This is a genomic window from Methylobacterium sp. AC433 (genome assembly GCF_979253015.1).
The window spans coordinates 1-56780 of sequence record NZ_CEEDBN010000007.1; the positions used below are offsets into that span (position 1 = coordinate 1).

Consider the following 56780-nt stretch of genomic DNA (forward strand, 5'->3'; position numbering starts at 1 on the left):
GGCCCGGGAGGATTTCTCGATGACCGATCGTCTGCCTGGCTTCAACACGCGGGCCATCCATGCCGGCGCCGCGCCCGGCCCCGAAACCAGCGCTATCCTGCCGGTCGCGCCTGAGCTATGGCCCCACGCCATGAGCCAGACCGCGACCCGCCCGACCCTCGCCCGCCCGCAGACGACGCCCGAGGCGGCCGTGCCGGCGGCGCGCATCCTCATCGCCAGCTTCGTCGGCACCGCGATCGAGTTCTACGACTTCTACGTCTACGCCACGGCCGCCGCCCTGGTGATCGGGCCGATCTTCTTCCCGCCCGGCGATCCGGCGGTGCAGACGCTGGCCGCCTTCGCGACCTTCTCCATCGCCTTCATCGCGCGGCCCATGGGCGCGGCCTTCTTCGGCCATTTCGGCGACCGGGTCGGGCGCAAGGCGACCCTGGTGGCCTCGCTGATGATCATGGGCCTGTCGACGGTGCTGATCGGCTGCCTGCCCTCCTATGCCACCGCCGGCTGGTGGGCGCCCTTCGCCCTCTGCGTGCTGCGCTTCGGCCAGGGCGTCGGCTTCGGCGGCGAATGGGGCGGGGCGGCCCTGCTGGCGGTGGAGAACGCGCCGCCGGGCCGGCGCGCGCTCTACGGCATCTTCCCGCAGCTCGGCGCGCCCGTCGGCTTCATCACCGCCAATCTGGGCTTCCTCGGCCTCGCCCTGGCGCTCAGCCCCGCCGACTTTCAGGCCTGGGGCTGGCGCATCCCGTTCCTGGCCTCGGCCGTCCTCGTGGGCGTCGGGCTCTATGTCCGCCTCAAGCTCACCGAGACCCCGGTCTTCAAGGCCGCCCTGGAGAAGGCCGCCCCCGAGAAGGTGCCGCTGGCGGTGATCTTCACCAAGTACATCCGCGCGACGCTGCTCGGCACCTTCGCGATGGTGGCCTGCTACGCGGTCTTCTACCTCTCCACCGTCTTCGCCCTGAGCTACGGCGTCTCGACGCTCGGCTTCACCCGGCCGACCTTCCTGCTCTTCGAGTGCGTGGCCGTGCTGTTCATGGGCCTCGGAATCCCGCTCTCGGGCTGGGCCGCCGACCGCTACGGACGCCGCCCCGTCCTGCTCTCGGGCCTGATCTTCACCGCGAGCCTCGGCCTGCTGATGGGCCCAATGCTCGGCAGCGGCCAGGGCGGCCTCGTCCTCGGCTTCCTGTGCCTCGGCCTGTTCGCGATGGGCTGGCTGTTCGGCCCCATGGGCGCGCTGCTGCCCGAACTCTTCCCGACCCGCGTGCGCTACACCGGGGCGAGCGTGACCTACAACCTCGCGGGGATCCTGGGGGCGTCCGCTGCGCCGTACCTGGCGCAGCGGTTGAGCGAGTGGGGTGGTGTGGGTTGGGTTGGGCTTTATCTGGCGGTGGCGGCGGGGATTAGCTTTGTCGCTGTGGCGTTGATGCGTGAGACGCGGGAGACTTCGATTTGAACTCGCAATTCTAACCTCTATCGATCGCTAAAAAAGCTCTCACCCGTAATTCCAGCGGCATCAAAAAATGCCTGATTTCGATCTCTTGCATCCTTGACGAGGTCGTCCCAACCGATGAGTTCAATAGAGCCGCGGAATCCGTCGTTAGGACGGTAGATACGACCTCTCCCGTCTGCCGTCCTCTGCCATGAGAACGTCCAGTCATCAAGACGGCCAACCACGTCCGCGACTATGAAGCAATAAAATATTGTATTTGCATCTAGCTTTATTGGTCTACCTTTGACGTCCTCCATCTTTCCAGTTTGGAGCCGCCGAACGTATCGCTCGATTTGTAGCTGTGGATTTTCGTCGTCCTCGTAATTTTTGCGGCCAGGCTTCTTAAATTCCACAAGCAAGATTTTGGATGGCCCATCCTTCTGACGGAGTCCATGTACATAATCGAATATCAAAATATCTGGCCGCTCTTCACTGTCAATAGATTCTGCTAATGTTGAAAATTCTACATCTGAACTGAAATACTGCGCGAAAGCTAGTCTTTCATCAATAATCCAAAGATCATGAGAGGCTGCCGCCTCGACTTTTCGGCCCTCATCCGCAATGGTATTCACGCGGAGGGGACAAATGAAAGAGTGAAGGACATCCTCTCGCTGATAGGCGCCATCTCTTTTATCATCACGAACTTTTTCAAGAAGTATTTCGATAAAATCCAATACGACCTTTCTTCTTACAACGTATTCCGCCAAGCTTCTCTGCTCAGCGTCTTCTATAGCCGCGCTTGCTTCTTTGATCGTTTCTGAAAAAGAACTTGCGTCAATCTTGTCGCTTTTCAGTCTTTTCAATACCGAACGTATTTTTTCGGCTTGTCGCTCATCTCGTCTAAAACGCTCGCGAGCCAGATGGCCATAGATCGCATCATCTTTTAGCTCACCAGAGGGCACTTTCTGCTGCAATTCGTCGACATCACCGAATGCAACAGAGGGATAAGTGGCTGTGATTGTCTTAATTTTATTCCGTTGCTCTTCGCGTAAAATCAAAATGGGCGCCGCCAGGAAATTTTCGACGAATGGCCAACAACTCTCGTTGATCATTCGGTCCAGAATAGCATCCTCAAATTGAAATTTTGTACGCTCCTGATTTACATTTTTATCAAGAAAATCGCCTGTGAGAATTGCGTGAAATACTCGATCTGAGTTAATTCCAAAATATTTTAATCCGAGCTTTCCGTCAATGCACTGTGAATGAACAGTTCGATCGTGTGCAATAAAATGAACGAAATGAGAGCCTTTTAAGTCAGCACTCGCAACCTTGCTGCATTCCATCATGGTAAATTGAAGAATTCCGTAGCCGTTTGTATCTGGAATATCTGCAAGTTCCTTCCTGTAGACAATCTCATTGATTGCAGACGGGTACTCTCGATCTTCGTCTCCAATAGATACAGATATACGTGGGCATCTGCCTCCAATAAATGTCGGGAGAAAATGTGATGTCAGATGCTGGAAAATTGATTTCTCCCTAGCGGGGAATTTTTCCCTATATCCATTAGATCTTAAGCCGCCAAATTCGACGTGGAAAAACGATCCACTTTGCCCTTCAAATTCCTCTAAATTTAAATCTCTAATTTGATCATCTACATCAAGAACAAATCTAAAGGTCCTTTTTTTAAAATTATCGTCATCTTTAAAAATGCTTTTAATATTGATATGCTGAAAGCAATCCAGCCACAGCAGACGGCCGACGCCCTTTCCACCTATATCTATTTTATTGTCTGTATCTGTAGTTATAAATGCCTCCCAGTTTTTTTCATCGAGGCCCGGGCCATTGTCTTCGATAGTTATAGATATGTCATTTTTTGATTTTCGTTTACTAATATTGACAATAATGTAACCCTCACTCGCAACTCTGTCTCCAAATTTGGCCTGCGTCGAATGGATACCGTTGCTCAGTGCTTCAAATAGCGGCTGGAGCGCATCAGCTACGCTAGATGGCTTTGGTAGTCTGGCAATGCGCTTAACTAGATTTGACCGGAGATTCGTCATCCAAAATCTCAACTATTCATATTCATAAATTAGGTTTTTAGTACCATTATAGATTGAAATTAACAATTCCTATCACCGTATGATTTCAATCTTCGGACACCGATCCATCACCACGACGCACCCCACCGCCTCAGCCCGTTCCGCTGCCGCATCATCCCGAACCCCGATCTGCATCCAGATGAAGCGCGGCGGCTGGGGGAGGGCGAGGGCCTCGTCCACCACGCCGCCGGCGGCGTCGGAGCTCCGAAAAATCTCGACCATGTCGACGGGCTCGGGCAGGTCGGCGAGGCAGGCGAAGACGGGCTGGCCCTGGAGACTCTGCCCGGCGAGCCCGGGATTGACCGGGATCACCCGGTAGCCGCGCTCCAGCAGGAAGGCCATGACGTGGTGGCTCGGCCGGGCCGGGTTGGCCGAGGCGCCGACCAACGCGATGGTCCGGGTCTCGGCGAGCACCCGGCGGATCAGGGCGGGGTCGTAGGCATCGTGGGACTGGCGCATCCTCGATCTTGTCGGGCAAGCGGGGGCGTGCTGCAAGGCTTCGCGGGTCGTCCGCAAGACGTCGCGCGGTTTTCCCAGGTCATCGGGCCGGCCGCGTCACGGTGAGCCGGAGTTCGCGTCCATGTCCGAGACCCTGCCGCAGGCCCTCACGCTGGGAGAGACCGTGGCCTTCCTCGAATCGGCCTTCCCGCAGATGGAGGCCGGGGGCCGGACCTACCACCTGGTCGAGGTCGGCCCCGGCCTCGCCCGGATGCGGATGGACCACCACGAGCGCCACCTGCGCCCCGGCGGCACGGTCTCCGGTCCCTCCATGATGGCGCTGGCCGACTACGCCCTCTACGCGGCGATCCTGGCCAGCCTCGGCCCGGTGGCGCTCGCCGTCACCACCAGCCTGAACTTCAACTTCCTGCGCAAACCCGGCCCAACCGGACTCCTCGGCACCGCCCGCTTGCTCAAGCTCGGCCGGCGCCTCGCCGTCGGCGAAGTCCACATCGCCGGCCCGGACGGCGCCCCCCTGGTCTGCCACGCCACCGGCACCTACGCGATTCCACCGGGGGCCAAGTCATGACACCGGGTGGGCCGCCCGATCCCCACGACCTCGACACGACCCTCGCGGTATACGCCGGCCTCCCCGCGCGCCCGCGATCCATCCGGAGCCCGGCACCGGGTTCGCTGTGGCCCGCCCCGTGCGTTGCTGCTAGAGATCCGCCGCTGACCAGGGGAGACGACGATTTCCGACGATGTATGGGTGACCGGCTTGGGCCTCCTCGCCGTCTTTGCCCTCGTGCTGGCCAACGGTTTCTTCGTTGCCGCCGAGTTCGCCCTGGTCTCCGTCCGGAAGAGCCGCGTCGCCGAGCTGGTCTCCGAGCGCCGGACCAACGCCCGATCGCTCCAGCGCGCCACCGACCAGCTCGACGCCTACCTCGCCGCGACCCAGCTCGGCATCACCATCTCGTCCCTGGCCCTGGGCTGGGTCGGCGAGCCGGCCCTAGCCCATCTCATTGTTCCGGCACTGCATTTCCTGCCGGAGCCGGTTGGCACAACCGCCGCCCACACGATCGCGGTGGTGATCTCGTTCGTCATCATCACGGCGATGCACATCGTCCTCGGCGAGCTGGCCCCGAAGAGCCTCGCTCTCCAGCGCAGCGAGCGGACCGCGCTCGCCGTGGTGCGCCCCCTGGGTGTCTTCCTGTTCGTCTTCCGGCCGGCGATCCTGTTCCTGAACGGCCTCGGCAACGGCGTGGTGCGGATGTTCGGCCTGCAGGCCGGCCATGGCGAGGGTTCGCTGCACTCCACGGCGGAGCTCAACCTCCTGGTCCAGGCAAGCCAGGAGGCCGGCCTGATCCGCGAGGCTCAGCAGGAGGCGGTGCAGCGCATCTTCTCGATCGGCGAGCGGCGGGTGCGCGATATCATGACGCCGCGCCACGAGGTCGAGTGGGTCGACGCCGATGAGGAGCCGGAGGCGGTCCTGAAGTCGGTGCGGGAATGCGACCATGCGCAGCTCGTGGTCAGCCGCAGCGAAGTCGACGAGATCGTCGGCGTCGTGCGCAAGCAGGACCTGCTCAACCAGCTCCTCGACGGCAAGCCCGTGAACGTCCTGGCGGCCACTCAGCCGCCCATCGTCGTGCACGAGAGCATGTCGATCCTGGCGGTCCTGGAGACCTTCCAGGCGAAACCCGTGCGGATGGCGGTCGTCGTCGACGAGTACGGCAGCCTGGAGGGGATCGTGACGCAGACCGATCTTCTGGAGGCCATCGCCGGCAACATCCCGGAAGTGGGCGACGAGCCGAGCGTGGTCGAGCGCGAGGACGGATCCCTCCTCATCGACGGTATGATGCCGGCGTCGCAGGCCTTCGACCGGCTCGCTTTCGCCGAACACCCGAATTCCGACGACTTCACCACGCTCGCAGGCTTCGTGATCTTCCGCCTCGGCCGCATCCCGGGAACGGGCGACCTCTTCGAGTCCCACGGCTGGCGGTTCGAGGTCGTGGACATGGATGGGCGGCGCATCGACAAGGTCCTGGCGACGCCCCTGTCGGGAACGACCGAGTAAGGTCGCGACACTTCGTGGAAACACCTGCCGGGCGATGGTTCGGCCCGTGACGGCGGATTGCGGCGACTGAGGTGTTGTTGGGGTAAGCTCCTTGGCCGGCGCGACGATGTTTTCAGCATCGATAGGGCTACTCTGAGCAGAGCAGTTCAGGGCAGAGCAGTGAATGCGCAGGCCGTCCCGATGAGCCTCTCTCATGGATACGCTCGACCACGACGTTAGGGTCGCCGAACAAGGGCCTGTTCGTGCCGATCGGAGGTGAAGAGCGGTAGGAAACGAATCGATAAGCGGCGCTTCGTTCGACCGAAGGCATCCGCGCGCTGAACCCAAAACCGGCACGACCGGTGCACATCGATCGCCAATGGAAGCAACGCAGACAGCATGCTGCCTGCGTTGCGGTCACGAATTGAACGACGCGCACTGGAACAGCGCGCCGATGATCAAGAACTCAGGCGTCGACCTTCTTGCGCGGTCCGCGCCGCTTCTTCTCGACCTGCGGAGCCTCGGCCTGAGCTTCCTCAGGCGGGGGAGCCGACACGGTCTCCTCCGATGCGGTCTTGGCAACGCCCTTGCGGCGCTGCTGACCGAGGCCGAGGGCGCGGGCCAGTTCGGAGCGCTGCTCGGAATAGCTTGCCGACGTCATCGGATAATCGGGCGCCAGACCCCATTTGGCGCGGTACTGCTCGGGGGTCAGGCCGCGCAGAGTAAGGTGCCTGCGCAGGGTCTTGTACTGCTTTCCGTCCTCGAAGCTGATCAGGTAATCCGGCGTGATCGAACGGCGAATTTCCTGGGGGGTCGCTTTCGGCGGACCAGCATCCGCAGCTGGCGTACCGCTGGCAGTCACGCCTCGGATCGCCTCATGGACATCACTCAGCAGCTTGGGAAGCTCTGCACTCTGTACATGATTGTTGCTGACGTAGGCCGAGACGATATCGGCTGCCAGGGTGATGAGCCGAGCCGCGTCGTTATCCGTTTCATTCATGTGACTTCGCCGATCTGCATAAGTGTTGATCTTGTCTTCAAACGTAGGCTCGCTTCTTTTCACAAGCAAGATGTTACGTCGAAGAATGAACGTTTTTTCCATCGGCATTAAGTGGATCGTTTATCAAATTTTCGCGCATCGCCTGCACTAGTAGGGGCGATCACGCTCCAGTTGCCCGAACACATCGTCGAAGGCTCGTTCGCGCCCGATCGAATTTGTCGGATGCTCGCGGCAATGCTGATAAGTCACTCCATCAGCGCAACATGTTCGACCGCAATCCGAATTCGTGCCCCGATCCACTCGGTGCCGCTGGCTTTCGCAGGATCGGTGCCTTTACGCTCCCAGGCTTGAAGGTGGCGCGCTTCCCTACATCGACACTTATGCGCTCGCGTCGATCTCCAACGAACGTCTGCCCGATCAGCGGACATAACGTTTCGTTCGATAAAACAATTTTATGGTGTTCGCAATGAAGCGAAGAGACTCTGCACAGCATTGGCAGCAGATGCTTGGCGATGGCTCAGATGCCGATCAGACCCCAATGGAATCGAAGTGGCCCTGCTGTGCGTCTTTAGCTGCCTGGCTACCACTCATCTTCGCGCGCGCGTCGAGGATCTCGCACGGATGATACTCGTTCGAAGGCCCGAAGAAATTCTGTCGATCAAGGCTTGGGATGAAGGCTTCCGCACCACGCCCGCATACTGGCGAATCGGCGTGACCTCGATAGCGAAACGGAATGTCCGACGTGGCACTCACCCATCGAAGGGCTGTGGAGGCGATGGTCGGATAGCAGGGTCGAGGGACTGGGTCGCGTGACGGCCCCGCCGGAAGTCCGGCGGGGCCGAGTTTGGTCATCAGTCGAGGCCGAGCATCAGGCCGATATTCTGTACCGCCGCGCCGGATGCACCCTTGCCGAGATTGTCGAGGCGGGCAACGAGGACAGCCTGTCGATAGGTCTCGTTGCCGAAAACCCGAATCTCGAGGCGGTCGGTATCGTTCAACGCTTCCGGCTCGAGGCGCTCGGCACCGTCGTTGGGAATGACCCGCACGAGATCCTGCCCCTCGTAATAGGCAGCTAGGGCCTTCTCCAATTCCAGTACCGTCGGCGAACCCGGGAGGGTGTCGAGGTGGAGCGGTACGCTCACCAGCATGCCCTGCCGGAAGTTACCGACGGAGGGAATGAAGATCGGCCGCCGCGTGAGGCCGGCATAGGCCTGCGTCTCGGGCAGATGCTTGTGGCCGAGACCGAGCCCGTAAAGCAGGAAGGACTCTCCTTCTCCGGCCTCGTAGGTCTCGATCATGCCCTTCCCGCCGCCGCTGTAGCCGCTGACGGCATTGATGCTGATCGGGTGATTCGACGGGATCAGGCCCGCTTCCACCAGAGGGCGCAGCACCGCGATCGCGCCGGTCGGATAGCAGCCTGGATTGGCCACGCGCCTGGCGCCGCGGATCGCCTGCGCCTGGGCGGGTTCGAGTTCGGCGAATCCGTAGACCCAGGCCGGATCGACCCGGTGCGCGGTACTGGCGTCGAGGATGCGAGGTCCGCCGCCCGGCAGGGTGTCAGCAAGGGCAACGGTCTCCTTGGCGGCGGTATCCGGCAGGCACAGCACGACGAGATCGACCGCCTGCAGCAGGTCGCGCTTCACCGCGATATCCTTGCGGCTCTCATGCGGGATGCTCTTCAGGGCGACACGGCCCTCGCGCTCGAGGCGCTCGCGGATTCCGAGGCCGGTGGTTCCCGCCTCGCCATCGATGAAGACCGTGGGCTTCCGCCCCGCATCGTTCTCGCTCATGGTTGCCTGACATCCTCTTGATCGCACCGACGAAGACACGTCTCGCACCGGCCCGTGAGCGCAGGTGACCGGGACGCTTCGTCAAGTCAACGTCTTCTCGCCACCGGGACAAGGCTTGATGACGCTCGATCAAGCCTGTGTATCACTCGGAGTGGCCTGGAACGGCCGCATCGGACGGCTGTTATTCGCCGGACGACACACCCGATCGAGGTCGAACCGATGTCAGCCAGCGCGGAAAAGAGCGATCCCAAGCTTTGGGAGAAGGTGAAGAAGCAGGTCACCGAATCCGACAAGGGCGGCAAGCCCGGTCAGTGGTCGGCCCGCAAGGCCCAGGCCGCCACGAAGGCATACAAGGATGCCGGCGGCGGCTACGAGGGCAAGAAGTCCTCCGACAATCACTTGAAGCAGTGGACCGAGGAGGAGTGGGACACCAAGTCCGGCAAGAAGAGCGGCGAGACGGGCGAGCGCTACCTGCCGAAGAAGGCCCGCGAGTCGGTGTCCAAGTCGGAATACGATCGGTCCACGAAGAAGAAGCGTGCCGATTCCGCCAAGGGCAAGCAATTCTCGAAACAGCCCGCCGACGTCGCCAAGAAGACTGCAGCGGCGCGCAAATCCGCTTCAGGCAAATCAAGCTCGGCGAAGACGAAGGCCGACCTGATGAAAGCGGCGCGCGACAAGAACATTCCTGGCCGCTCGAAGATGTCGAAGGGCGAACTGGAACACGCCCTGCACGCCTGAGGGCTCAGGCGCTGAGCGTACCCCAGGACGGCTTCCACAAGTTCCGGTCATCGATCACCACGATCTCGCGCCCGCTCTCGTTGGCCACGTGGACGGCGATGCCGAAGGCCTGGGCGATGGGGAGCACGCCGGTGGTGCTGAACAGGCGCCCGTCGGCGAGCTTCACCTCCCCGGTCGTCGCACCGTCCGTCTCTGCCAGGCAAAGGGTCACCGCGTCGGCGTCGGGCCTGGTGACGCGTCGGAAGGGCTTCGCCATGGGTACTGGTCTCTCTGCCGCGGCTCAAAAGGAAAGGGCGGCCGAAGCCGCCCTGTCCGGACATGTATCGAAGGGCCGGATCAGCGCTTCGAGAACTGGAAGCTGCGACGCGCCTTCTTGCGGCCGTACTTCTTGCGCTCGACCACGCGGCTGTCGCGGGTGAGGAAGCCTTCGCGCTTCAGCGGCGAGCGCAGCTCCGGCTCGTAGTAGGTCAGCGCCTTCGAGAGGCCGTGGCGCACGGCGCCGGCCTGCCCCGAAAGACCACCGCCGTGAACCGAGACGGTGATGTCGTACTGGTCGACGCGATTGGCGATCTGCAGCGGCTGGCGCAGGATCATGCGCAGCACCGGACGGGCAAAATAGGTCTCGACGGCGCGGCCGTTGACGACCACCTTGCCGGTACCGGGCTTGATCCAGACGCGGGCGACCGCGTCCTTGCGCTTGCCGGTCGCGTAGGCTCGGCCCTGGGCGTCGAGCTTCTGGACGTGGACCGGGGCGGCGTTCTCCGGCGACTCGACGTTCGCGCGGTTCAGGTCGGAGAGGGACTGAAGGGTCGCCATGATCAAGCGCTCACGTTCTTGCGGTTGAGGCTGCCGACGTCGAGCGCCTGCGGCTGCTGGGCGGTATGGGGATGCTCGGAGCCCTTGTACACCCGAAGGTTGCCCATGATCTGGCGGAAGAGCGGGCCGCGGGGAAGCATGCGCTCGACGGCCTTCTCCACGACACGCTCAGGAAAGCGACCGTCGAGGATGAACTTGGCCGTGCGCTCCTTGATGCCGCCCGGATAGCCGGTGTGATGATAGTACACCTTCTGCTCGCGCTTGCGGCCGGTGAACTTCACCTTCTCGGCGTTGATGACGATGACGTTGTCGCCGCAATCGACGTGGGGCGTGTACGCAGCCTTGTGCTTGCCGCGCAGGCGCATGGCGACGATGGAGGCGAGCCGGCCGACGACCAGGCCCTCCGCATCGACGATGATCCACTTCTTGTCGACGTCGGCGGGCTTCAGAGAAAAGGTCTTCATCCCGTGGCGTTCCGTAATGGTGTCTGGACAAAACGATGCGCCGCCGCGTGCAGGACGCGGCGGCGTTGGAGGTTCCATTAAGGAGATGCGACGGCTCCGTCAAGCCGCCTTTCGCGTGCTTAATCTCTCAAAGAGACCAAAAAGCGTAGTTGTTGGAGGCCCTTCGAGTTTGCGGTACCAAAGTACCGTGTCATAGGTCAGCGGTCTGCTTTGTCGCCAGCCGTGGTGAGCTCGATGTAGCGGAGAGTGGTCGGGCGTACGAGTTCACGGACCTTGCGCGCCATCGCCTCCTCTTCGCGGAGGGACTGTTGGAAGCCTGTGAGCGCCGTCTGTTGGCCCGCGGCCTCGGTGATGGCCAGAAGCGATTCATAGGCAGCGATCTCGAAGTTCTCGAAGGCGTGATTCGCGTAGGCATTCTTCAGGATCTCGTCCTGGGCCGGCATGTGGCCGAGGGCCATCATGTTACCGAAGAAGCCGAGCACGCCCTCCTTGATGGTGGAAGGGCTCTCCGAAACGCCGTGCAGAGCCTGCTCGAGGCGGGTCCGCTGGCCATGCGTCTCCTCGATGTGACGGCGCAGGGCCGCTTCCATCTCGGGGTAACGCTGCAGGCGCTCGACCTGCCGCTCCATGATCTGGAGCGCCTGCATCTCAAGCGCATGGGTGTTCTTCAGGGCAGTCACATAGATTTCGCGCGTGTCGATGGCCACCTGGACGTTCTCCTCATCGCTTGCGAAGACATTCGCTGTCGTCACGAGAAGATGTCCGCGCCGACTCCTGTTCCGCGCGGATCCGGAGGTCCTTAAAACGCAGTCGTGCGACAGAGAGGCACCCAGGGCTACCTCCGAAGTACGCGGATCAATTGCCGCGCTTGTCGATCTGCGAAAAACTTAGCCTCGTTTCAGTCGCTCCAGTTCCGCCTCGGCCGCCAGAGCCCGCGTCTTCCAGCCGTCGCGCTCCGCCTCGGCTTCGCGGGCTGCGATCTCGGCTCGCTGGGCCCGCGCCGCCTGCGTCGCGGCCAGGGCCTGCGCGCGTTCGCGGGCGCGGGTCTCGCCCGCCATCTGAACTTTTAGGTCGCGGGGCGTGGCCATCGCGGCAATCCTTGGCTCGGGTCCGGTCCGCTGCTGTCCCGCGCGGTCGAGCTAGGGTCAAGCGCTGCCGAGGCAGCGCGGGGCGCTTAGGCAGGCGACGCACGGGACACCAAGCGGTGAAAGCCGAGGGCGGCCGCGGCGAAGACAGCCGCTCCGAGACCCGTCGCCACCGGTGCGAATCCTGGACCGACCAGCACGAGGGACGAGCCGCGCCCAGCAAGCGTGTCGGCAGCGGCGAGGAGCACGCCGACGATGCTCTCGCCGACGAGAAATCCCTACGCGACGAGAACGCCCCGTCGTCGAGCCAGGGTCTCTCCATCTTTCGAAGGGTGTGCCTGAAGGCGCCTTCGGGCGAACCAGCCGATGATGCCCCCGATGGCGATCGTCACCACGACTTCGAGGGGTAGGTAGCTCCCGATCCCCACCGTCAGCGCCGGAAACGACAGGTCCCGCCGCCGCAGGACGGCCTCCAGGGCGACGAACATCACGCCGAGCCCTGCACCGACCGCCACCATCGTCCAGGGCAGTTCGCCATGGACGATGCCGGTCGCGATCTGGGTCATCAGGGCGGCCTGCGGCGCCGGCAGGGCGTTGCCCGCCTCCATGTCCGCCCGGGGCAGGGCTCCGGCAGGGTCCTGACGCCTCGGGGGTCCGCCATATCCGAAGCGTCGTCCCCTATCGGCATCGTGCGAAAGCTCGCCCGCCCTGCAAACCACATAGGTTATCGGAGGTGGTCTCCGGTCCGGCGCGGCCACGGCTCCGGGGGCGATCCTGCTGCGACCCTTATGAAATGACACCGCGTTGCCGCTCGAACCCTCACACGATGCGACGTAGATTTCCCGTGCGGTCCGCCACTTGGACCGCCCGAACCGACGAGACGATCATGTCCATTCCTCTCCCGGCCGCCATCGACAGCCCGGTCTCCGCCGACGACACGCCGCGCTACATCATCGGGCGGGACGGGCAAGGCTGCTGGGTTGCCGTCGAGATCCATGGCCGTGCCGGCGGTCTGTTCCGCACATGCCAAGCGGCGGTGCATTATGCCGTCGAGGCGACCGCGCATCGGCCGGAGGCCGTTCGGATCGCGGCGGACCGCGTCGAGCTTCGGATCTGACGAGCGGGCCGCTGGTCGGGCTCTCAGCCATCGGCCTCGCACCAACCTCGGCTCCGGGCGACATGAAGGCCGGGCGCATCGCGAGCAGCGCGCAAGGCGCTCGGCACGGCCGGATCGCGCAGCCGCCGGACGATGCAGGCGAGGCCATTCGCCGAGGCGTCCCGCGAGACAGCCGGCAGGGACAGCGGAGCGACGAGATTCCACGTAACGTTCGTGGACTCGCCTCGAACTCGATGGGAGCACGCAGGTGGTCCAACAAACCGAACAACCGTTCCAGGTCTTCGCGCCGGGCAGGCGGCAGGACGATGCCGGCTCCGATCCCGGCGTAGCCGAAGCGCTCGCGCTTCTCCGGGGCCATGCGGATCGATGCGGATTCCCTTCCGAGAGCGAACGCTGCCGGGCGCGCGAAGTCTTCGAGGAGCGCCGCCTTGCCGGCAACGCGCAGGCCGCAAAAGACACGTCCGGGCGGCGGAAACTCTTCGAGCCTCACGGGACCGGCGTTCAACCGGCTCACTGGAGCGGCCCGCCCTCGTCGTCCGGCGCACGCAGGCGGTATCCGACACCGGTCTCGGTGAGGAGAAGACGCGGGCGCTCGGGATCGGCCTCGATCTTCTGGCGAAGCTGGCGCACGTAGACCCTGAGGTACTGCGGGTCCGAGGAAGTCGAGACGGCGTTCATGAGTTGGGCGTGCGTCAGGGCCTTGCCGGCATGCTGCACCAGGATCCGCAGGAAGTCGTACTCCCGCGGTGTCAGCTTCACCTCGACGCCGCGAACGCGGACGATGCGGCGCACCAGATCGACGCTCAGGCCATCGACCTCGAACAAGGCGCGCTCGCCCTGGACTGCCAACTGGTGGCGCAGGGCGGCGCGAAGGCGCGCCAGGAGTTCGCCCATGCCGAAGGGCTTGGTGACGTAGTCGTCCGCGCCGAGATCGAGAGCCTCGACCTTGCCCGGCTCGTCGTCGCGGCTCGACAGGACGACCACCGGCAGATCCCGGTGACCCTCCCGGATCCGGCGCAGGAGATCGTGTCCGCGCATGTCCGGCAGGCCGAGATCGAGGATGATCAGATCGATCGTCTCGCGGGCCAGGACCTCGAGGGCGACCCGCGCGCTCGGTGCCTCGAAGATCGTATAGCCCTGCGTTGCCAAGCCCATCCGCAGCAGCTTGCGGATGGGTGGCTCGTCGTCGACCACGAGGACAGCGAGGGTCATGCGGCAAGGTCTGGGGCGGCGGGACGGGCGGTGGGCACCGGTAGGTGGAGGGTGAAGACGGCGCCGCTTCGATCCTCACGGTTCCCCGCCGTCAGCGTGCCGCCCATCGCCTCGACGAAGCCGCGCGCTATGGCGAGGCCGAGGCCCGTCCCGGCGCGCACGCTGTCGCCCTTCCGGGCGCGGTAGAACTTGTCGAACACCCGCTTGCGCTCGGCCTCGGGCAGGCCGTCACCCTCGTCGAGCACTTGAAGACGGACCTTCGACGGCCCGCCGGCTTGGCCGGAGACGAGTTGCGCCGACACCGTGACGGCGGAACCGGCCGGAGCGTACTTGGCGGCGTTGTCGAGGAGATTGACCAGGACCTGCTCGAACAGCACCGGATCGAGGCGAAGGGCCGGCAGGTTCGGCGCCAGTTCCAGCACGACCCGGTGCTCCGCCAGGATGGGACCCTGGCGGCGCAGGGCGGTGTCGACGATCTCCGCCACGTCCTGCGCGGTCAGGTTTGCCGCGACCGCGCCAGCCTCGAGTCGGGTCATGTCGAGGAGGTTGGCGATGAAGCGGTTCAGCCGTTCCGACTCGGCGATGATCGTCGCCAGGAGATCGCCCTTGGCCTCCCGGTCCAGCTCGGCGTCGAGGTCGCGCAGGGTCGTGGCGGCGCCGAGGACCGATGACAATGGCGTCCGCAGGTCGTGGGAGATCGAGGTCAGCAGGGCCTGGCGCAGCCGGTCGGTCTCGGCATCGCGTTCTGCCCGCGCCAGATCCTCCACGAGCCGGACCCGTTCGATGGCGAGAGCCCCCATGTCGGCCAGCGCGTCGAACAGGCGTCGATCCTCGGGTGTGAGGATCGGCCCCCTGCCATCCGCATCGAGGCCGATGACTCCGACGGGACCGCGACCTGTTCGCGTCGGGAGGAAGAGGCGACGCGCGCCGGGAAGCGTATCGGCACCGCGCCCCGCCGGCCGATCGTTGGCGAAGGCCCATTGAGCCGCGGCCAGATCCGCCGCATCGAGGCGGTCCTCGGGTGGATAACCAGCCCGGACCGTGACCGTGTCCCCCTCGGGCAGCAGCAGCACGACCCGTACGCGCAGCATCGCGGCGATCTGGGCCGAGGTCGCCCAGAGCACGTCGTCGAGGGTGCCGCAGGTGGAGAGCTTCCGGCTGAAGCCGTAGAGGCGCTCCGTCGCCCGGGCCCGGCGCTGGCTGACCACCGCGACCGTCCGGGCCCGGGCGGCGAGGTTCGAGACCAGGACGGCGACCAGGGTGAACAGCAGGAAGGCGGCGACGTTGGTCGGGTCGGCGATGGTCAGCGTGTAGACCGGCGGCAGGAAGAAGAAGTTGTAGGCCAGCGAGGCGGCGACCACGGCGGCCAGCGCAGGACCCAGGCCGAAGCGGGCCGCGACCGCCACCACAGCCGTCAGCAGGAAGAGGTCGGCATTCTCGACCCCGAGATACGGCTGCAGCCCGAGGGCGAGGCCGAGGCCAGAGAGGATCGCGAGCGCCGCGAAGCCGTAGCCGGCGCTATCGAGGGCAGGGCGCGCCGGGGCCGTCGCCACCGCCTTTCGTGGCGCGGGCATCGGCAGGGTCTCGCCGGGGACGACGTGAATGCTGATGGCCCCGCTCCAGCGCACGAGGTCGTATACCACGGAGCCGTTGACGAGCTCGAACATCCAGGACCGCGTCGCCTTGCCGACGACGATGTGGTTGACGTTGGCGCCGCGGGCATAGGACAGGAGGTCGTCGGCCACGCGCCGGCTCCCCGGCAGGGTGACGGCGTCGCCGCCGAGCCTGTCGGCGAGGCGCAGGGCGTCGGCGATCCGGTCGCGGTCCGCCTCGCTGAGGCCGAGACTGCGCGCACCCTCCACCGTGACGGCCGTCCACGGCGCGTGCAGGCGGTCGGCGAGGCGCTTGGCGTAGCGGACGAGACCGGCGGAGCGCGGATCCTCGCTCACGCAGACCATCACCCGTTCGCCGGCACTCCAGGGACCCGCGATGGCATGGGCCTGCATGTGGCTCAGGAGTTCGTGGTCGACCCGTTCGGCCGTACGCCGCAGGGCGAGTTCGCGCAGGGCCGTCAGGTTGCCGCGCGAGAAGTAGTGGCGCAGGGCGCGCTCCGCATGGGCGGGCACGTAGACCTTGCCGGCCTTCAGGCGCTCGATCAGGTCGTCGGGATTGAGGTCCACGACCTCGATGTCCTCGGCCCGGTCGAGGATGCCGTCCGGCACCGTCTCGCGCACCCGGATCCGGGTGATCTGCGCGACGACGTCGTTCAGGCTCTCGACGTGCTGGATGTTGAGGGTGGTGTGCACGTCGATGCCGGCATCGAGCAGTTCCTCGACGTCCTGGTAGCGCTTGGGATGGCGCGAGCCGGGCGCGTTGGTGTGGGCGAGTTCGTCCACGAGAGCCAGGGCCGGGCGCCGCGCCAGCAGGGCGTCGAGGTCCATCTCCTCGAGGACGGCGTCATGGTAGGCGACCCTGCGTCGCGGAACGACCTCGAAGCCCTCGACCAGGGCCTCGGTCTCGCTGCGGCCGTGGGTCTCGACGACGCCGATCACCACGTCGGTTCCGGCCTTCAGCCGCGCCCGGCCGATCGTCAGCATCTCGTAGGTCTTGCCGACGCCGGGTGCAGCGCCGAGGAAGACCTTGAGGCGGCCGCGCCCCGCCTCGTCGCGGCGCGCGCGGTCGAGCAACGCCTCCGGCGAGGGACGCTGGCGCTCGCGGCCATCCTCGTTCATCGAAACCCCATCGTCTGCTTCCCGCGGGATGGATTATTGCCGGAGGCGCGCGTCCAAAGCGAGGTTCAGCGCCAGCACGTTGACGCGCGGTTCGCCGAGGAGACCGAAGGTCCGGCCTTCGACCTGCGCAACGACGAGGTCGCGCACCCGATCCGCGCTGACGCCCCGCGCGCGGGCCACCCGCGGCACCTGGAACAGGGCGCCCTCCGGCGACAGATCCGGATCGAGCCCGGATCCGCTGGTGGTGACGAGATCCACCGGCACCGGTGCGCCGGGGTTCTCGGCTCTCAAGGCATCGAGCTCGCCCTTCACGCGCTCGGCCAGGGCCGCGCTGGTCGGGCCGAGATTGGAGCCGGCCGAGTTGGAGGCGTTGTAGGGCGACGGAACGGTCCTGGTGGCATCGGCCGGATCGGTGGCGACGGTCGCCGAGGGGCGTCCGTGGAAGTAGCGCGGGCTGGTGAAGGACTGCCCGATGAGGCCGGAGCCGACGATCGCGCCGTCGCGGCGGATCAGACTGCCGGCGGCCTTGGCGGGAAAGATCGCCGCGGCGAGGCCGGTCATGGCCAGGGGATAGGCGAGACCGGTGATCGCCGTCAGCACGAGGAAGAGGACGAGCGCGGGACGCAGGGTGGCGAGCATGGGGGCGACTCTGGTTCGGAGCGGGGAGGGGATCAGGCGAGGTGCAGGGCATTCACGGCGAGGTCGATCGCCTTGATGCCGACGAACGGCACCAGGATGCCGCCGAGGCCGTAGATCAGCAGGTTGCGCCGCAGGAGCGCGGCGGCACCCACGGCGCGATACGCCACACCGCGCAGGGCGAGCGGAATCAGCGCGACGATGATCAGGGCATTGAAGATGATCGCCGACAGGATCGCGCTCTGGGGCGAGGCGAGCCCCATGACGTTCAGGGCCTGAAGCTGCGGGTAGAGCGTCAGGAACATCGCCGGGATGATGGCGAAGTACTTCGCCACGTCGTTGGCGATGGAGAAGGTCGTCAGGGCGCCGCGGGTCATGAGGAGCTGCTTGCCGATCCCGACGATCTCGATGAGCTTGGTCGGATCGGAATCGAGGTCGACCATGTTGCCGGCCTCGCGGGCCGCCACCGTTCCGGTGTTCATGGCGACGCCGACATCGGCCTGGGCGAGGGCGGGCGCATCGTTGGTGCCGTCGCCGCACATGGCCACGAGCTTGCCGTCCGCCTGCTCCTTGCGGATCAGCGCGAGCTTGTCCTCCGGGGTGGCCTGCGCCAGGAAGTCGTCGACGCCGGCCTCGGCCGCGATGGCGGCGGCGGTCATGGGGTTGTCGCCGGTGATCATCACCGTGCGGATGCCCATGCGGCGGAGTTCGGCGAAGCGCTCGCGGATGCCGCCCTTCACGATGTCCTTCAAGGAGACGACGCCGAGGAGTCGACCGTCGCGGGCGACCGCCAGGGGCGTACCGCCGGCCTTGGCGATGGTCTCGGCGATGTCCCTGATCTCGGCGACGGTCCGGGAATCCTCCTCCGGCCGATAGGCGAGAGCCGCATTCGAGCCCCGCGAGACCATCGGCTGGCCGCCCAGGGAGGCGATCACCGCCTCGACGGCGCCCTTGCGGATGGACGCGCCGTCGAGATCGACGCCGGACATGCGCGACTGGGCCGTGAAGGGCACGAAGGTGGCATTCAGGCTGGCCATGTCGCGGGCGCGGATGCCGTAGCGGTCCTTGGCCAGCACCACGATCGAGCGGCCCTCGGGCGTCTCGTCGGCGAGGGAGGCGAGTTGCGCCGCGTCCGCGAGATCCTGCTCGGTGACGCCGCCGACCGGCCGGAACTCGGTCGCCTGGCGGTTCCCGAGGGTGATGGTGCCGGTCTTGTCGAGGAGGAGGGTGTCGACGTCGCCCGCCGCCTCGACCGCGCGGCCCGACATGGCGAGGACGTTGAAGCGAACGAGGCGATCCATGCCGGCGATGCCGATCGCGGACAGGAGCGCGCCGATGGTGGTCGGGATGAGGGTCACGAACAGGGCGACGAGCACGACGAGGGGAATCGCGCCGCCGGCATAGCTCGCGAAGCTCGGGATGCTGGCCACCGCGAAGACGAAGACGAGGGTCAGACCGGCGAGCAGGATGTTGAGGGCGATCTCGTTCGGCGTCTTCTGCCGGGATGCCCCCTCGACCAGCGCGATCATGCGGTCGACGAAGGTCGAGCCGGCCGCCGCCGTGATGCGGACCCGGATCGCGTCGGACAGGACCTGCGTTCCGCCGGTCACCGCCGACCGGTCGCCGCCGGATTCCCGGATCACCGGCGCGGATTCGCCGGTGATGGCCGCCTCGTTGACGGAGGCGACGCCCGCGATGACCTCACCGTCGGACGGGATCAGGTCGCCGGCCTCCACCAGCACCACGTCACCGACCTTCAGCGACGTGCCGGGCACGGATTCCCAGGTATCGCCCGCACCGGTGAGGCGCTTGGCCGTCATCTCGGTGCGCGTACGGCGCAGGCTGTCGGCCTGCGCCTTGCCGCGGCCCTCGGCCAGGGCTTCGGCGAAATTGGCGAAGATCAGCGTGAACCAGAGCCACAGGATGATCTGACCCGAGAAGCCGAGCCCGGGGGCGCCGGTCGCCAGATCGCGAACGAACAGCACGGTCGTCAGGGCGGCCACCACCTCGACCACGAACATCACGGGATTGCGGATCATGATCCGGGGATCGAGTTTCCTGAGCGAACCGACGAGCGCCGGGCCGACGAGGGCGGCGCTGAAGAGGGAGGAGGACGGGCGAGACATGACGGGTGTTTCCACGAAGGGTCGCGGGGAGACCGGGCGCGCGGCGCCGGATCGGTGAGGCGGGTCAGGGCGCGAGCGCGCGGCTCGCGAGACCGGCAGCGAGCACCAGGGCGAGGGCGCCCAGGAGGGTGACCCCGAGCAGCGCCAGGATCAGGTCGGAGAGCCGGATCGGCCGGGCGCCGGAGCCCGAGAGGGGCGGGCGGATGCCGGCGCGGGGCACATGCAGGTGATGGCGCCGGCCCCGACGGGACGGAAAAGCGGGCCGCATCGCTCAGCCACCCGCCGCGAAGGTCTGACCCGCGCCGCCCGCGAGGTGTTCGACGATCGGGCCGAGGGCCAGGGACGGGAAGAAGGTCAGGCCGCCAACGATCAGGATCACGCCGACCAGCATGCCGATGAACAGACCGCCATGGGTCGGCAGGGTTCCGGCGGAGGCCGGCACGGTCTTCTTGGCGGCGAGGGCGCCCGCGATCGCCAGGGCGGGGATGATCACGAAGAACCGCCCCACCAGCATGCCGACGGCCAGCGTGGTGTTGTAGAACGGGGTGTTGCCGCTGAGTCCACCGAAGGCGGAGCCGTTGTTGGCCGCCGCGGAGGTGAAGGCGTAGAGGATCTCCGAGAAGCCGTGCGGCCCGGCATTGGCGGGGCCGGCGAGACCGGCGGCCACCACCGTGGCGAGGGCGGTGAAGCCCAGCATCATCAGGGGCAGGCACAGGATGGCGAGCATGGCCATCTTCACCTCGCGGGCCTCGATCTTCTTGCCGAGATATTCCGGGGTCCGGCCGACCATGAGCCCGGCGACGAAGATCGCCACGATGACGAAGACGAGCATGCCGTAGAGGCCCGCGCCGACGCCGCCGACGATGATCTCGCCGAGCTGCATGTTGATCATCGGCACCAGGCCGCCGAGGGCGGTGAAGCTGTCGTGCATCGCGTTGACCGCGCCGCAGGAGGCGGCGGTGGTCACCACCGCGAAGAGCGCGGAGGCGACGATGCCGAAGCGCAGCTCCTTGCCCTCCATGTTGCCGCCGTCGAGCCCGAACCCGTTCAGCACGGAGCTGCCCGCGGCCTCGCTGGCATAGGTGACGAGGACGCCCGCGAGGAACAGCACGCCCATGGCGCCGAGGATCGCCCAGCCCTGCCGCTCGTCGCCGACCATGCGGCCGAACACGTTGGTCATCGCCGCCCCGAGGACGAAGATCGACAGGATCTGGACGAGATTGGACAGCGCGGTCGGGTTCTCGAAGGGATGCGCCGCGTTGGCGTTGAAGAATCCGCCTCCGTTGGTCCCCAGCATCTTGATCGCGACCTGGCTCGCCACCGGGCCGACCGCGATCGTCTGGGTGGCGCCCTCGAGCGTCGTCGCCTCGATGGATGCCCCGAGGGTCTGCGGGATGCCCTGCGAGACCAGGAACAGGGTGTAGACGACGCAGATCGGCAGCAGCACGTAGAGCGTGCAGCGGGTGAGATCGACCCAGAACGAGCCCACCGTCCGGGCCGAGGCCCGGGAGAAGCCCCGGACCAGCGCCACCGCGAGGGCGATGCCGGTGGCGGCCGAGAGGAAGTTCTGGTGGGTCAGGCCCAGCATCTGCGACAGGTAGGAGAGGGTGCTCTCGCCGCCGTAATTCTGCCAGTTGGTGTTCGTCACGAAGCTCGCGGCCGTGTTGAAGGCGAGATCCGGCGCCACCGCCGATTGCCCGGCCGGATTGAGGGGCAGGACGTCCTGCAGCCGGAGCAGACCGTAGAGGGCGGCAAAGCCGAGGGCGTGGAACGCCAGCATGGCGAGCCCGTAGGCGAGCCAGCTCTGCTCGCCCCGGGCATCGATGCCGGCGAGGCGGTAGAGTCCGGTCTCGACGGGGGCGAGGACGGGCGAGAGGAGCGTGCGCTCCCCCTGGAAGACGCGCGTCATGTACCCGCCGAGCGGCCTGACGAGCGCCAGCACGATCGCGCAGAACAGCGCGACCTGAAGCCAGCCGTTGATGGTCATGGAGGTGGTCCTTGGGAATTCGTCCGGAGGGTTCGTCAGAACCGCTCGGGGCGCACGAGGGCGTAGGTGAGGTAGCCGAGCAGCCCCAGGGTCACGAGGGCGCCGAAGGTCAGGTCGAGGGTCATGGTGCGCGCTCCCGGCAGCCGGCTCAGAGGCGTTCGCAGAGCCGGGCGTAACCGGCGGCGAGGCCGAAGAAGGCGAGGCCCGCGGCGAGGAAGGTGATGTCGAGCATGGTGCGTCCGATCCGGTGCGGCGGATCGGACTCGGGTCGTCACGACCGATCGCGCCTCGCCCGAAGAATGGACGGGAACCGCATTAGGGTTCGAGAGGGCGTCCGGCGCGTTCTTATAAGGATCGCATGAGGATCGGGGCGCTCAGGGAGCCAGCCCGACCTGCGCGAGCCTGGCCGCGAGGCGCGGATACACCCGCAGGGCGTTGCCCGCATAGAGCTTGGCCCGATCCGCATCGGAGATCGCGGCCGCCTCGACGTATCGCTTGGTGTCGTCGTAGGCGTGGCCGGTCTCGGGATCGATCCCGTTCACCGCGCCCACCATCTCGGATGCGAAGAGCACGTTGTCCGTGGGCACGACCTTCAACAGCAGGTCGATGCCGGGCTGGTGGTAGACGCAGGTGTCGAAATAGACGTTGCGCAGCAGGTCCGTGAGCGGCGGGCGCTTCATGTCCTGCGCCAGTCCGCGGTAGCGGCCCCAGTGATAAGGGACCGCGCCGCCCCCGTGCGGGATGATCAGGCGCAGGGTCGGGAAATCCTTGAACAGGTCCGAGGTGACGAACTGCATGAAGGCGGTGGTGTCGCCGTTCATGTAATGCGCGCCGGTCGCATGGAAGTTGCGATTGGCCGAGGCGCTGACATGCACCATGCCGGGCACGTCGAGCTCGACCATCTTCTCCCAGAGCGGGTACCAGAACCGGTCCGAGAGGGGCGGATCGCTCCAATGGCCGCCGGACGGGTCGGGATTCACGTTGCAGCCGACGAAGCCGAGCTGCGTCACGCAGCGCTCGAGTTCCGCCGTGCAGTTCTTCGGCGAGACGCCGGGCGTCTGCGGCAGCTGGCAGATTCCGACGAAATTGCGCGGCATCAGCGTGGCGACGCGGTGGATCATGTCGTTGGAGACGACCGACCAGTCGAGGCTGGTCCGGGCATTGCCGATGTGGTGCCCCATGCCTCCGGCGCGCGGCGAGAAGAGGGCGAGGGAGATGCCGCGCTCGGTCTGGAGCTTGACCTGGCGCCCGGCGACGCTCGCGCGGACCTCGTCGTCGCTGACGGACAGGGCGGCGGGCGAGGGGGACTGGGCGGGATCGTTGATGGCGTCGATCTGGCGCTTGCGCCAGGCCAGCATGGCCGGCGGCTCGGTGGTGTAGTGGCCGTGGCAATCGACGACGGGGCCGCGATAGGGCGCGCGATCCGCCGGCTGCGCCGCCGCGTGCGAGCCCGCGGCCACCGCACCGCCCAGGGCCGCCACGGCCCGCATGAAGCCGCGACGCGGCAGACAGCAGGTGCAGGTGGCCGGGGCGTCGGACGATGCGATCATCGCGGCCTCACCGAACGGAGAAGGGGAGCTGGTAGGGACGCCCGAACGGGACGCCGTTGTTCACCGTCTGGACGGGCGCGAGGAAGCCTCTGCCGTCCCGGCGATTGTTGCGGGTGTCCACCATGGAGAGCGGCCGCTCGACCCACTCCATCACCGAGACGTCGCCCGGCGCACCGACCTGCAGGGTTCCGAGCTTCGCGTCCCGGTCGATGACGCGGGCCGGTGCCGCGGTCGCCATCGCGATCACCTGCTCCAGGCCGAAGCCGAGAGGCAGGAACTTGCTCATGACCAGCGGCAGGAATGGCATGCCCGGCGTGTTGCCGGAGACGACGTGCAGGTCCGACGAGATCGTATCGGGCGGCGCTCCCTGGGCGATGGCCGCCTCCGCCACGGTGAAGTCGAAGGAGCCGCCGCCATGACCGATGTCGAACACGACGCCGCGCTGCTTGGCGGCGAGCGCCGCCGGCAGGAGCTTGCCGTCCTGGACGATGTTGGTGAACTGGCCCGCCATGTTGGGCGCGCCGGAGTAGCAGTGCGTGAGGATGTCGCCGGGCCGCAGCAGGTCGAGGATCCGGCTCATCAGGTCGGCGGTCTCGACGCCGCCGATATGCGCCATCACCTTGGCGGGCCGCCCCGACATCTCGCAGGCCTGGATCGCCCGGTGCAGGGGTTCGGCACCATGCTTGAAGATGACGTTCTCCGACATCCGCACCTTGGCCCCCAGGACGAAGTCCGGGTTCTCGGCGATGGCGCGCGCACAGGCTTCCACCTGGGCATTGTCGATGTTGTAGAGTTCGGCGACGGGGAAGGCCGACAACCCGTTGTTCGCGATGTGCACGAAGGCGAACATTCGCGTCCGGGTCTGGGCGGCGATGTGCCGGCGCAGGGCGGCGATGGTGTTGGCGCCCGCATCGCCCGCCGAGACGACCGTGGTCACGCCCGAGAACGGCACCGTCTCGTCGGCCGGAATGCCGATCGCCGAGCCGTACGGAAAGGTATGGGCGTGGAGGTCGACGAGGCCGGGCAGGACGAGCTTGCCGGAGGCGTCGATCGTCTGCTTGGCCCGGTCCGTCGGCAGGTCCGGCGCGAGGGCCGCGATCCGCCCGTAGCGGATGCCGACATCGCGCTTCGCGCGCAGGGATTGGCTCGGATCGATCACCTCGCCACCCCGGATCACGAGGTCGAAGGGCCCGTTCGGATCCGGTTCCGCGCGTACGCCGGTCGCGGCGACGAGACCGGCCGCGGCCGCGCCGCCGAGCCAGGCGCGGCGCGTCGGCTCATCCACGGCCTCGCCCCCGGATCACGACCGCACGGCGGATCACTGCCCTGCTCGGCATGGATTCGACTCCCTGGTCTCGGCGCTCGTTCGTCGGCCCCGATGTCCGGGAGACTAGGGGTCGATCACCAGGATAGGCAATGCTTTTCGAAGATCAGGCGGATGCATTCCGAGACATCCGCGGCGCTTACGCTCGTCGTCGCACCGACCGCAGCCCATCACGCGACGCGGAACGGTGCGCGATCGTCGACGAAAACCTGCGACGGCAAGGTCTCGATCGCGGATCAGCGGTCGGACTCATCGTCCCGATCGACCTGGAGGAAGCCGATCGGGCCGGGCCGGGTCTCGTCGAAGATCCCGGCGGTGAGGGCTCCGCCGTAGATGCACCCGGTGTCGAGGTTGGTACGGAATGGCTGCTGGTCCGGCACGCCGCTCGTCTGTGGGGTATGCCCGTGGACCACGTGCTTCCCGAAGTCGAAGGCCGCGCTCAGGAACGGCTCGCGGATCCAGAGGCGGGCGGACACGTCCGGATCGATCCCCTGGCGTCCGGGCCGAAAGCCCGCGTGAACGTAGTAGCGCAGGGCATCCTCGTGGACGGTGGGCAGGAGCGAGAGCCAAGTCAGGACGTCGTGCGGAAAATCTTCCGGATCCGCGATCCCGAAGGAGCGCAGCGTTTCCTGGCCGCCATTGGTCAACCAGACCGTGGCACCGAGCGCGTCCCGATAGGCGTCCAGCATCATCTGCTCGTGATTGCCCAGGAGGCAGGTGATGGCGTTGGGGGCACCGCGCTGAAGGTGTCTCAGGATCTCGATCACCCGTGCACTCTCGGGACCGCGGTCCACGTAGTCGCCGAGGCAGACGATCCGGGCGGGACGGCCGGCGCGATGCACGTTGATCCGGCGCAGCAGGCGGAGCAAAGCGCCTGCGCAGCCGTGAATGTCGCCGATCGCGTAGGTCAGGTCGTTCATGCAGGATCCGGTGACGGGGTCAGAGGCACGCCGACCGCATGGCAGGATTCCGATGCTCCGAACATCCTCGATTCACGAAGGGTCTGCGCACCTCCCCATCCTGTGAGACGTCCGGGTCCAGGCCGTGTCGCCGGCCGCGCCCTATCGGAAGATCTGGATCATCGCCGGGGTCAGGATGACCACGAACAGCACGGGCAGGAAGAACAGGATCATCGGCACCGTCAGCTTCGGCGGCAGGGCGGCAGCCTTCTTCTCGGCTTCGTTCATGCGCATGTCGCGGCTCTCCTGCGACAGGACCCGCAACGCCTGGCCCACGGGCGTCCCGTAGCGCTCGGCCTGGATCAGGGCGGTCGTGACCGCCTTGATCTGGTCGAGGCCGATGCGGTTGGCGAGATTCTCGAAGGCGATCCGCCGATCCGGAAGGTAGGAGAGTTCGGCCGTCAGGACCGCGAGTTCCTCGGCGAGGACGATCGACTGCCCCACCACCTCGGTGCTGACGCGGCGGAAGGCGTGCTCGACCGACATGCCCGATTCCACGCAGATCAGCGTCAGGTCGAGGGCGTCCGGCCAGGCCGCCCGGATCTCGGTCTGGCGCTTGTTGGCGCAGTTGTGCAGGTAGAGTTCGGGCGCCTTGATTCCGAGGAGGAGGACGGCGATCACGATCATCGTCCGGATCGCGAAGGGCTGGTCCAGAACCCCGAGGACGAAGACGTAGAAGATCGCGACGAGGGCGAGGACGATCGGGGTCACGAGGCGGAAGAACAGAAAGCCGGTTTCCGCGCCGGGCGAGCGATACCCCGCCATCATCAGCTGCTTCCGGGAGGTTTCGGTCCCGAGCCAGCGGTTCAGGTTGAACTGCTCCACCACCCGTTTCATGTAGGCCTTCGGCGCGACCCGCAGGGTCGCCTTGGAGCTCATGCGCTCGCGCTCGCGGCGCCGGATCTCCTCGCGCTCCTCTCCCAGCAGCTTCATGCGCTTGCCGAGACGGTCCGGCTCCAGGATCGGCTGGAGCAGCGCGAACGCCGTGGCAGCCGCGGCGACCGCCGCCAGGGCGGTGCCGAGAAATCGCGGGTCGGTGACCTTCGCGGCGATGAGATCCAGCATGCGGTGTCTCCGTACGATCCGACCGGCCGAGGATTCTGGGTGACGGGGCGTCTTGCGGCGGGGCGTCTTGCGGCGGGGCGTCTTGCGGCGGGGCGTCTTGCGGCGGGGCGGTTCAGACGTCGAAGTTGATCATCTTCTTCATCGTGAAGACGCCGAGCGACATCCAGATCGCGGAGGCCACCAGGGCAAGCTTGCCGATATCGGTGCGCCAGAGGAGCGAGATGTAATCCGGGCTCGACAGGTAGGTCAGGGTCGCGACGATGAAGGGCAGCGCCGCGATGATTCCGCCGGACGCCTTCGCCTCCATGCTCATAGCCTGGATCTTCCCGGCCATCTTCTTGCGCTCGCGCAGCACCCGCGAGAGGTTGGCCAATGCTTCGGAGAGATTGCCGCCGGACTTGGCCTGGATGCTGATCACGATGGCGAAGAAGTTGACGTCGGAGACCGGCACCCGCTCGTGCATCTTCAGCAGGGCCTCACCGAGGGAGAGACCGAGGGTCTGGGCCTCGACGACCTGGCGGAATTCGCTGCGGATCGGCTCCTCGGCCTCCCGCGAGATGATCCGGAAGCAGTCGCCGACCGGGATACCGGCGCGCACGCCACGGGTGATGATATCGATGGCGGTCGGCAACTCGTTGATGAACGCTTTGATCCGGCGCTTGCGCAGATAGGCGACCAGCCAGAGCGGCAGGCCGAAGCCGCCGGCGAACACCGCGCCGAGACCCGCCAGCGGATTGCCGGTCGTGATCAGGATCGCGAAGCCGAACACGATCGCCATCACCACCGAGATGGCGAAGAACTGATTTCGGGACCAGGACAGACCGGCCCGGGCGAGCTTCAGTTCGAGCGTGACCTTGGTGCCTTCGCGCTTGGCCTCGACTTCCTTGAGGCTCTTGGCGACCTGCTCGCGGCGGCTGACCGTCGCGGTCCGGCTCCCCGGCGCGGCGACGACGCTGACGGTCCGGCGGCGTTCGGCGGACCGCTTCTCGCCGGAGAGGTAGGGAAACACGAAGACGTAGGCGAGCCCGCCGGCCGTGAGCGCGAGGAGGCCGGACGCGAGGGCGAGGCCGCTGGCGTTCACAGGGCGCTCCCGCCGGCGCTCGCGGCATCGAGGGCGGCCGCGAGGGCCTCGTCCTCGCCGTAGTAGCGCGCGCGCTCCCAGAAGCGCGGCCGGCCGATGCCCGTGGAGCGGTGGCGCCCGATGAGCTTGCCGTTCGCATCCTCGCCGAGCACGTCGTACAGGAACAGGTCCTGCGTGATGATGACGTCGCCTTCGAGCCCCATCACCTCGGTGATGTGGGTGATCCGGCGCGAGCCGTCGCGTAGGCGGGTGGCCTGCACGATGACGTCGATGGAGCCGCAGATCATCTCGCGCAGCGTGCGGGAGGGCAGGCTGAAGCCGCCCATGGTGATCATCGACTCGATACGCGCCAGGGCCTCGCGCGGCGAGTTGGCGTGCAGCGTTCCCATGGAACCGTCGTGGCCCGTATTCATCGCCTGCAGGAGGTCGAAGGCCTCCGGGCCGCGGACCTCGCCGACGATGATGCGCTCGGGCCGCATGCGCAGGCAGTTCTTGACGAGGTCGCGCATGGTGACCTGGCCGGATCCCTCCATGTTGGGCGGCCGGGTTTCGAGGCGGACCACGTGCGCCTGCTGAAGTTGCAGCTCGGCCGCGTCCTCGCAGGTGATGATGCGCTCGTCCTCATCGATGTAGCGGGTGAGGCAGTTCAGCAGCGTGGTCTTGCCCGAGCCGGTACCGCCCGAGATCACGACGTTGCAGCGGACGCGGCCGATGATCTGCAGGATGCGGGCGCCTTCCGGCGAGATCGCCCCGAAGGTGACGAGCTGGTCGAGGGTGAGCTTGTCCTTCTTGAACTTACGGATGGTGAGCACCGGCCCGTCGATCGCCAGCGGCGGGGCGATGATGTTGACGCGAGAGCCATCGGGGAGACGCGCGTCGCAGATCGGCGAGGCCTCGTCGACGCGCCGGCCGACCTGGCTCACGATTCGCTGACAGATGTTCATCAGCTGCTGGTTGTCGCGGAAGCGCACATTGGTGAGCTGGATCTTGCCGCCGACCTCGATGAAGGCCCGGCTGGCACCGTTGACCATGATGTCGGCGATGTCGTCGCGGGCGAGCAGCGGCTCGAGGGGGCCGTAGCCGAGCACGTCGTTGCAGATGTCGTCGAGCAGTTCCTCCTGCTCGGCGATCGACAGGACGATGTTCTTGAGCCCGATGATCTCCGAGACGATGTCGCGGATTTCCTCGCGCGCGGACTCGGCATCGAGGCGCGAGAGCTGCGACAGGTCGATCGCTTCGATCAGTGCACCGAAGATCATGCTCTTGGTGCGGAAGTAGTCCTCCGACTTCACCGTCTCCATGACGGCCACGGGTTCGGGACGACGGGGCGCCTCCACCTTCGGGCGGAGGGCCGAATCGTCGTGGACCGGCAGCGAGACCTGCGGCGTGGCGATGACGGCTACGGGACGCGGCGCCGTCGCCGCCGCGCTGCCGGATCGTCTACCGAACATGGGGCGGCCTCCTGGCGGTCGGGTCGTGCGAAACCGGCTGACGCATCACGAGGCCTTACGGCGCGCGAGCTTGGAGAGCAGGGGCTCGAATAGGTTCGGCCGTGCGCGCCGCAGTTCGGCGCGGCCGGTGATCGCGGCGGCGAGGGAGGAGAAGATCTCGGCCGCCTTCGCGCCGGACTGCACCTCGCCGATCATCTGCCCGTTATTCGCAGCCGTGCCGAACAGGGCGGCGTCGAAGGGGATCGCGGCCGTGATCGTCGTATCGAGGGATTTCGCGAATTCGGCCGATGCGATCTCGGGGCGCTTGGGAACACCGACGCCGTTGAGGATGATGCGCGGCTTGCGGTCGTTCGGACGATTCTGCTGCAGCAGGGTCAGGAGGTTCTTCGCGTTGCGCAGAGCGGCGAGCTCGGGGCTCGCCACGATGAGGATCTCGTCGGCGCTGATCATCAGCCGGCGCGACCAGGCCGTCCACTGATGGGGGACGTCGAGCACGACGCAGGGCACGGCGGCCCTCAGCAGATCGAGCAGGTGATCGAAGGCCGGCTCGGCCAGATCGGTGGTGCGGTCGAGGGTGGCGGGCGCGGCGAGGAGCGAGAGGTTGTCGCTGCACTTCGACAGCAGACGGTCGAGGAGGTTCGAATCGAGCCGGTCCGGCGCGAACACCGCCTCGGCGATGCCCTGCGGCGGGTCCTGGTTGAAGTTCAGGCTGGCTGTTCCGAAGGCGATGTCGAGGTCGGCGATGACGGTCGCGGTGTCCTGCTCCCGGGCGATCGTCCAGGCCAGGTTGTGGGCGAGCGTGGAGACCCCGACCCCGCCCTTCGCGCCGACGACGGCGACGGTCCGACCGACCGGCTTGGCGCCCGGAGCCGTGAACAGATCCGAGATCGCCTGGATCAGGTCGATCGGGCGCACCGGCGCCATCAGGTATTCGCTCACGCCGCGCTGGATGAACTGGCGATAGAGCGCCACGTCGTTCACGTGCCCGATGACGACGACCTTCGTCCCCTCGTCACAGACCTCCGCCAGCGAATCGAGGCTCTCGAGGGGGCGGGACTTCGTGCCCTGCGTCTCGATGACGATGACGTTCGGCGTCGGCGCGTGCCGGTAGGCCTCCACCGCGGCGGCGCCACCGCCCATCTGGACCTTGACGTGCGCCTTCTGCATGCGCCGGTCGGCGCCGACGGACTCGATCAGCGCCGCGCTTTCCTGCGTCTCGCAGAACGCCTGAATCGTGATCCGCGGCACGGGAGCGATGATGCGCTCGGACGTCTCGTTCAGATCCGCCATGAGGAGAATTCCGGTTCAGGTTGCCGCCGATGCGGATGCGAGGGCGGGTCAGGTCGCGGGCGAAGCGGGGCGCCCGCCCAGCGCGCTTATTGCGAGACCTGCGCCTTGATCGAGGTCTTCCCATCCTGACGCCATTCGATTGACGGATCCTTGCCGTCTCGGATCTTGCCGATGTCGTTGGTGCGCCGGATCGTGTCGATCCGCCCTTCGGGGCGGGCCCGCACGAGATCGACCGGGTCCGCCACCTGCGCGGCGACGTTCGACTGCGTTGCGCAGCCGAAGTTCCAGTAGATCTCGTTGCGGCCGCTGAACGCCGGATCGCCGACGCCGAGATCCTGAGGCCAGTTTCCGCACTGGCTGGCGCCCTTGGCCTCCATGCGCTGGAAGCTCAGCCGCAGGGGCGCAGCGAGGTTCGGATTGGCCACCACGTAGCGGGAGACCGCGACCTGACGGCCGGACACGCCGCCCTCGAGGCTCATCCGTTGCAGGGCCGCGGCCGTCCGGTCGACCGCGGCGGCGGTCCCGGGCGTGCCGCCGGCGGGAACGTCGAGGACCAGTGTGCCGCGCCCGTAGCGCCGGTACTCCAGCAGGAAGGCGTCGACGTCGGCGGCCTGGCGGGGATCGATATGGCCCGTGCCGGTCACGAAGACGTCGAGGGTGCGCACGCCCTCGGCGAGGGCGAGGGGATGCCGCGCGCGATAATCGGCCGGGTAGAGCGAGCCGGTGGTGGCGGCTGGATCGGCGCGGCAGGCCCCGAGCAGGGCGGCGACGCCGGCCAGCGCTGCCAGAGCCAGCGGTGTGCGGAGGGAAGGGAGGAACATCGGGGAAGGGTCCTGCTGGGGCCGGGGCCGCGGTACCTTGATCGTTCGGGGATGCGCCGGATCAGTCGGTGATGAAGCCGACGCGGCCGCGATAGGCGCTGCCGAGCGGACTCGCGCCGGCGACCCCGTAGAGGCGGTTGAAGCGCCCGAGCAGGATGCCCTGCGCATCCTGGGCATCGACGAAGCCGTCATCGGGACGGGCGACCTGACGCGGCTCCATCGGCTTCGCGATGTACGGCGTGACCATGATCATCAGCTCCGTCTCCTGGCGCTGGTAGTCGCGGGACCGGAAGAGCGCGCCGATGACGGGCAGGTTGATGAGGCCCGGCAGCCCGGTGATCGCCGCCTTGTTGCGCTGCTGGATCAGGCCGGCCGTCATCATCGTGGCGCCGGACGCCAGTTCGATCGTGGTCTCGGACTTGCGGACGGTGAAGCCGGGCACCGCGGTGGTGGTCCCGGTGAAGTTCAGGTTCAGGGCGTTCTGCTGATCGATCTCGGTGACCTGGGTTCCGACGCGCACCGAGATCCGGTTCTCCGCCAGCACCACCGGCGTGAAGTTGAGGCTGACGCCGTAATCCTTGTAGCTGACGCTCGGCACGCAGGTCTGGATCGTGCTGGTCCCGACGGAGGTGCAGCTCAGGTTCGAGGGAACGGGGATCTGGCCGCCGGCCGTGAAGGTCGCGGATTCGCCGGAGATGGCCGTCAGGGTCGGCTCGGCGAGGACCCGGGAGACGCCGGCCTGCTCGAAGGCCCGAAGGGTGGCCGTGAGGTTCGCGCCGCCCGGGCCGTTGATCGTGCCCGCGAGCAGGTTGCCGGTCGGGAAGGCGCCGCCGTTGAGCGCGAGCGGCGTGGTGTTGACGAGGTTGAGGCCGGACCAGCCTCCGCTCAGATTGACGCCGAACTGCTTGAGCACCGTGCGCGAGACCTCGACCACGGTGACGCGCAGCATCACCTGATCCTTGCCGCGGATCGTGAGGTTGTTGATGACGGCGCCGCGCGCGGCCGGACCGACGCCCGAGACACCCACGAAGGCGTTGGCGATGTCGAGGGCCTGGGCGGCCTCGGACGCGGAATTCACCGTCCCGGTCATGACGACCGAATCCCCGGCCGCGCGGACGTCGAAGCGTCCGCCCGCGATGCTCTGGTTCAGGGTCTGGCGCAGCACGTTGAGGTCGCGCGCCACGGTGACGTCGAGGGCGGTGATCTGCCGGCCCTCGCCATCCATGATGAAGATCGAGGTCGCCCCGTTCTCCATGCCGATGACGAACACCTTGCGGGTCGAGCGAACGACCGCGTTGGCCACCTTCGGGTTGGCGACGAACACCTCCTTGGCGTCGCGCGGCAGGTCGATCACCAGCGAGCGCCCCATGGTGAGGTCGACCCGGCGCGACGTCGCCCCCTCGTTGGCCCCGACCGCCAGCACGGGTGCCGCGGTCAGGCCGCCATGGGACTGAGCGGATGCGGGGCTCACGGCCGCGAAGGGCAGGAATCCGGCGAGGAGCCAGGCGAGCAGCGGGGCGCGCCGCAGGGCCGGCCAGGGGGAGAGGGTCATCGACGCGTCCTCTGTCATCGTGCGTGCGCCGGTCTCAGCGTCGCGATTGCTGCTTCGCGACGCCGAACCGCACCACGGTCAGGGCCGTCTCGGGGCGGCTCTCGAGGCTCGGATCGCTGCTGCGTCCGCTGTCCACCAGGCTGCGCAACGAGAGCGAGAGTTGCCCGACCTTCTGGGCGAGGGTCACGGTCTCGGCCTGGCCCGGCGTCAGCGCCAGGGTGGCCGTCTGTCCGGTGACGACGGTGTTGCCGTTCTTCTCCTGGACGACCTGTCCGATGGCGAGGACGCGCACGTCCTGGAGCAGGGTCTCGGAGAGCTGGACCTCGGCGGTCCCGCGTGCGGAATCGTCGTCCCGGTAGGTCCGGATCACGTCGACGTGGTCGTTGGGCAGGATGAAGCCGCCCGCCGTGCTGCTGCCGACCGCGTCGATGGTGATCGCCACGGCGCGCATGCCTGCGGGCAGGATCGCCGCCATGAAGCCGCCGTCGGAACGGGCGAGCTTCTGGGGCCGGATCGGCTCGCCGGCGAGGAAGCCGGACCGGGCGATCGAGCCGACGATCTCCTCCATGCCCTTCGGCGCGTTCGTGCGGGTGATGTAGCCGGTCGTCACGGCATCGTTCGGCCAGGGCTGCCAGCGCAGGTCCGGCGCCTGGATGTTCTGCCCCATCGGCAGTTCGGCGGCGGCGACGAGGACGTCGGTCATCGGCACGACGGGCGGCGGCACGACGGCCGCCGGCTGCACCACCGGCTTGTCCTCCCCACTGATCAACAATGCCGCTCCACCACCTGCCACGAGGGCAATGGCAAGGACGGCCAGTCTGGCTGGTTTCATCGCCGAACTCGAACCTGCGCGGCACATCGCCGTGTCGGTCGAGAATGACGTCGCATTCCTCAAATTACGGTTAACAAGGAGTAATCGATGCGAAGGAATGCCGAAACCTGAGGCAGCGGCAGATCAGACCGTGACGAGACGAAGCCAGATGGCCGTATCGGGCATCACCACCAGGGCCGAGAGCGCGAGGGCGATGCCGTAGGGAACGCCGGTCCTGGCGTCGTGCAGGTGCCGGACGAAGGGCAGACGCGCGACCGGGGAGGGGAGCGGCTGCAGGCGCACGGCGAGAAGCGTCAGGGTCAGCGCGCCTCCGGCCAGGGACGCGATGATCAGGTAGCCGGCCAGCTGGTCGAAGCCGATCCACAAGGCCGTCGCGGCCGCGAGCTTGGCGTCGCCGCCGCCGATGAAGCCGAGGGCGAAGAGCGTGAAGGTGACGGCGAGGGTCGCGGCGCCGGCGCCGAGATGGCCCGCCAGATCGTCCCAGCCGAGACCGCCGGCGACGGCGAAGACCGCGAATGCCGCGACCAGGGCGATCGACACCATGTTCGGGATCAGCATCGTCAGGAGGTCCCTGGCGGCGGCATAGGCCATCAGGAAGGGAAACACGACGAGGAGACTGACGCTGGCCATGTCGCTTTCGTTCCTGCCGGTGGGTGGACCTGTGAGGTGGGACGAAGGCCCGATCGGTCCGACGATCGAAGCCTTCGGAAGCGTCGTCGCGCCGCCCCGGCGGGATCGGCCGGGCGCCGCGGTATCGAGATGCGATCACCGCCGAACGGAGCGAGGAGCATTGCGGATGACCGCAATACTCCTCGGAACCGATGAGGTCGGGCTATCGAGTGCGCTCCGCGGTGCCGTGTCGACGGACCGCAGGCGCGGGTTACGCCCCGCGCGATTACGAGGTCTTCAGGTTGTTCGCCACGGTGGTCAGCGTCGCCTTGAGGTTGGTGCCGACGGTGGTCAGAACGGCGACGACGGCGACGGCGATCAGCGAGGCGATCAGGCCGTACTCGATGGCGGTGGCGCCGGACTCGTCAGCCACGAAACGCTTGAACATGGTGGTCATGGCAAAATTCCCCTGGGAGTGAATGTGCCGTTCACGCTCTGGGCGTCTCGATCGGCGACGGGTTCATATTGCCGAACGGCCCTTGCCATTGCGTTAAATCAGTCGCCGAAACGGAGGCAGATCCGCGGGCCTCTCGTTGTAGTGAAGCATTGGTAAAGCCCAAGATTTCGCGGGCGGCTGTCGCCGGCCCGCAAGGATCGGTGACGCTTGGATCCATCGCGACTTCAGTTCACCTCGGGCGCCGTGCCCGTATCCGCGCCGACGCGTCCGGACCGATGGCGAGGTCTTCCGGTTATCGGTTCGTTTACCCTGCCCGTGCTTCCTGAGGATCAAGCCTCGGCAGCCGGGCGCGTGCCTCCTCGCCGAGATCGTTCACGATTTGCGTCGTGCCGTCCGGTCCGAGTGAGCGTCCGATGCACCCCCCATCCAACCCATCGCATATTCCGCTCCGGGTCCTGACGGCCCTGATGCTGGCCGGCTACGCCGTGTTCGGCTGCTCCCATGCGCGCGCCCAGGCGATCGATGCGCCGCCCACCATCGTCGCGGTGACGGTCGACAACGCCAAGGTCATGCGCCTGCCGGAGAAGACCCAGACCGTGATCGTCGGCAACCCGATGATCGCCGACGTCGCCCTGCAGCGGAACGGCATCCTGATCCTGACCGGCAAGAGCTTCGGCAGCACGAACCTGATCGCCCTCGACGCCATGGGGCAGATGCTGGCGGAGTCCACGATCAGCGTCCAGGCGCCGCAGGCCGCCGTGATCACCGTCCAGCGTGGTCTGGAGCGGGAATCCTACTCCTGCACGCCGAATTGCCAGCCGTCGATCCAGCTCGGCGATGCGAACAAGTTCTATGGCGAGGTCAGCAGCCAGGCCGAGAGCCGCCGCAGCATGGCGACGGGCGGCGCCGCCGCGAGCCGCTAGTCCGAGTCCGGGTCCCGGCGAGACGCCATCGGGCCGCCCGCGCCGGACACCGCTGAGCGAGATCCGCGCCCCTCGCGTGCGGGATCGCGGCGCGGCGGGCCATGGCCTCAGGCTTCACCCGCCGAGCGGCTGGCGATGCGTGGCCGCCCCGTCGACGGCGAGGCGAAAGCCATCCAGGCCCTCGACCGTCGCTTCCAGGCCCGCCCGACGGTCCGCGACGTACCGGAGGGCGCCGGCCACCACCCGCTCCGAGTAGGGCTTGGCGATCACCCCGACGGCACCGGCGAAATCGTCGGGGATCCGCTTGGCGTTCGCCGTCATGAACACGACCGTGACATTGGGGTCGGCGCTGAGCGCGCGGGCGACGTCGACGCCGGTCGGACCATCGATCAGGTGGATGTCCACGAATGCCACGTCGGGCGCGGTCGCCTGCCCGAGGGCGATCGCCTCTGCCGAACTGCCGGCGACACCCACCGTGACGTGGCCGAGATCGTCGAGCAGGCATTCGAGTTCGAGGGCGATCAGGACCTCGTCTTCGACCACGAGAATGCGCAGCGGCGATCCGGTCATGGGGAGGCCCATTCGGGGCCGGGAGCCCGATCGGTGATGGCGCTCTGGAGCGAGATCGCGTCGAGGGGGACCACGATCTCCACGCGGGTTCCGGGCCCGACATCGCTCCAGGCGATGACACCGCGAAGCTGGCGCACCACCATCTCCACCAGGGAGCGGCCGAAACCCGCCGGGTTCGGCGTTCCACCGGCGAGACCCACCCCATCGTCCTCGATCAGCATGCGCAGGCCGTCCGCGCTGCGCTGGGCGGTGATCGTGATCCGCCCGGGCCGGCTGTCGGGAAAGGCGTGCCGGACGGCGTTGGTGGCGAGTTCGTGCATCATCAGCGCCAAAGGCGCCGCCATCGCGGCGGACACGGCGATGGAGTCGATCTCGGCGCTGACGGCCGTCCGGTCGGTATCGAGGCCGGCCACCAGCTCCGAGACGAAGTCGTCCGCGAATTCACGCAGGTCGAAGCGCGTCACGTCGCCGGTGGAGTAGAGCATCCGGTGCACCGTCGAGAGCGCCCCGATGCGCTCGGCCATGCCCTGGAGGGCATCCCGGGCCTCCCCGCGCGGCGTCCGGCGCGCCTTCAGGAGCATCAGCGAGGAGATGACCTGGAGGTTGTTCTTGACCCGATGGTCGACCTCATGGAGCAGCGCCGTCTTCTGTTCAAGGGCAGCCCGCAGATCCGCCGTCTGCTCACTGACCCGGCGCTCGAGCTCGTCATGCGCGTCCTTCATCGCGACTTCGTGCCGGTACTTGCCGGTCATGTCGGCCTGGGCCGAGTAGAAATGCGCGATCCGGCCGGTCTCGTCGTGCACGGGAGCCACCGTCATGCCGTTCCAGAACGACGTCCCGTCCTTCCGGTAATTGACGAGCTCGATCTCGATCGGGCGCCCGGCGGCCACCGCCTCGCGCAAGCGGCGCACCGCGCGCGGATCCGTCTCGGGACCCTGCAGCATCCGGCAGTTCCGGCCCGAGATCTCCTCCCAGGCGTAGCCGGTGAGGGACAGGAAGGCGTCGTTCGCCCACACGATCGGGTTGTCGGCCTGGTGCGGGTCGGTCAGGACCATGGGCGTCGGGCTCGCGGTGAAGGCCGCCACGAACGCGCCTGCACCGATACCCAGCTCGCGGGTTCCCGTCGCCGGCGTTTCCCTATGCGTCATGATCGACTTCAGCCAAGACGGGACACCTGCACTGTCGACCTGAACGGTGGCCGGTCGCCTGTCGACTGGAACGCGAACCTGGATTTGAACTGCCGGGAGGACCCGCCGTCAACACCTGGATCGGAGAACATCTGGAGGGCGGCCGGACCGCTAACAGGAAGATGCGAGACCTCGCGTTAAGATTTCGGAAGGCATGCTGTCGGTGGTAATCGATGTGCCACGGCAAGCCGGCCCGGCGGCTACCCCCGTCCCGGGCGGGCGCCAAGGTCTGCTTGGTTTGCGGGCATCAAGCCTTTCGGCCCTCAGGAGTTCCATGCCATGGCCCAAAGCGACGCGCTGGACAGCCCGAGCCGCCGCCTCCGCCTGAAGGACATCGTCGAGGATCCGCGCATCCTCCTGATGCTGGCGCTGGGCTTCTCCTCGGGATTGCCGCTGCTCTTGGTGCTCGGAACCTTCTCGACGCGGCTCGCCTACTCGGACGTCGACGTCAAATCCATCGGCCTGTTCAGCTACCTGGCGCTGCCCTATTCGCTGAAGTTCTTCTGGGCCCCGCTCATCGACCGGTTCGACGTGCCGGTGCTCAGCGGATTGCTGGGTCGCCGGCGCGCCTGGATGATCACGACTCAGTGCGCGGTCGCCCTGTCGCTCACGCTGATGGCCTCCGCCGACCCCGGCACCAGCCTCGCGCTTCTCGGTCTCGGTGCGTTCCTGGTCGCCTTCGGCGCCGCGACGCAGGACGTGGTCATCGACGGCTGGCGCATCGACGCGGCCGGCACGGACCTCCAGGGCGTGATGGCGGCGACCTCCAATCTCGGCTACCGCCTCGCCCTGATGTCAGCCGGCGCCGGCGCCCTGTTCATCGCGAGCGCCTATGGCTGGAGCGTCGCCTACCTGTCGATGGCGGGGCTCATGGGCGTCGGCATCGTCGCCGCGCTGCTCGCCCCGGCCTATGACCGCGCGACCGCGGAGGCGGCCTCGCCCGTACCGCCGAGGACCTGGACCTTCCGCGGCGCCGTCTTGGAGCCCCTCACCGAACTGCACACCCGGCTCGGGGCCGGCCTCTGGGCGATCCTCATCCTCGTCGCCCTCTATCGGCTGCCCGATTTCATCTCGGGCGTCATGGCGAGCCCGCTTTACCGGGAGGTTGGATTCAGCTTGGTCGAGATCGGCGCGGTGTCGAAGCTCTACGGCATCTGGGTCGGCATCGCGGGCGCCTTCGTGGGCGGCTGGGCGATGACGCGCTTCGGCCTGTTTCCCACCCTCGTGGTCGGTGCCTTCCTCGGCGCGGCCTCGAACCTCTCCTTCTCGTGGCTGTCCTTCGGCGGACCGGAGGTCTGGCGCCTCACCGCCGCGATCTCCATCGACAATTTCTGCGGGTCCTTCGCCGGGATGGCACTGATCGCCTACATGTCCAGCCTGACCGCGCCGGGCTTCGCCGCCACCCAGTACGCCCTGTTCTCGTCGCTCTACGCGCTACCGGGCAAGCTCGTGGCCGGAACCTCCGGCTACATCGTCGCGGCCTTCGGCTACCCGGTGTTCTTCGCTTTCACGGCGGCCGTCGGCATCCCGGTGGTCGTCCTCTGCCTCCTCGTCGGCCGGGCGGGCGTGCGCAAGGCGGCCGCGGCGCAGGAGACCGCGACCGATCCGGTCCGCCCGGAGGCCGCCGCCGGCGACGAGATCGGCGGGAACCATGCGCGGGGTCCCGGCCTTGCTTCCACCGGCAACGACCAACCCGGGGCGGGCCGGACCGGACGCCCCCACCCGGCACACGGATGAGAGCGCAGACGTGAGCAACATCAAACTCGTCGACGACACCGTCACCGTTCCGGCCGTCACCCCCGGCGCCCCGGACCTCAGCGACGCCGATCGCGCGGCGCTCCGGCGCGCCGTCGCGGCCCTGGAGAAGCCCGGGCTCGCCGCGCGGCTCTCGGCGGTGGCCGGTGCGCCCCTCGACATGATCGGCCGGGCACTGCCCGCGCCGGTGACCGACGCGGTGTCGCAGGCGACCGAGAGCGCCATGCGCGCCTCGCTCAAGGTCGCCCTGGCGACCCTGCCGACCGGCGGCGAGATCACCGTCGCGGCCCCGTCCGATCCGCTCCTGGCCGGCCCCGCCGGCACGGAATCGGCCACGGTCCGCACCGCCACGCGCCTGGCGAAGTACCTGCCGTCCAGCGCCTTCGGCCACAAGGCGATGGCGGCCGTCTCCGGCGCCGTCGGGGGCGCCTTCGGCCTCGCCACCCTCGCGGTCGAACTGCCGGTCTCCACCACGCTGATGCTGCGCTCGATCGCGCAGATCGCGCAGGAGGAGGGCGAGGATCTCACCGATCCCGAGAATGCGCTCGCCTGCGTGCAGGTCTTCGCCCTCGGCGGCCGCGAGGCGGCCGGGAGCGCCCTGACCGAGAGCGGCTACTTCGCCGTGCGCGCGGCGCTGGCCAAGACGATGGTCGAGGCGGCGCGCTACGCCGGCAACCGGGCGCTCCTCGACGAGGCCGCGCCGGCCCTGATCCGCTTCTCGACGCAGATCGCCGCGCGCTTCGGCCTCGTCGTCTCGCAGAAGGTGGCGGCGCAGGCCGTGCCGATCCTCGGCGCCGTCGGCGGCGCGGCGGTGAACGCCGCCTTCATGGACCACTTCCAGTCCACCGCCCGGGCGCACTTCACCGTGCGGCGGCTGGAGCGGACCTACGGCGCCGCGCCCGTGCGCGCGGCCTACGAATCCGAGAAGGCGATGCTGGGCCTCTGAGCCGGTCAGGCCCGCGGGTAGCGACCCGCGAGCAGAGCGTGGACGAGGCGGGCGGTCTGTACCTCGCCCCCCTCCGGCCGGCCGGGCTTGGTCGACGGGTTCCAGCCGTAGAGGTCGAAATGCACGTGCGCCCGCGTGCCGGGGGCGAAGCGCCGCAGGAACAGGGCCGCCGTGATCGCCCCCGCGAAGGGGCCGCCCGAGACGTTGTTCAGGTCGGCGATCTTCGAATCGAGCAGGCTCGCGTAGGGCTTGTGCAGGGGCAGCCGCCAGACCGGGTCGGCGACGGCGATCCCGGCTTCCGAGACCGCTGCGGCCAGGGCATCGTCCTCGGTGAAGAACGCCGGAAGGTCCGGTCCGAGGGCGACGCGCGCCGCGCCCGTCAGGGTCGCGAAGTCGAGGAGCAGCTCCGGGCCTTCGGCATCCGCCAGCGCGAGGGCATCGGCGAGGATCAGCCGTCCCTCGGCATCGGTGTTGCCGATCTCGACGGTCAGGCCGGCCCGGCTGCGGATCACGTCGCCCGGGCGGAAGGCGCCGCCTGAGATGGCGTTCTCCACGGCCGGCACGATCAGGCGCAGGCGCAGGTTCAGTCCAGCACCCATCACCATGTCGGCGGCCGCGAGGGCCGCCGCGGCGCCCCCCATGTCCTTCTTCATCAGGAGCATGCCGCTCGACGGCTTGATGTCGAGGCCGCCGGTGTCGAAGGCGACCCCCTTGCCGACCAGCGTCACGCGCGGCGCATCGACCGGCCCCCAGGACAGGTCGATGAGGCGCGGCGCCCGCGGGGAAGCGGCCCCGACCGCGTGGACGAGGGGAAACGCCCGCGCGAGCTCCTCGCCGGTGACGACCGAGACGGTGACGCCGTGGCGCCCGGCGACGGCGCGCACCGCCGCCTCGATCTCCGCCGGACCGAGGTCGTTGGCCGGGGTGTTCACGAGGTCACGGCCCTGCGCCACCGCCTCGGCGATGCGGCTGACGGCCTCGCCATCGACTCCCTCCGGCACCATCAGGGCCGGACGTTCGGAGCCGGCCTCGCGATAGCGGCCGAAGCGGTAGCTCCCGAGGAGCCAGGCGAGCGCCGCCGCGCCGGCATCGAACCCGTCCACGGGCGTGAAGCGATAGGTGCCGGGCGGGAGCGCGCCGGGCAGTTTGCCGGCGATCATCCGGTCGCCGCCATCGCCCAGGCCGAACAGCACCTGGCCGAGCCGTCCGTCGGCGGCCGGGAGGAGGGCGATGCGCCCGGCCTTCGGCGCGAACTCGGTCGCGCGCGCATAGGCGGCCTGGGGTGCCGGAAGCGCGTCCTCGACCCGGGACCAGGATTCCGGCGTGACGCAGGTGATCGGGACGGCGTCGCCCGGATCGGCGACGAGGCGGGACAGGGTCTGGGTCATGGATCTCGTGAGGGCAGGGGCGGCGGATTAACGGCGGGTTAGGGTTAACGCTCTATCACCGGCGGAACGGCGGCGCGAAGCGTTCGCCCGAGCAAATCCTGCGCCCGATCGGGCCGTCGCGGAGCGCGTCATGGTCACGCCGCTGTTCACGTTCTCCCGGGTGCGCCCGATACCGCTGCTGGCGGCGACGCTCCTCGCCGCCCTCGCGGCGGGCTGCCAATCCCGCTCCCCCGAGACCACCGGCTCCCTCGGCGGCCTCTCGCTGCCGGGCTTCGGCCGCCCGCAGAATCCCGCGGTGATCAGCCGCCGGGAGGTCGAGGCCCTGGGCGAGAAATACGCCTCCGATCAGAACGACGTGTCCCTGGCGCTCCGCTACGCGCAGGCCCTGCGCGCCACGAACCAGAAGCCGCAGGCCGTCGCGGTCCTGCAGCAGGCGGCCCTGCGCAACCCGAAGAACAACACCGTGCTCGCCGCCTACGGCAAGAGCCTGTCCGAGGTCGGCCGCTTCCAGGAAGCGGCGGACGTCCTTCAGAACGCCCACACGCCGGCCCGGCCGGATTGGCGCGTGCTGTCGGCGCAGGGCGCGGTCGCCGACCAGCTCGACGATCACACCCGGGCGCAGGGCTTCTACGAGGCGGCGCTGAAGATCCAGCCGGATGATCCGGTCATCCTGTCGAACCTCGGTCTCTCCTATGCCCTCGGCCGGCAATTGCCCCAGGCGGAGGCGACCCTGCGCCGGGCCGCCGAGCAGCCGCGGGCCGACGCGCGCGTGCGCCAGAACCTCGCCCTGGTGCTCGGGCTCCAGGGCAAGTTCTCCGAGGCGGAGGCGGTCTCCCGCCAGGACCTCTCCCCGGAGGAGGCCGCGGCCAACACCGTGGCGCTGCGCGCCTTCGTGGCGCAGCCGAACAGCTGGAAGGCCCTGAAGGCCGCCGATGGCCGCGGCGCCCGGCCCGTGCGCCAGGCCGCCGCGCGGCCGGCGGGGTGAGGCCGCCTGCCACCGATGGGGCGGGTGACTTGAGGTTAACCGCAGGTTAAGGCCCACGGCCTAGTCACAAACCGACATGGCGCCACGCGGCGCCGGCTCGCGGCCGTGCCGGCGGAAGAGGAGAGTGCGTGCGTTGGGGTGCTGATCGCTGGCGCTTCTATCGGCTGATCGGACGCGAGATCGCGCGCTCGGTGCGCGACACCTATGCCCGGGTGACCGGCCGGCCCGATATCCTTGCCCGCGCACGCGTCACCGCCCTCGTCATCGCGCCGCACGACCTGCGCACCAGCGACGCGACCTTCGCGGACGACATCTATGCCGGCCTGTTCGTCTTTGCCGGGCGCTCGCTCTCGGTCAGCGGCCGCTCACCCTTCGACTACGCGCCTCCCTCGCCGGAATGGGCCGACATCCTCTACGGCTTCGGGTGGCTGCGCCACCTGCGGGCCGCCGACACGGCCCTGGCCCGCGCCAATGCCCGCGCCTTCGTGGCCGACTTCATCGCCGGCCGCGGCGATGCGGCGCTCGCCCGGCCGACCCCCGTCGCGGCCCGCCGGCTGATCTCCTTCCTCTGTCAATCGCCGCTGGTCCTGGAGGGGGCCGACCACGCCTTCTACCAGGCATTCCTGAAGGCCCTCGGCAAGACGGCCCGCGACCTCGAGGGCGACCTGCGCCGGGGCATCTCGCCCCAGAGCCGCCTGCTCGCGGCGGTGGCGCTCTGCTACGCGGGCCTGTGCTGCGACGGGATTCAGCCGATCCTGCGCCGCGCCACCCGCATCCTGGTGCGCGAGCTCGAGCGGCAGATCCTGCGCGACGGCGGCCACCGCAGCCGCGACCCGCGCTTCGCCATGGAGTTGCTCCTCGACCTGCTGCCCCTGCGCCAGAGCTTCCTCTCGCGCAGCGTCGACCCGCCGGAAGCGCTCCTGCACGCCATCGACCGGATGCTGCCGCTGCTGCGCCTGCTCCGGCACCCGGATGCCTCGCTCAGCCACTTCAACGGCATGGGCGCGACGGCGGCCGACCACCTCGCCACCCTGCTGGTCTACGACGGCGCCCTGGCCCAGCCGATGATGCACGCGCCGAATTCCGGCTACGAGCGCCTGGAGGGCGGGCGCGTCCTGGTCGTCGCCGATGTCGGCGCGCCGCCCCCGCTGCCCGACTCGATCAACGCGGGCGCCGGGTGCCTGTCCTTCGAGATGTCGAGCGGACCGCAGCGCATCGTCGTCAATTGCGGCCTTCCCGCGAGCGGGCCCGAACTGCGTCGCCTCGCCCGCAGCACGGCCGCCCACTCCACCGCCACGGTGGGCGACACCTCGTCCTGCCGCTTCCTGGTCGGCGGGGGCGCCTGGTACGAGCGCTGGGCGGTGACCTGGCTCTCGCACCGGATCGGCCCCGTCATCCTGCGCGGCCCGCGCGACGTGAAGTCGGAGCGCACGAAGGAGGAGGGCGCCACCATCCTGGCGGCGCGCCACGACGGCTATGCCCGCGACCTTGGGCTCATCCACGAACGCCGCTGGCGCCTCACCGGCAACGGCAACCTGCTCGAGGGCGAGGACGCCTTCGTGCGCCCGCCGGCGGCCAAGCGGGGCAAGGTCCGGCACCGGCCGCAGGAGGTGGCGGTGCGCTTCCACCTGCATCCCGCCATCGCCGCGCGCGGCCTCGACGACGGACGCCTCGAACTCACCTCGCCGATCGGCGAGGTCTGGCATTTCGGGGCCGAGGGCGCGCCGGTCGCCCTGGAGGAGAGCGTCTACTTCGCCGGGATCACCGGCGCGCGGCGCACCGACCAGATCGTGCTCTACCTGTCGGTGAGCGAGGACGCCCGCGTCCGCTGGGGCTTCGCCAGGGCCCCGACACGGCAGGGTTGAAGGAGCGGCACGGCCGACGGCGCGGCAGGGCCGGGGGGACGACTGGCCGCAGCGCACAATTTCGTGGTAGGCGCCCGTCAGTTCCTCGTCGCTTGCCTTCGGACGCAACGCCATGTCGCATGACCAGGTGCGGGTCTCCCGCGCACTCCTCTCCGTCTCGGACAAGGAAGGCCTCGTCGCGTTCGCCAGCGCCCTCGACCGCCTCGGCGTCGAGCTCGTCTCCACCGGTGGGACCCACAAGGCCCTGAGCGCGGCCGGGCTCCGGGTCACCGAGGTCGCCGACCTGACCGGCTTTCCCGAAATGATGGACGGGCGGGTGAAGACCCTGCATCCCGGCGTCCACGGGGGCTTGCTCGCCGTGCGCGACAACCCCGAGCATCAGGCCGCCCTCGCGGCGCACGGGATCCGCGCCATCGATCTCCTGGTGGTCAATCTCTACCCGTTCGAGGCGACGGTGGCGAAGGGCGCCTCCTACGACGAGTGCGTCGAGAACATCGACATCGGCGGACCGGCGATGATCCGTGCCGCCTCGAAGAACCACGCCGACGTCGCGGTCGTGGTGGATGTCGCCGATTACGGCGACCTCCTCGCCGAGTTGGAGGCGAATGCCGGCAGCCTGCACGAGAAGACCCGCCGTCGCCTCGCCCAGAAGGCCTATGCCCGCACCGCGACCTACGACGCGGCCATCGCCAACTGGCTCGCCGGACAGATCGAGAGCGAGGCGACGCCCGCCTATCGCGCCTTCGGCGGGAGCCTCGCCCAGCCCCTGCGCTACGGCGAGAACCCCCACCAGAGCGCCGCGTTCTACCGGTCTTCCGGGCTGCCGCGCCCGGGCGTCGCCACCGCGCGCCAGCTCCAGGGCAAGGAGCTGTCCTACAACAACCTCAACGACACCGATGCGGCCTACGAGTGCGTGGCCGAGTTCGATCCGGCACGGTCGGCGGCGGTGGCGATCATCAAGCACGCCAATCCCTGCGGCGTGGCCGAGGGTGCGAGCCTCCTCGAGGCCTACGAGCGCGCCCTGAGCTGCGACCCGACCTCGGCCTTCGGCGGGATCGTCGCCCTCAACCGTCCCCTGGACGCGGAGGCGGCACGCAGGATCGTCGAGATCTTCACCGAGGTGATCATCGCGCCGGACGCCAGCGAGGAGGCGATCGCGATCGTCGCGGGCAAGAAGAACCTGCGCCTCCTCCTCGCCGACGGTCTGCCCGACCCGCGCGGGGCCGGCGAGACCGTGAAGACCCTCGCGGGCGGCCTCCTGGTCCAGGCCCGCGACGCGGCGGTGGTCGACGACATGCCCCTGACGGTCGTCACGCAGCGCGCGCCGTCCGAGCGCGAATACGCCGATCTGCGCTTCGCCTACCGGATCGCCAAGCACGTGAAGTCGAACGCGATCGTGTATGCGCGCGACGGCGCGACGGTCGGCATCGGGGCCGGGCAGATGTCGCGGGTGGATTCCTCGCGCATCGCCGCCTGGAAGGCGGCCGAGGGCGCCAAGCGCCTCGGTGCGGCGGAGAGCCTCGCCAAGGGCTCGGTGGTCGCCTCCGATGCCTTCTTTCCCTTCGCCGACGGCCTGATCGCGGCCGCGGAGGCCGGAGCCACGGCGGTGATCCAGCCGGGCGGCTCCGTGCGCGACGCCGACGTGATCAAGGCCGCCGACGAGGCCGGCCTCGCCATGGTGTTCACCGGCCACCGCCATTTCCGGCACTGACTTCCCGCTCGGGCCGCCGGGAACGGCTCTGCGACCCGGTACCACGAGGCCCGACCCCATGACCCACACGCAACATTCCACCCGCCGCGAGGAGCGCCGTGCGGCGGGTAAGCGCCTGCGCGAGCAGGTCTCGCGGGAATCGCATGCCGAGTGGCGGCCGTCGCCGCAGCGCGATCCCCTGGCGATCCTCCAGGCCGGGGAAGCGGGCCGGCTCGCCGAGCTCCTGCCGCTGCGCCGGGAGCGGATGCGGGCCGATCCCTTCGCCTTCCTGCGCGGGGCCGCCGCCGTGATGGCGGCCGATCTCGAGGGCGTGCCGGTGCCGGGCATCCCGGTCCAGGCCTGCGGCGACTGCCATATCGGCAATTTCGGCGTCTATCGCAGCCCCGAGGGGCAGACGCTGTTCGACATCAACGACTTCGACGAGACCCTGTGGAACGTCGACTTCACCGTCGACGTGAAGCGCCTCGCCGCCAGCATCGCCCTGGCCGCCCTGCCGCGGGGCGAGGACAAGGCCCGCCGCGCGGCCCGGGCCGGCGTCCGCGCCTATCGCGAACACATGCGCGAGCTCGCGGCCCTCTCGCCCCTGGCGATCTGGCACAGCCGGATCGACCTCGACCACGAGGTCGGCCGCCTCGGCGACGACGACCTGTGCCGGCGCCTCCTGTCCGAGGCCGCGACCGAGAACGCCGACGGGCTGAGCCGCGGCGACGTCCCCACCCTCGCGGTGGCCCCGGGCGAGACCGACCCGGCGGATTGGCGAATCGCCGACAAGGCGCCGACGATCTTCCACGAAGGGCCGGGCGGCCTGACCGAGGCGGTGCGCGACGCGGCGGAGGCGCTGCGCGCCTATCCGGACAGCCTCACCGCCGACCGCTGGACCCTGCTCTCCCGCTACGCGCAGCGCGACGTCGCCTTCAAGGTCGTCGGCATCGGATCGGTGGGGCTGGTCTGCGCCGTCGGGATCTACACCGATGCGGACGGTGCCCCGCTGTTCCTGCAGATCAAGGAAGCCCGTCCCTCCGTGATCGGCCAACTCGCGCTCAGCCCCTTCAGCGTGGTCTCGGAGGGCCAGCGGGTGATCGACGGCCAGCGGATCATGCAGGCGGCGAGCGACCTGTTCCTCGGAACGTCGTTCTCCGACGCGAGCGGCCGCCGCTACTACGTGCGCCAGCTCAAGAACCGGAAGCTGTCGGCGGTGGGCGGGATCCTCGCCGAGAGTGGGGCCAAGCCCTATGCCCAGCTCTGCGGCACGACCCTCGCCCGCGCCCATGCCCGCTCCGGCGACGCGGCGATGATCGCCGGCTACCTCGGCAAGGGATCCGCCTTCGACGAGGCGGTCGCGGACTTCGCGATGGCCTATGCGCGCCAGAGCATCGCGGACCACGCCCTGCTGGTCACGGACTTCCTGACCACGCCCGAGCCCCAGGCCCACTGAAACAAAAAGGGCCCCGCCTCGCGGCGGGGCCCCTCGGGCGCGCGATCCTCAGCGGACCGGGTTCTCGTCATAGGTGAAGATATCGCGGTCCTTGGTCTCCGGGATGAAGAGCAGGCCGATGACGAAGGTCATCGCCGCGATCGCGATCGGGTACCACAGGCCGTTATAGATGTTTCCGGTCTGGGCGACGATGGCGAAGGAAGTGGCCGGCAGCAGGCCGCCGAACCAGCCGTTGCCGATATGGTAGGGCAGCGACATCGAGGTGTAGCGGATGCGGGTCGGGAACAGCTCCACCAGCGCCGCCGCGATCGGGCCGTAGACCATCGTCACGTAGAGGACGAGGATCGTGAGGATTCCGACCACGATCAGCTTTTGGCCCGTGAAGATGTCGATCGGGTTCGCAGCCTTGACGATGGTGGCGTTGCCGGCGGGCGCCGGGTAGCCCGCCGCGGTGAGCGCCGCCGGCACCGCCTTGGCGAAGGCCGGGTCGGCGACGGGGAAGTCCTTGCCCGCGATGGTCACGATGGTCGGTGCACCGGCGGCGACAGGCTCGGTGGTGTAGTTCACGGCGGAGCGGGCGAGGAGCGCCTTGGCGACGTCGCACTCCTTGGTGAACTTGGCCGTCCCGACCGGATTGAACTGGAACGAGCACGCCTCCGGGTTGGTCTTCACCACCACCGGCACCGTGGATTGCGCCTGGTACAGGGCCGGGTTGGCGTTGGCGGTCAGCTGCTCGAACAGCGGGAAGTAGGTCAGCGCCGCGATCAGGCAGCCGCCGAGGATCACCGGCTTGCGCCCGATCTTGTCGGAGAGCGCGCCGAAGAACAGGAAGCCGCCGGTGGCGAGGAGCAGCGACCAGGCGATCAGCACGTTGGCGGTGAACTGGTCGACCTTGAGGATGCTCTGCAGGAAGAACAGGGCGTAGAACTGGCCGGCATACCAGACCACGGCCTGGCCGGCGGTGAGGCCGAACAGGGCGAGGAGCGCCCACTTGGCGTTGCGCCACTGGCCGAAGGCCTCCGAGAGCGGCGCCTTCGAGTGCGTGCCTTCCTCCTTCATCTTCTTGAAGGCCGGGCTCTCGTTCATCTGCAGGCGGATCCAGACGGAGATGAGCAGCAGCACGCAGGAGACGAGGAACGGGATGCGCCAGCCCCAGGCCTGGAAGGCCGTGATGGTGGTCTGGGTGCCGTCGGCGGCGGTGGTCACGGTGGGCGCGTAGGCGCCGTTCACGTAGCCCTGCGTCGACAGGATGATGATCAGCGAGAGCAGCAGGCCGAGGGTCGCCGTCGTCTGGATGAAGGCGGTGTAGAACCCGCGGCGGCCACGCGGCGCGTGTTCGGCCACGTAGACGGCCGCGCCGCCATACTCACCGCCCAGGGCCAGGCCCTGGAGCATGCGCAGGGCCAACAGCGTCACCGGGGCGACCCAGCCGATGCCGTAGCCGTTCAGGGTGTCGTAGGAGGGCAGCAGGCCGACGCAGAAGGTCGAGATGCCCATGATCAGGATGGTGATCAGGAAGGTGTGCTTGCGGCCCACCATGTCGCCGAGCCGGCCGAAGACCAGGGCGCCGAAGGGCCGGACCAAGAAGCCGGCCGCGAAGGCGAGGAGGGCGAAGATGTTTCGCGTCGCTTCCGGGTAGGCCGAGAAGAACTGCGCTCCGATGATCGTCGCGAGCGATCCGTAGAGATAGAAATCGTACCATTCGAAGACGGTACCCAAGGACGAGGCGAGAATGACCTTCTTCTCGCCCGCGCTCATCGGCCGTGTGGCCAACTCGCTGGCGGGAATTGCGCTCGACGCAACCATGTGGCGTTTCTCCAAGTCTTGTGTCGCCCGGGCGTAGTCCGCCCGTGGCTTGTTGGACCTTGCGGGGATCGCTGCACGGTGTTGGCGTCCCGCACGACCAGTCGAGCGGACTCAAGTCTGTCCTCGTGCCCGATACCCACGGGCCGATGCTAAGCGATGCCTTGTTTTCGCCCAAGTCCGAAAGGCCGCCTCGGACTACCGAATTCAGATCTTTTTTAATCACCAGCGAAGTATTTTTTGTCATGAGGCGGGATTAAAGCGGTCCGAACGAAAGAAAGGGCGCGGCCTGCGCCGCGCCCTTTCTGGTCCCGCCCGCTCGCCGAAGCGCCGGTTTCAGTGGGCGTGTGCCCCGTCGGCGCCGATACCCGTCTCCGAGCGCACGAATTGTGCGTCGAACAGCGCCCGCTCACGCTGGGCTCTGCGGGTGTTGTCGAGCTTCGAGACGATGAAGATCGTCAGGAAGGCCAGCGGCATCGAGAACAGGGCGGGGTTGTCGTAGGGGAAGATCGCGACCGGGTTGCCGAAGGTCGTGACCCAGACCGCCTTCGACAGCACCACCATGCCGACTGCCGCGACGAGGCCGACGAGGCCGCCGATGAGGGCACCCCAGGTGGTGGTGCCCTTCCACAGGATCGACATGGTCAGGACCGGGAAGTTGCAGCTCGCCGCCACCGAGAAGGCGAGGCCGACCATGAAGGCGACGTTCTGGTTCTCGAAGACGTAACCGAGATAGATCGCCACGATTCCGATGACCACGGCGGCGATCTTGGAGAGCCGGACCTCGGCGGCCTCGTTGGTGCGCCCGCGGGCGATCACCTGGGCGTAGAGGTCGTGGCTGACCGCGGACGCGCCGGCCAGGGTCAGGCCGGCCACCACCGCCAGGATGGTCGCGAAGGCCACGGCCGAGATGAAGCCCAGGAAGTACGGGCCACCCACCGCGTTGGCGAGGTTCACCGCCACCATGTTGGTGCCGCCGATCATGCCCTTGAGCTTGTCGAAGGCGCCGGCCGCGTCGAGGGAGAAGTAGGCCGGGTCGGACATCAAGAGGGCGATGCCGCCGAAGCCGATGATGAAGGTGAGGATGTAGAAGTAGCCGATCAGGCCGGTGGCGTAGAACACCGACTTGCGGGCCGCCTGGGCGTCCGACACCGTGAAGAAGCGCATCAGGATGTGGGGCAGGCCGGCGGTGCCGAACATCAGGCCGACACCGAGCGAGATCGCCTCGATCGGATTGTTGACGAGACCGCCCGGCGCCATGATCGCGTCCCCCTTGGGGTGGGTTGCGACGGCGGCGGCGAAGAGGGTCTCGGGGTTGAAGCCGTACTTGTAGAGCACGGCGCCGGCCATGAAGGTCGCGCCGCCGAGGAGCAGGCAGGCCTTGATCACCTGCACCCAGGTGGTCGCCTTCATGCCGCCGAAGGCGACGTAGACGATCATCAGGACGCCGACGATGATGACGGCGTAGAGGTAGGGCAGGCCGAACAGGAGCTGGATCAGCTTCCCCGCGCCGACCATCTGGGCGATCAGGTAGAACGCCACCACCACCAGCGTGCCGGTGGCCGAGATGATGCGGATCGAGGTCTGGTCGAGGCGGAAGCTCGCCACGTCGGCGAAGGTGAACTTGCCGAGGTTGCGCAGGCGCTCCGCGATCAGGAACAGCACGATCGGCCAGCCGACGAGGAAGCCGGTGGAGTAGATCAGGCCGTCGAAGCCTGAGGTGTAGACGAGCCCCGAGATGCCGAGGAACGAGGCGGCGGACATGTAGTCGCCCGCGATGGCGAGCGAGTTGGTGCCGGCGGAGATGCCACCGCCGGCGGCGTAGAAGTCGGCCGCCGACTTGGTGCCCTTGGCGGCCTTGTACGTGATGCCGAGGGTGAACAGCACGAAGAACGCGAACATGCCGATGGCCGGCCAGTTCGTCGCCGACTGCTTGACCGCGCCGAGGTCGGGACCGGCGGCGAAGGCGGCCGTGACGGCGAGCGCCGCCAGTGTCGTGCCCAGGACGAGGGGGTGCTTGAGGCGGATCATCGGCCGAGGTCCCGCTTGAGGGCGGCGGTCAGCTGGTCGAAGCGGCCGTTGGCGCGCTGGACGTAGATGCCGGTGAGGATGAAGGCGAGCACGATCACGGTGACGCCGAGGAGGAGGCCGAGCGACGCGGTGCCGCCGCCGATCTTCACGGCCAGCAGCGCCTTGTCGAAGGCGATCAGCCCGATGAAGCCGAAATAGATCAGCAGCATGATGATGGTCAGCGTCCAGCCGAAGCGCGTGCGCTCGTGAACGAGTTCCTTGAAGTGCGGGCTCTGCGCGATGCGCGCAGTCTCCAGGTCGGCCATGACGTGTTTCTCCCAAGGATCCGCCTCTTGGCAGGGCGGCTTCCGGATTGAAGGCTTCTTGGATTGTCGGATGTGAGAAGAGGTGGGCGGCAGGTCCGCGCGGATGCGGGGTCACCGCATCCGCGCGATCGAAGGGCCGGAGCGCTCAGTGCGTCCGGTTCTGGCGATTCTCGATGAGGTCGTCGACCACCGCCGGCTCGGCGAGGGTCGAGGTGTCGCCCAGCGACGAGAACTCGTCCTCGGCGATCTTGCGCAGGATGCGGCGCATGATCTTGCCCGAACGCGTCTTGGGCAGGCCCGGGGCGAACTGGATCAGGTCCGGCGAGGCGATCGGCCCGATATCCTTTCGGACCCAGGTCACGAGCTCCTTGCGCAGCTCGTCCGAGCCCTCCTCACCCTCCATCAGGGTGACGTAGGCGTAGATGCCCTGGCCCTTGAGGTTGTGCGGATAGCCGACGACGGCGGCCTCGGAGACCTTCGGATGCGCGACGAGGGAGGATTCGACCTCCGCCGTGCCCATCCGGTGGCCCGAGACGTTGATGACGTCGTCGACGCGGCCGGTGATCCAGTAGTAGCCGTCCGCGTCGCGGCGGCAGCCGTCACCGGTGAAGTAGTTGCCCGGATAGGTCGAGAAGTAGGTCTGCTCGAAGCGCTCGTGGTCGCCGTAGACCGTGCGCATCTGGCCGGGCCAGGAATCCTTGATGCAGAGATTGCCCTCGCAAGGACCGTCGAGGGTCTTGCCCTCGGCGTCGACCACGATGGGCTGGACCCCGAAGAACGGACGCGTGGCCGAACCGGGCTTCAGCTTGGTCGCGCCCGGCAGCGGCGTGATGAGGATGCCGCCGGTCTCGGTCTGCCACCAGGTGTCGACGATCGGGCAGCGCGAGTCACCGACGACCTTGTAGTACCAGTCCCAGGCTTCCGGATTGATCGGCTCGCCGACCGAGCCGAGAACGCGCAGGGAGGCCCGCGAGGTCTTCTTCACCGGGCCTTCGCCGCCGCCCATCAGCGAACGGATCGCGGTGGGCGCCGTGTAGAAGATGTTGACCTTGTGCTTGTCGACCACGTCCCAGAAGCGGGAATTCGACGGGTAGGTCGGGATGCCCTCGAACATCAGCGTGGTCGCGCCGTTCGCGAGCGGCCCGTATACGATGTAGCTGTGACCGGTGACCCAGCCGACATCGGCCGTGCACCAATAGACCTCGCCCTCGCGGTAATCGAAGACGTACTGATGCGTCATCGAGGCGTAGACGAGGTAGCCGCCGGTGGTGTGGACGACACCCTTCGGCTGACCCGTCGAGCCCGAGGTGTAGAGGATGAAGAGCGGGTGCTCCGCCTCCACCGGCTCGGCCGGGCACGCGTCGGTCACCTGGGCGGCCGCCTCGTCGTAATAGACGTCGCGGCCGGGCTCCATCGCGATCGTCGAGCCGGTGCGCCGGACCACGACGACGTGGTCGACGCTGTCCTTCGGCAGGCGGGCGATGGCGGCATCGACATTCGCCTTCAACGGCACCTTGCGGCCGCCGCGCAGGCCCTCGTCCGCCGTGATGACCATCTTCGACGCGCAGCCCTCGATGCGGCCGGCCAGGGAATCGGGCGAGAACCCGCCGAAGACGATGGAGTGGATCGCGCCGAGGCGAGCGCAGGCGAGCATCGCGTAGGCGGCCTCGGGGATCATCGGCAGGTAGATCGTGACCCGGTCGCCCTTCGACACGCCGCGGTTGCGCAGCACGTTGGCCATCCTGCCGACTTCCGAATGAAGCTGGCGATAGGTGATGTGCTTGGACTCGCTCGGGTCGTCGCCTTCCCAGATGATCGCGACCTGGTCGCCGCGCGTCTCGAGGTGACGGTCGATGCAATTATGGGCGACGTTCGTGCGCCCATCCTCGAACCATTTGATCGATATGTTTCCCGGCTCGAAGCTGGTGTTCTTCACCTTCGTGAAGGGCGTCATCCAGTCGATGCGCTTACCGTGCTCGCTCCAGAAAGCTTCTGGATCGGAGACGGAGGCCTCATACAGGGCCAGGTACTTCGCGTTGTCGACGTGGGCACCCTGGCTCCACGTCGAACGCACTTCGACCACCTTCTCGTCCATCGCGTTTTCCCTATCGGTGCCCGATCGTATCGCGACTGTTCACGCAGCCGGGTCTTCCGAATACCGTCATAGGCTCAACGAGATATTCCCCGCAAGCGCCCATATGGGTCGGTGCGGGACAGGACCGATATTTTGTTTGCGCGCTAGTCAATTGCACCCAATGCAGATGCCGGTCTCGACCTTTCTGTCGATCGCCTGCTGCTTGCGGGTGGTCTCGGAGGGGCGGTCGTCGGACGGCGCCTCCGCCCGGCCCGGAGGCTTGGTGACTCCGGTGGATGTGATGTTGCGGAACTGGCCGGCGGAATTCAGATTCGGCTCGGTGCCGGATTGCTGTGCCAGGGCCAGACCCGGCAATCCGATTCCGAGGACAGCGATCAGAGTCACGGCACGCATCGTCGTCTCCATGGGAGGCAGAGGGCGATTCTCCCTCGCTGACGATCCAACGCGCGCTGCCCGGGCCGGTTGCAGCGGCGGCCGTACGGGGTCAGGCCCGCATCGTGGCGCCGCACACCGGAAACAGCATCTCCACCAGCGTTCCCTCCTCCTTGCGGCTGGAGATCCGGAAGCGGCCGTGATTGGCCTCGACCAGCGCCTTGGTCAGCGGCAGACCGAGGCCCGTCCCCCGGCGTGGCGCCGCCGTCGCGCCCGTCGCGAACGGCCGGAGCGCATCCTCGACCTCGGCTGCCGTCATGCCGGTCCCGGTGTCGCGGATGCGCAGGGCGATCTCGCCGCGATCCGCCAGGGTGGTCGACACGATGACCTGTCCGCCGGGTTCGGTGAGCGCGATGGCGTTCGCGATCACGTTGACCGCCGCCTGATGCACCGAGCGCTCGTCGGCCATCAGGTTCGGCAGGTCCGCGGAGAAGCTGGTGCGCAGGACGATTCGCCGACGGGACGCTTCCGGCTGAAGGTGGGCGACGCAGCGCGCCACCACGTCGTTCAGGGACACCTCCGCGACGGCGAGATCGACGGTCCCGGACTCGATGCGGGCGAGGTCCAGGAGATCGTTGACCAGATCGAGCAGACTCGCGCCGGAGGCGTGAACCTCCTGGAGGCAGGCGCGGTAGCGTTCCGATCCCGGCGGTCCGACGGATTCCGAGATCAGACCTTCGATCGAAGCGAGCATGCCCTTGATCGGCGCCTGAACCGTCCGGCCGACCTGGCTCAGGAGCTCGGCCCGGTGCACGACGTGATCCTGGGCGGCGGTCTGCTCCCGCACGTTCGCCTCGCGGCGCTCCGATGTCGGAACGTCGTCGCGGATCACGGCGCATTGGCGGTTCTCGGCGTCACCGGCCAGTGGCAGGACCCGGACGCGCAGGCGCCTGCGCGAGCCGCGTGCCGCGACCGGCGCATCGTCCGTCACGGTGGATCCGGGCTCGGCATGCAGGCGCGCCAGCAGATCGACGGCATGCTCCGAGGCGAACAGGCCAAGGAAGCTCGCCCCGACCACTTCCCGGGGATCGAGCCCGAAGATCTCGGCGGATTTTCGATTCAGGGACAGGATGCGGGCTTGGTGGTCGAGCAACACGATGCCGTCCTCCAGGGCGGCGAGGACCGCGAGGGCCTCCGAGCCGTGGCGGGCGGCGAAGTCCTGGGCGATCGCCGTCGCCGTGGCGGCGCGGGCCTCCGCGCTCGGCTCGGCATCGCGGGCGAGCAGCAGGTCCGCCGGCCGGCCGGCCCAGTCCAGCACGGAATGCTCGATCAGCACGCTGGCGCGCCCGCCCTCCCGGGTCGCCAGGACCAGTGGCGCGTCGCCCGCCGACCGCTGCCGCGGGTCGAGCCCGCCGAACAGGTGGTCGATCCCGCCCGCGGCCGTGAGCTCCTGGTGATTCGCGTAGCCCACGAGATCGAGTAGGGGCCGGTTGGCGAACAGCACGGTCTCGTCGCGGTAGACCAGAACCCCGGAGGGAATCCGCTCCAGGGTCGCCACCATGGCGGAATCCGGCGCGGCATCTTCTATCGGTCGCGGCGGCTGGAGCGGGAACGGCATCACCGCGCAGGGAAGGCTCGGCTCGGCCGCGGGTTCCGAGCGCTCGTCGCCGGCGAACCGCGCACCGAGGGCGCGCGCGATCTCGCGGAACGCAGCGTGCTCGTGCGTCGAGAGGTGCGGGTCCGCCGGAGAAGGACCGACGTCGGGCGCGGGGACCGGAGGCTCCGAATCGTCGGCGACAGGCTCCGCGATCGGCTCCGGTACGGGGGACGCCCTCTCCAGATCGGGTTCAGGCGGCGTATCGGTGATCGAGCGGACCTGGCCGAATCCGCGAAACCCGGTTCCGCTCCGGCTGGCCGGGGCACCGGAGAGTTCCAGCTCGCAGACGGCCCCGCCGGCGTCGATCAACGTGATCGGAATCGCCCGGAAGGTGCGTCCGCTCTCCAGGGCGGTGAGGAGTCCGCCAGCATCGCGCAGAACCGCCGCCTCTGCGAGTGCGTGCCACGTCCGCCCCTGGAGCCTGTGGCGAAGCGCTGACCCGGCCACCTGCGAGACCTGGAGGATCGTGCCCGCCGCGTCGCTCTCCCAGGTGAAGCGCTGCCGCACGATGGTCGGCTCCAGCGCCTCCGGCGCAGGTTCGGGGGAACGGACCTTCGGGGCGTCCGGCGCGGGCTCGGGGCGGCGCTCCGCGCGGAGCTGGGACGAATCGGGTGCGGAGGTCTCCCGTCCTCGCCGGTTCGCGCGCAGATCCGGCAGGGGCGCGCTCGCGACGAGGACCACCACGTCCCGCGTATCGGTGAGGGACGCGCGCATCAGGGTGACCAGCACCGGCGGCGCGAGGCGGCGGGCATCCAACCGAAGGCGCAGGAGCATCGGCCGGTCGTGGCGCAGGCGGGCCCGTGCGATCTGTTCGCCGAGCCCGAGGGCCGGAGCGACGCGCCCATCCGATTCGCTGATCGCTCGCCGCAGGACCTCGCCGCGCGTCGAAGCCTTGAGCACCCGCTCGCCGCCCGCGTCGAGGACGACGATCACGCTTTCGGGATCGTTGATGCGGGGCGCGAGGGGCGAATCATCGGCGCATCGGCGCAGGAGCGCAGCGATCGCCGATTCGTCGGTCTCACCAGGCCCTGAGGCTCCACTCTCG

The 56780-nt window shown here is 68.0% G+C and carries 50 protein-coding genes (1 of these 50 running past the window's edge); 12 read left to right on the plus strand and 38 right to left on the minus strand.

Features of this window, described 5'->3' with window-relative positions:
* Nucleotides 1–130 precede the first annotated feature (130 nt).
* The gene (locus AC0IWM_RS12095; RefSeq protein ID WP_471755612.1) at nucleotides 131–1447 is read left to right on the plus strand and encodes an MFS transporter; all 1317 of its coding nucleotides are present in this window, start codon (nucleotides 131–133) and stop codon (nucleotides 1445–1447) included.
* 17 nt (nucleotides 1448–1464) lie between these two features.
* Here the strand turns inward: AC0IWM_RS12095 and AC0IWM_RS12100 are convergent, their stop codons facing one another.
* Nucleotides 1465–3483: an ATP-binding protein gene (locus tag AC0IWM_RS12100; RefSeq protein ID WP_471755266.1), complete on the minus strand. Its 2019-nt coding sequence runs from the start codon at nucleotides 3481–3483 to the stop codon at nucleotides 1465–1467.
* 72 nt (nucleotides 3484–3555) lie between these two features.
* Nucleotides 3556–3981: a CoA-binding protein gene (locus tag AC0IWM_RS12105; RefSeq protein WP_471755268.1), complete on the minus strand. Its 426-nt coding sequence runs from the start codon at nucleotides 3979–3981 to the stop codon at nucleotides 3556–3558.
* 121 nt (nucleotides 3982–4102) lie between these two features.
* On the opposite strand from AC0IWM_RS12105, the gene AC0IWM_RS12110 reads away from it, so the two are divergent.
* Together AC0IWM_RS12110 and AC0IWM_RS12115 are read left to right on the plus strand one after the other, a co-directional pair.
* Nucleotides 4103–4549: a PaaI family thioesterase gene (locus AC0IWM_RS12110; RefSeq protein WP_471755270.1), complete on the plus strand. Its 447-nt coding sequence runs from the start codon at nucleotides 4103–4105 to the stop codon at nucleotides 4547–4549.
* A 180-nt stretch (nucleotides 4550–4729) separates the two neighbouring features.
* On the plus strand, nucleotides 4730–6034 hold the full coding sequence (locus tag AC0IWM_RS12115) for a hemolysin family protein (protein WP_471755273.1): 1305 nt from the start codon (nucleotides 4730–4732) through the stop codon (nucleotides 6032–6034).
* Nucleotides 6035–6479: 445 nt separating this feature from the next.
* Here AC0IWM_RS12115 and AC0IWM_RS12120 read toward each other — a convergent pair whose 3' ends face one another.
* Complete coding sequence (locus tag AC0IWM_RS12120; RefSeq protein ID WP_471755614.1) at nucleotides 6480–7013, minus strand: Ros/MucR family transcriptional regulator; 534 nt, start codon at nucleotides 7011–7013, stop codon at nucleotides 6480–6482.
* Nucleotides 7014–7864: 851 nt separating this feature from the next.
* Nucleotides 7865–8803 (minus strand): N-acetyl-gamma-glutamyl-phosphate reductase, encoded by a 939-nt coding sequence (gene argC / locus AC0IWM_RS12125; protein WP_471755275.1) that lies wholly within the window; start codon nucleotides 8801–8803, stop codon nucleotides 7865–7867.
* Between the two features lie 219 nt (nucleotides 8804–9022).
* Between argC and AC0IWM_RS12130 the strand changes: the two genes are divergently transcribed.
* Nucleotides 9023–9541, plus strand: a complete 519-nt coding sequence (locus AC0IWM_RS12130) for a hypothetical protein (protein WP_471755616.1) — start codon at nucleotides 9023–9025, stop codon at nucleotides 9539–9541.
* A 4-nt stretch (nucleotides 9542–9545) separates the two neighbouring features.
* On the opposite strand, the gene AC0IWM_RS12135 is transcribed toward AC0IWM_RS12130, so the two are convergent.
* From AC0IWM_RS12135 to AC0IWM_RS12160, 6 genes are all read right to left on the minus strand, one after another.
* Nucleotides 9546–9797, minus strand: coding sequence for a hypothetical protein (locus AC0IWM_RS12135; RefSeq protein ID WP_471755277.1), 252 nt, complete (start codon nucleotides 9795–9797; stop codon nucleotides 9546–9548).
* An 80-nt stretch (nucleotides 9798–9877) separates the two neighbouring features.
* The gene (gene rpsI, locus AC0IWM_RS12140) at nucleotides 9878–10357 is read right to left on the minus strand and encodes a 30S ribosomal protein S9 (RefSeq protein WP_056222465.1); all 480 of its coding nucleotides are present in this window, start codon (nucleotides 10355–10357) and stop codon (nucleotides 9878–9880) included.
* A gap of 2 nt (nucleotides 10358–10359) precedes the next feature.
* Nucleotides 10360–10821 (minus strand): 50S ribosomal protein L13, encoded by a 462-nt coding sequence (gene rplM, locus AC0IWM_RS12145; RefSeq protein ID WP_055952181.1) that lies wholly within the window; start codon nucleotides 10819–10821, stop codon nucleotides 10360–10362.
* Between the two features lie 197 nt (nucleotides 10822–11018).
* Nucleotides 11019–11528, minus strand: coding sequence for a ferritin-like domain-containing protein (locus AC0IWM_RS12150; RefSeq protein WP_471755618.1), 510 nt, complete (start codon nucleotides 11526–11528; stop codon nucleotides 11019–11021).
* Between the two features lie 180 nt (nucleotides 11529–11708).
* The gene (locus tag AC0IWM_RS12155) at nucleotides 11709–11909 is read right to left on the minus strand and encodes a hypothetical protein (protein WP_471755279.1); all 201 of its coding nucleotides are present in this window, start codon (nucleotides 11907–11909) and stop codon (nucleotides 11709–11711) included.
* Between the two features lie 275 nt (nucleotides 11910–12184).
* Complete coding sequence (locus AC0IWM_RS12160) at nucleotides 12185–12514, minus strand: OPT/YSL family transporter (protein ID WP_471755281.1); 330 nt, start codon at nucleotides 12512–12514, stop codon at nucleotides 12185–12187.
* Nucleotides 12515–12792: 278 nt separating this feature from the next.
* Here AC0IWM_RS12160 and AC0IWM_RS12165 point away from each other — a divergent pair, with 278 nt between their 5' ends.
* Nucleotides 12793–13023: a hypothetical protein gene (locus AC0IWM_RS12165; protein ID WP_471755283.1), complete on the plus strand. Its 231-nt coding sequence runs from the start codon at nucleotides 12793–12795 to the stop codon at nucleotides 13021–13023.
* 510 nt (nucleotides 13024–13533) lie between these two features.
* Here the strand turns inward: AC0IWM_RS12165 and AC0IWM_RS12170 are convergent.
* From AC0IWM_RS12170 to AC0IWM_RS12260, 19 genes are all read right to left on the minus strand, one after another.
* A complete protein-coding gene (locus AC0IWM_RS12170) occupies nucleotides 13534–14235 on the minus strand; it encodes a response regulator (RefSeq protein WP_471755285.1) in 702 nt (233 codons plus the stop codon).
* The gene (locus AC0IWM_RS12175) at nucleotides 14232–16967 is read right to left on the minus strand and encodes a DUF4118 domain-containing protein (RefSeq protein WP_471755287.1); all 2736 of its coding nucleotides are present in this window, start codon (nucleotides 16965–16967) and stop codon (nucleotides 14232–14234) included. Before AC0IWM_RS12175 ends, AC0IWM_RS12170 begins: the two co-directional genes overlap by 4 nt.
* Before the next feature lie 33 nt (nucleotides 16968–17000).
* Nucleotides 17001–17606 carry a K(+)-transporting ATPase subunit C gene (locus AC0IWM_RS12180; protein WP_471755289.1) on the minus strand — a complete coding sequence of 202 codons (606 nt, stop codon included), beginning with the start codon at nucleotides 17604–17606 and terminating at the stop codon, nucleotides 17001–17003.
* Nucleotides 17607–17638: 32 nt separating this feature from the next.
* Entirely contained in the window at nucleotides 17639–19729 is a 2091-nt protein-coding gene (gene kdpB, locus AC0IWM_RS12185; RefSeq protein ID WP_471755290.1) for a potassium-transporting ATPase subunit KdpB, read from the minus strand.
* 64 nt (nucleotides 19730–19793) lie between these two features.
* Complete coding sequence (locus tag AC0IWM_RS12190; protein WP_471755291.1) at nucleotides 19794–19997, minus strand: hypothetical protein; 204 nt, start codon at nucleotides 19995–19997, stop codon at nucleotides 19794–19796.
* Between the two features lie 3 nt (nucleotides 19998–20000).
* A complete protein-coding gene (kdpA, locus tag AC0IWM_RS12195; protein ID WP_471755292.1) occupies nucleotides 20001–21716 on the minus strand; it encodes a potassium-transporting ATPase subunit KdpA in 1716 nt (571 codons plus the stop codon).
* A gap of 35 nt (nucleotides 21717–21751) precedes the next feature.
* On the minus strand, nucleotides 21752–21841 hold the full coding sequence (locus AC0IWM_RS12200; RefSeq protein WP_056473541.1) for a K(+)-transporting ATPase subunit F: 90 nt from the start codon (nucleotides 21839–21841) through the stop codon (nucleotides 21752–21754).
* A gap of 249 nt (nucleotides 21842–22090) precedes the next feature.
* Nucleotides 22091–23266 carry an amidohydrolase family protein gene (locus AC0IWM_RS12205; RefSeq protein WP_471755294.1) on the minus strand — a complete coding sequence of 392 codons (1176 nt, stop codon included), beginning with the start codon at nucleotides 23264–23266 and terminating at the stop codon, nucleotides 22091–22093.
* A 7-nt stretch (nucleotides 23267–23273) separates the two neighbouring features.
* Nucleotides 23274–24551 (minus strand): amidohydrolase, encoded by a 1278-nt coding sequence (locus AC0IWM_RS12210; RefSeq protein ID WP_471755296.1) that lies wholly within the window; start codon nucleotides 24549–24551, stop codon nucleotides 23274–23276.
* 275 nt (nucleotides 24552–24826) lie between these two features.
* Nucleotides 24827–25510, minus strand: coding sequence for a metallophosphoesterase family protein (locus AC0IWM_RS12215; protein ID WP_471755298.1), 684 nt, complete (start codon nucleotides 25508–25510; stop codon nucleotides 24827–24829).
* Between the two features lie 141 nt (nucleotides 25511–25651).
* On the minus strand, nucleotides 25652–26614 hold the full coding sequence (locus tag AC0IWM_RS12220) for a type II secretion system F family protein (RefSeq protein ID WP_471755300.1): 963 nt from the start codon (nucleotides 26612–26614) through the stop codon (nucleotides 25652–25654).
* A 112-nt stretch (nucleotides 26615–26726) separates the two neighbouring features.
* Entirely contained in the window at nucleotides 26727–27695 is a 969-nt protein-coding gene (locus AC0IWM_RS12225) for a type II secretion system F family protein (RefSeq protein ID WP_471755302.1), read from the minus strand.
* Nucleotides 27692–29146 carry a CpaF family protein gene (locus AC0IWM_RS12230; RefSeq protein ID WP_471755304.1) on the minus strand — a complete coding sequence of 485 codons (1455 nt, stop codon included), beginning with the start codon at nucleotides 29144–29146 and terminating at the stop codon, nucleotides 27692–27694. Before AC0IWM_RS12230 ends, AC0IWM_RS12225 begins: the two co-directional genes overlap by 4 nt.
* 45 nt (nucleotides 29147–29191) lie before the next feature.
* Complete coding sequence (locus AC0IWM_RS12235; RefSeq protein ID WP_056473556.1) at nucleotides 29192–30436, minus strand: CpaE/TadZ family protein; 1245 nt, start codon at nucleotides 30434–30436, stop codon at nucleotides 29192–29194.
* A gap of 86 nt (nucleotides 30437–30522) precedes the next feature.
* Complete coding sequence (locus AC0IWM_RS12240) at nucleotides 30523–31257, minus strand: CpaD family pilus assembly protein (protein ID WP_471755306.1); 735 nt, start codon at nucleotides 31255–31257, stop codon at nucleotides 30523–30525.
* Between the two features lie 61 nt (nucleotides 31258–31318).
* The gene (locus AC0IWM_RS12245) at nucleotides 31319–32809 is read right to left on the minus strand and encodes a type II and III secretion system protein family protein (RefSeq protein ID WP_471755308.1); all 1491 of its coding nucleotides are present in this window, start codon (nucleotides 32807–32809) and stop codon (nucleotides 31319–31321) included.
* A gap of 34 nt (nucleotides 32810–32843) precedes the next feature.
* Nucleotides 32844–33641 carry a Flp pilus assembly protein CpaB gene (gene cpaB / locus AC0IWM_RS12250; protein WP_056473564.1) on the minus strand — a complete coding sequence of 266 codons (798 nt, stop codon included), beginning with the start codon at nucleotides 33639–33641 and terminating at the stop codon, nucleotides 32844–32846.
* Nucleotides 33642–33764: 123 nt separating this feature from the next.
* On the minus strand, nucleotides 33765–34271 hold the full coding sequence (locus AC0IWM_RS12255; RefSeq protein ID WP_471755310.1) for an A24 family peptidase: 507 nt from the start codon (nucleotides 34269–34271) through the stop codon (nucleotides 33765–33767).
* A gap of 265 nt (nucleotides 34272–34536) precedes the next feature.
* A complete protein-coding gene (locus AC0IWM_RS12260) occupies nucleotides 34537–34707 on the minus strand; it encodes a Flp family type IVb pilin (protein WP_471755312.1) in 171 nt (56 codons plus the stop codon).
* A gap of 467 nt (nucleotides 34708–35174) precedes the next feature.
* Here AC0IWM_RS12260 and AC0IWM_RS12265 point away from each other — a divergent pair, with 467 nt between their 5' ends.
* Nucleotides 35175–35630 carry a pilus assembly protein N-terminal domain-containing protein gene (locus AC0IWM_RS12265; RefSeq protein WP_471755620.1) on the plus strand — a complete coding sequence of 152 codons (456 nt, stop codon included), beginning with the start codon at nucleotides 35175–35177 and terminating at the stop codon, nucleotides 35628–35630.
* Nucleotides 35631–35744: 114 nt separating this feature from the next.
* On the opposite strand, the gene AC0IWM_RS12270 is transcribed toward AC0IWM_RS12265, so the two are convergent.
* Together AC0IWM_RS12270 and AC0IWM_RS12275 are read right to left on the minus strand one after the other, a co-directional pair.
* Nucleotides 35745–36200 (minus strand): response regulator, encoded by a 456-nt coding sequence (locus AC0IWM_RS12270; protein WP_471755314.1) that lies wholly within the window; start codon nucleotides 36198–36200, stop codon nucleotides 35745–35747.
* On the minus strand, nucleotides 36197–37348 hold the full coding sequence (locus AC0IWM_RS12275; protein ID WP_471755316.1) for a PAS domain-containing protein: 1152 nt from the start codon (nucleotides 37346–37348) through the stop codon (nucleotides 36197–36199). The genes AC0IWM_RS12270 and AC0IWM_RS12275 overlap by 4 nt, the downstream gene beginning before the upstream one ends.
* Before the next feature lie 318 nt (nucleotides 37349–37666).
* Between AC0IWM_RS12275 and AC0IWM_RS12280 the strand changes: the two genes are divergently transcribed.
* Together AC0IWM_RS12280 and AC0IWM_RS12285 are read left to right on the plus strand one after the other, a co-directional pair.
* A complete protein-coding gene (locus AC0IWM_RS12280; RefSeq protein WP_471755318.1) occupies nucleotides 37667–39124 on the plus strand; it encodes an AmpG family muropeptide MFS transporter in 1458 nt (485 codons plus the stop codon).
* A 10-nt stretch (nucleotides 39125–39134) separates the two neighbouring features.
* Nucleotides 39135–40088 carry an EcsC family protein gene (locus AC0IWM_RS12285; protein ID WP_471755320.1) on the plus strand — a complete coding sequence of 318 codons (954 nt, stop codon included), beginning with the start codon at nucleotides 39135–39137 and terminating at the stop codon, nucleotides 40086–40088.
* A gap of 5 nt (nucleotides 40089–40093) precedes the next feature.
* Here the strand turns inward: AC0IWM_RS12285 and AC0IWM_RS12290 are convergent, their stop codons facing one another.
* Nucleotides 40094–41476, minus strand: a complete 1383-nt coding sequence (locus AC0IWM_RS12290) for a leucyl aminopeptidase family protein (protein WP_471755322.1) — start codon at nucleotides 41474–41476, stop codon at nucleotides 40094–40096.
* A 130-nt stretch (nucleotides 41477–41606) separates the two neighbouring features.
* On the opposite strand from AC0IWM_RS12290, the gene AC0IWM_RS12295 reads away from it, so the two are divergent.
* From AC0IWM_RS12295 to AC0IWM_RS12310, 4 genes are all read left to right on the plus strand, one after another.
* Nucleotides 41607–42461 (plus strand): hypothetical protein, encoded by an 855-nt coding sequence (locus AC0IWM_RS12295; RefSeq protein ID WP_471755324.1) that lies wholly within the window; start codon nucleotides 41607–41609, stop codon nucleotides 42459–42461.
* A 128-nt stretch (nucleotides 42462–42589) separates the two neighbouring features.
* A complete protein-coding gene (locus AC0IWM_RS12300; protein ID WP_471755326.1) occupies nucleotides 42590–44326 on the plus strand; it encodes a heparinase II/III family protein in 1737 nt (578 codons plus the stop codon).
* A gap of 112 nt (nucleotides 44327–44438) precedes the next feature.
* Nucleotides 44439–46037: a bifunctional phosphoribosylaminoimidazolecarboxamide formyltransferase/IMP cyclohydrolase gene (purH, locus tag AC0IWM_RS12305; protein ID WP_471755328.1), complete on the plus strand. Its 1599-nt coding sequence runs from the start codon at nucleotides 44439–44441 to the stop codon at nucleotides 46035–46037.
* A 58-nt stretch (nucleotides 46038–46095) separates the two neighbouring features.
* Nucleotides 46096–47472 (plus strand): DUF2252 domain-containing protein, encoded by a 1377-nt coding sequence (locus AC0IWM_RS12310; protein WP_471755330.1) that lies wholly within the window; start codon nucleotides 46096–46098, stop codon nucleotides 47470–47472.
* Nucleotides 47473–47520: 48 nt separating this feature from the next.
* Here the strand turns inward: AC0IWM_RS12310 and AC0IWM_RS12315 are convergent, their stop codons facing one another.
* The 6 genes from AC0IWM_RS12315 to AC0IWM_RS12340 all read right to left on the minus strand — a co-directional run.
* Entirely contained in the window at nucleotides 47521–49278 is a 1758-nt protein-coding gene (locus AC0IWM_RS12315; protein ID WP_471755332.1) for an MFS transporter, read from the minus strand.
* Nucleotides 49279–49611: 333 nt separating this feature from the next.
* A complete protein-coding gene (locus tag AC0IWM_RS12320) occupies nucleotides 49612–51306 on the minus strand; it encodes a cation acetate symporter (protein ID WP_471755333.1) in 1695 nt (564 codons plus the stop codon).
* On the minus strand, nucleotides 51303–51611 hold the full coding sequence (locus tag AC0IWM_RS12325; RefSeq protein ID WP_056473586.1) for a DUF485 domain-containing protein: 309 nt from the start codon (nucleotides 51609–51611) through the stop codon (nucleotides 51303–51305). The genes AC0IWM_RS12320 and AC0IWM_RS12325 overlap by 4 nt, the downstream gene beginning before the upstream one ends.
* Nucleotides 51612–51756: 145 nt before the next feature.
* Entirely contained in the window at nucleotides 51757–53706 is a 1950-nt protein-coding gene (gene acs / locus AC0IWM_RS12330; RefSeq protein ID WP_471755335.1) for an acetate--CoA ligase, read from the minus strand.
* 147 nt (nucleotides 53707–53853) lie between these two features.
* Nucleotides 53854–54099: a hypothetical protein gene (locus AC0IWM_RS12335; protein WP_082511311.1), complete on the minus strand. Its 246-nt coding sequence runs from the start codon at nucleotides 54097–54099 to the stop codon at nucleotides 53854–53856.
* 91 nt (nucleotides 54100–54190) lie between these two features.
* On the minus strand, nucleotides 54191–56780 hold the 3' portion of the coding sequence (locus AC0IWM_RS12340) for an ATP-binding protein (RefSeq protein ID WP_471755337.1). It continues 5 nt past the right edge of the window; 2590 of the gene's 2595 nt are visible here — the last part of the coding sequence; the start codon falls outside the window, past its right edge; its stop codon occupies nucleotides 54191–54193.

Excerpts from the sequence above, each read along its gene's own strand:
- AC0IWM_RS12095 (WP_471755612.1), top strand. The coding sequence starts at position 131 with ATGAGCCAGACCGCGACCCGCCCGACCCTCGCCCGCCCGCAGACGACG.
- AC0IWM_RS12100 (WP_471755266.1), bottom strand. The coding sequence starts at position 3,483 with ATGACGAATCTCCGGTCAAATCTAGTTAAGCGCATTGCCAGACTACCA.
- AC0IWM_RS12105 (WP_471755268.1), bottom strand. The coding sequence starts at position 3,981 with ATGCGCCAGTCCCACGATGCCTACGACCCCGCCCTGATCCGCCGGGTG.
- AC0IWM_RS12110 (WP_471755270.1), top strand. The coding sequence starts at position 4,103 with ATGTCCGAGACCCTGCCGCAGGCCCTCACGCTGGGAGAGACCGTGGCC.
- AC0IWM_RS12120 (WP_471755614.1), bottom strand. The coding sequence starts at position 7,013 with ATGAATGAAACGGATAACGACGCGGCTCGGCTCATCACCCTGGCAGCC.
- argC (WP_471755275.1), bottom strand. The coding sequence starts at position 8,803 with ATGAGCGAGAACGATGCGGGGCGGAAGCCCACGGTCTTCATCGATGGC.
- AC0IWM_RS12130 (WP_471755616.1), top strand. The coding sequence starts at position 9,023 with ATGTCAGCCAGCGCGGAAAAGAGCGATCCCAAGCTTTGGGAGAAGGTG.
- AC0IWM_RS12135 (WP_471755277.1), bottom strand. The coding sequence starts at position 9,797 with ATGGCGAAGCCCTTCCGACGCGTCACCAGGCCCGACGCCGACGCGGTG.
- rpsI (WP_056222465.1), bottom strand. The coding sequence starts at position 10,357 with ATGGCGACCCTTCAGTCCCTCTCCGACCTGAACCGCGCGAACGTCGAG.
- rplM (WP_055952181.1), bottom strand. The coding sequence starts at position 10,821 with ATGAAGACCTTTTCTCTGAAGCCCGCCGACGTCGACAAGAAGTGGATC.
- AC0IWM_RS12155 (WP_471755279.1), bottom strand. The coding sequence starts at position 11,909 with ATGGCCACGCCCCGCGACCTAAAAGTTCAGATGGCGGGCGAGACCCGC.
- AC0IWM_RS12160 (WP_471755281.1), bottom strand. The coding sequence starts at position 12,514 with ATGGAGGCGGGCAACGCCCTGCCGGCGCCGCAGGCCGCCCTGATGACC.
- AC0IWM_RS12165 (WP_471755283.1), top strand. The coding sequence starts at position 12,793 with ATGTCCATTCCTCTCCCGGCCGCCATCGACAGCCCGGTCTCCGCCGAC.
- AC0IWM_RS12170 (WP_471755285.1), bottom strand. The coding sequence starts at position 14,235 with ATGACCCTCGCTGTCCTCGTGGTCGACGACGAGCCACCCATCCGCAAG.
- AC0IWM_RS12175 (WP_471755287.1), bottom strand. The coding sequence starts at position 16,967 with ATGAACGAGGATGGCCGCGAGCGCCAGCGTCCCTCGCCGGAGGCGTTG.
- AC0IWM_RS12180 (WP_471755289.1), bottom strand. The coding sequence starts at position 17,606 with ATGCTCGCCACCCTGCGTCCCGCGCTCGTCCTCTTCCTCGTGCTGACG.
- kdpB (WP_471755290.1), bottom strand. The coding sequence starts at position 19,729 with ATGTCTCGCCCGTCCTCCTCCCTCTTCAGCGCCGCCCTCGTCGGCCCG.
- AC0IWM_RS12190 (WP_471755291.1), bottom strand. The coding sequence starts at position 19,997 with ATGCGGCCCGCTTTTCCGTCCCGTCGGGGCCGGCGCCATCACCTGCAT.
- kdpA (WP_471755292.1), bottom strand. The coding sequence starts at position 21,716 with ATGACCATCAACGGCTGGCTTCAGGTCGCGCTGTTCTGCGCGATCGTG.
- AC0IWM_RS12200 (WP_056473541.1), bottom strand. The coding sequence starts at position 21,841 with ATGACCCTCGACCTGACCTTCGGCGCCCTCGTGACCCTGGGGCTGCTC.
- AC0IWM_RS12205 (WP_471755294.1), bottom strand. The coding sequence starts at position 23,266 with ATGATCGCATCGTCCGACGCCCCGGCCACCTGCACCTGCTGTCTGCCG.
- AC0IWM_RS12215 (WP_471755298.1), bottom strand. The coding sequence starts at position 25,510 with ATGAACGACCTGACCTACGCGATCGGCGACATTCACGGCTGCGCAGGC.
- AC0IWM_RS12220 (WP_471755300.1), bottom strand. The coding sequence starts at position 26,614 with ATGCTGGATCTCATCGCCGCGAAGGTCACCGACCCGCGATTTCTCGGC.
- AC0IWM_RS12230 (WP_471755304.1), bottom strand. The coding sequence starts at position 29,146 with ATGTTCGGTAGACGATCCGGCAGCGCGGCGGCGACGGCGCCGCGTCCC.
- AC0IWM_RS12235 (WP_056473556.1), bottom strand. The coding sequence starts at position 30,436 with ATGGCGGATCTGAACGAGACGTCCGAGCGCATCATCGCTCCCGTGCCG.
- AC0IWM_RS12240 (WP_471755306.1), bottom strand. The coding sequence starts at position 31,257 with ATGTTCCTCCCTTCCCTCCGCACACCGCTGGCTCTGGCAGCGCTGGCC.
- AC0IWM_RS12245 (WP_471755308.1), bottom strand. The coding sequence starts at position 32,809 with ATGACCCTCTCCCCCTGGCCGGCCCTGCGGCGCGCCCCGCTGCTCGCC.
- cpaB (WP_056473564.1), bottom strand. The coding sequence starts at position 33,641 with ATGAAACCAGCCAGACTGGCCGTCCTTGCCATTGCCCTCGTGGCAGGT.
- AC0IWM_RS12255 (WP_471755310.1), bottom strand. The coding sequence starts at position 34,271 with ATGGCCAGCGTCAGTCTCCTCGTCGTGTTTCCCTTCCTGATGGCCTAT.
- AC0IWM_RS12260 (WP_471755312.1), bottom strand. The coding sequence starts at position 34,707 with ATGACCACCATGTTCAAGCGTTTCGTGGCTGACGAGTCCGGCGCCACC.
- AC0IWM_RS12265 (WP_471755620.1), top strand. The coding sequence starts at position 35,175 with ATGCTGGCCGGCTACGCCGTGTTCGGCTGCTCCCATGCGCGCGCCCAG.
- AC0IWM_RS12270 (WP_471755314.1), bottom strand. The coding sequence starts at position 36,200 with ATGACCGGATCGCCGCTGCGCATTCTCGTGGTCGAAGACGAGGTCCTG.
- AC0IWM_RS12275 (WP_471755316.1), bottom strand. The coding sequence starts at position 37,348 with ATGACGCATAGGGAAACGCCGGCGACGGGAACCCGCGAGCTGGGTATC.
- AC0IWM_RS12280 (WP_471755318.1), top strand. The coding sequence starts at position 37,667 with ATGGCCCAAAGCGACGCGCTGGACAGCCCGAGCCGCCGCCTCCGCCTG.
- AC0IWM_RS12290 (WP_471755322.1), bottom strand. The coding sequence starts at position 41,476 with ATGACCCAGACCCTGTCCCGCCTCGTCGCCGATCCGGGCGACGCCGTC.
- AC0IWM_RS12295 (WP_471755324.1), top strand. The coding sequence starts at position 41,607 with ATGGTCACGCCGCTGTTCACGTTCTCCCGGGTGCGCCCGATACCGCTG.
- purH (WP_471755328.1), top strand. The coding sequence starts at position 44,439 with ATGTCGCATGACCAGGTGCGGGTCTCCCGCGCACTCCTCTCCGTCTCG.
- AC0IWM_RS12310 (WP_471755330.1), top strand. The coding sequence starts at position 46,096 with ATGACCCACACGCAACATTCCACCCGCCGCGAGGAGCGCCGTGCGGCG.
- AC0IWM_RS12315 (WP_471755332.1), bottom strand. The coding sequence starts at position 49,278 with ATGGTTGCGTCGAGCGCAATTCCCGCCAGCGAGTTGGCCACACGGCCG.
- AC0IWM_RS12320 (WP_471755333.1), bottom strand. The coding sequence starts at position 51,306 with ATGATCCGCCTCAAGCACCCCCTCGTCCTGGGCACGACACTGGCGGCG.
- AC0IWM_RS12325 (WP_056473586.1), bottom strand. The coding sequence starts at position 51,611 with ATGGCCGACCTGGAGACTGCGCGCATCGCGCAGAGCCCGCACTTCAAG.
- acs (WP_471755335.1), bottom strand. The coding sequence starts at position 53,706 with ATGGACGAGAAGGTGGTCGAAGTGCGTTCGACGTGGAGCCAGGGTGCC.
- AC0IWM_RS12335 (WP_082511311.1), bottom strand. The coding sequence starts at position 54,099 with ATGCGTGCCGTGACTCTGATCGCTGTCCTCGGAATCGGATTGCCGGGT.